Source organism: Actinoplanes sp. ATCC 53533 (assembly GCF_003947245.1).
In genome coordinates this window covers 1-44,209 of sequence record NZ_QHHV01000153.1, presented here as the reverse complement: position 1 = coordinate 44,209, position 44,209 = coordinate 1, and the positions used below count along the sequence as shown (strand labels likewise).

Genomic DNA, 44,209 nt, shown 5'->3' with positions numbered 1-44,209 from the left:
TGTCGGGTTGAGCCACGATGTTCTCGGCGTAGCGCATCTGCTCGCGCGCCTTTTCATCGAGTTCGTCCTCGGCATTGTCCCACCAGCCAGGCACCCAGTCGTCGTTCTTCTCGAGATACGACCGGTACAGCGGCTCGACCTTCACCTTCGCCTGCCGAAGCGCTTCGAGCACCTGACCCAGCGCGCCAGCGTTCGAATCGGCGATCGTCTTGTTCTCCGCCATGTTGAAGAGCAGGTCGTCGATCATGTCGACGAACGCCGCCGCAGCCTTGTTCTTCCCCGGAGGCCACGCCTCGATGAGGGCTTCCTTGGCCAGTTCCAGCCGCTTGCGCTGATCGTTCAGCAGTCCCGCCATCGACCCCAGCGCCGCGACCTGGCGCCAGGATTCGGGGTCGTCCTCGTTCTCGACCATCGCCCAGATCCGCGGCGTGTTGTAGGCCGACCACGCGGTCTTTCCGCTGGGGAGAAACGTGCCGTCACTCACGAAGTCTCCCCGTCGTCTCGGGTGTCGGTCAGCGGCCGGCCGTCGGGATAGCGGGCTGCCTGAGCCTGGTCCGTGGCGGTCGTCAGCATGTAATTGATGTTGTTGATGCTCCGCGCGGACTGATCGTCCACGGCACTGAAGTCCTTGGCTGCCTGCTCGGCCGCCACGGCCAAAATCCGCGCCGCCTCAACGAACCTGGTCAGATTGGTGAGCGAGTTGGCAAGCGCCTTCGCGTAGTTCTCCTTGGCCTGCAGCACAGCCTCGCTGGCGTTCTTGGTGCCGAAGGTGATGCCCGCGGAGAACGACTGCTTGGACCGATCCACATCCAGCGGGTCCACCTGCTCGGCATAGAACCGCACGTCCCCGGCGAACTCGGTGAGGCCGCCCGTTTCCACGTGAATCGAGCCGTCACCCATCGCTGCCTCCCGTGTCGTTCCAGCCGCGGACCCGCAGAGGATACCGATGACGGCGGACAATCCGTCACCCCGCACGTCACCCTCCGACAGGGACACGTCCCCCGCCCCGAACCGGTTCACCGGCAAGCGCAAGTCCCGGAGAAGGTCGCACCCTCGCCTGGCTCTCTCCGGCAGCGCTCACTCCGCCTGGGCGGTCAGGGCTGTTCTTCATCGGATTCGGGAGCCGGATCCGGTGGCAGGAGGACCACGTCGGGAGGCACCGCGGCGTCTTCCTCTTCCTGCGTCGCGTCGAAGGGCAGCATCTCCGCGCCTGGTGGAATTCCGACCCGGGAGAGGTAGATGCCCTGACGGCAGTCGGGGCACCAGACGATCGCTGTTCCGATCCGGGTTTCGGGATCACCGGTGTAGGACACCCGCACGCGGCCGTGCTCGCTGTTCGGGCACGGCACAGTCACCTCCGCAGGCCACGCCTCGCTTATCTTCAGGAAGGCCTGGTACCAGGACTCCCACAACCGCTGCGCATCGGTCATTGCCGCCAAGGGGTGCTCACTCTCCGTCGAGTAGGTGTTGGTGTTCCTGCCACCACTGACGCTCGTACGCGTAGGCCCGCTCTTCCCAAGCCCGCAGCTCTCTCGGTTTGTACGGCACCGGCAGGCCGCTGCGTATCTCTTCCAGGTGGAACCGCTCGTGGGCCAGCGTGCGGGCGAGCTGTTCCTCGTCGACGAAAGCGTCCCTGGTGAGCGTGATCCTGCCGTCCGGGGTGGTGATGCCGTAGAGCTCCCGGCCCGGGCCGCCACCGCTTCGGGACTTGGCGATGATGATCCGCACGCCCGCCACGTCGATGCCGAACTTGGCGGCTATCGCTTCCACATTCTCCATGGTCATGAGGATCTTCTTGCCGTTGCGGACGATGCCGTCACCGGAACGGTGCAGCGCTGGCTCGGCGGCGCCGCCGCGACCCTGCGGGCGAAGCTGCCGCACTGCCGATTCCAGGCGGGTCATCGCTTCGGCGAGTTTGCGGAGGCTGGCGATCAGGGATCTCAGCCACCGCGCGATCCTCGCCCCCCACGAAGCGCACAGCGTCGTCACCTGCTCCACCACCAGCGGCGTCGCCAGCCCGGCCGTTGCGATCAGCTCGACCGCATACCCGATCAGCCGGGAGACCACCGTCGCCACCGCGTCTCGCACCAGCAGGCGAACCGCGCCGATCAGGGCGCCCGCGGCCTCCGTGATCAGGGCCATCGTGTCCGCGGCGCGGGCCAGCGTGTGCAGGGTCTGCTCGCGGCGGGCGGCCCATTCCCGGTATGCCGACGCCGCCGCTCCGGACCAGTCGTCCAGATCGACCCGGACCGCGTCGGCCAGTGATCGCGCGTTGCCGGTCAGCGCGCCGGCGACGTTGCGCCACGTTTCCGCGTGCGCCGTGATCTGGGCCGGGTCGCCGGCCAGCCAGTCGAGGGCTTCGGACAGCGGGCGCACGTGCTCGATCAGCCAGGCGATCCCGTACTGCAGCTGCGCGCCTGCCGGGTCCGACACCAGGGCCAGGCCGTCCAGGCCTGCGCCGACCGTGCCCAGGGTGCCGTCGATCCAGCTGCCGTTCTGCACCCCCTGCGCGATCAGCTCGATGTCCTCGGCGATCCAGATGCCCGCCCATGGGCTCTTCGGAGCGTCGACGCGATCGGCGATCAGGGGATTTTCGGTCACATGCCGTCCCGGATCCTCGCCAGGGCCTGCCGGCTGGCCTCGTCTGTGGCCGCGTAGGACTCCGCGGTGGCGCGCAGGCGCGCGCCGGTGTCGTCGAGCGTGTCCGCTGCGGATCTGATGCCGTCGACCACGACGTCCTGCAGGGCGCCGAGCATGACCGGGAGCATGACGCACAACTTCCCGTACGCGTCGGAGCCCGGCCGGACCGCGGCCCCCGCCTCCGCCGCCGTGGTCACCTGGTCGCCGATGGCTTCGACGTGGCTGGCATGGGCCACCAGGTCCTGGGGGCGCACCCCGAATTGGCCGGTCATGGCCGGCGCCGGGTGAGCGACGCGAGCACGGCCTTGCCTGTCTCGGAGTCGGCGCCGACGGTCTCCTCCGTGACCGTGGTGGCCTGCGCGATCAGGTCTGCCTGGGCCGCGGCGAGGGTGGCGAGGATCTGCCGGGCAGTCTCCGCGGCCGGTTTTCGGCGCACCGCCTCGTCGAGCTCGAGACCGGTCATCGCGCCGTCGGGGCCGATCGTCACGGTGACGAAGCCGTCGTCGCTGCGGGCCGAGGCGGTCAACCCGGCGAGCCGGGCGGCGAGGTCGCGGGCCCGCGCGGCGCGCTGCTCGAATCCGGCTTGCCAGTCGTCGACCATCCGCTCGGCCGCGCCGAGGTCCGATCCATCGAACATGGACCCACCGTAATACCCAGGTCCGACAAATCACGGCCGACGATGAAGGGCCACCCGATGAAGGGCCAGGCAGCGGAGGTCCGGGCGGTGAAGGACCAGGCAGCGGGGGTCCGGGCGGTGAAGGGCCAGCCGGTGAAGGGTCAGCCGGCGGGGGTCCGGGCGGCCAGGTGGGCGAGCATGGACTGGTTCGCCTCCCAGCCGTCCGGGAACTTCACCGGGACGCCCAGGTGGACCGGTTCCGTAGAAGGGTGGGCGTCCAGCAGCTCGGCTATTCCCGCTCGGGCGACCACCACGCAGGCGTGGCGGTGGCGGGAGGTCAGCACGCACAGCCGGCCCGATTCCAGGTGGAAGGCGGTCGCGTCGCGGCGGCCCGACAGTGGGTGCAGGACCACCGTCAGGTCGTACTCGCGGCCCTGCAGCCGGTTTGCCGTGTCCACCGTGATCTCGCGGGCGGCCGCCGGCAGGAACGACCTGATCGCCGCCACCTGGTCGCGGTGGGCCGCGCCGATCGCGATCCGGTCCGCGGTCAGGGGCGTCGATCCGGTCTCGGATTCCGCCAGTGCGCCGCGGGCCAGGGCGCGGGCCGCGAGCAGCGCGCAGGCCGCCGCCGCCTCGGCGTCCGTGCGGACCGTGTAGCGGGCCGGGAGTTCGTGCAGGCTCCATCCGGTGGCCGCCGCCACGTCCAGCACCCGGTCCAGGTCCGTTTCCGCCGGCTCGGTGAACGTCAGCCGGCGGTCCGCCGGGCCGGTGCCCGAGCGGAAGCCGGTGAACGGGTAGAAGGCGGCCGCGACCACCGGCGCCGCCGAGGCCGGCAGGCGCCAGGAGACCGGCAGGCGGTGCACCGGCAGGGTCGGGTTGTGGCGCAGCAGGACGGCCACCGCGCTCTGCATCGGGTCCCAGCTCAGGCCCGTCCAGCGGTCGACCTCGACCGTCGAGAACGGGTCGAGCTGGCCCGGGTCGCCCACGAACAGGGCTCGTTCGAAGCGGGGCGCCACCCGCAGCAGGGCGTCCGAGCGCATCTGGTACGCCTCGTCCACGATCGCCCACGGCCAGGTTCCCTCGGTGACCGTGGCCCACTTGGCCGCCGTGCCGATTGTCACCGGGGGGCCGCCCAGGTCCGGGACCTTCGCGCCGACGCGGCACGACGGGTGGGCCCGGACGCGTTCCGAGGCCGCGTAGTCGACCGCGGACAACCGGCCCACCGACAGTGTCGGGTGTTTCGTCCCCAGGCGCTCAATCAGGTCGTCCACTTGCTCGTTCGTCTGCGCCACGATCATCAGGGTGGCGCCCGTGGCGGCGAGCACGCCGGCCGCGCGTACCACCAGGGTGCTCTTGCCCGCGCCGGGCGGTGAGTCGACCACCACGCCGCGCTGGTCGGAGGTCGCGAGGTCGTGCAGCACCGCGTCGACGACGCGGGCCGCCGCCTCGGCCGGGGACGGGAGAGTCATGGTCACCGAAGCACGGTATCCCGTCCTGCCGGGACGCCGGATCTTCACTTGGGGTGAGGAAAACCCTCCACATTGTCACCCGTCGGATATCTGACGCTACTTTGAGTAAATGACCGATGGTGTCTACCGTCCGATTCTGCGGCCGCGGCGTGGCGAGCTCGCCGCCCTGCATCACCTCGATGCCGCCACCGCGAGCCGGGTCATGCCGATCATCGAGCTCGTGCCCACCGACCGGCTGCCCCAACTCGTCCGGCAACTGCCGCCCCGGACCGGGGCCATCGCCGTCGACCTGAGCTCGGTGGGCGAGGCCGCCGACCCGCTCTGCTCGCCATCCCTCGATCTCGCCGAGGACCTGGCCGACATCGGCGTCGCCCTGCTGCCGGTGCTGCGGGCGTACGACAGCCGTCGCCGGCTGGTGGAGCACGGCCTGGCCGCTCGCATGCACCTCGGGCGGGCCGTGCTGCGGCTGCAGCCGCACCGCGACGCCCGCAATGCCGCCGCCGCGACCGCGACCACCGACCGGCTGCTGGCCGGGGCCGGCCTCCCGGCCGAGCGGGTCGACCTGGTGATCGACCTGGCCGAGACCGCTTGCGCCGCGCACGCGGACCGGTTCGAGGAACGGGCCCGGCACGTGCTGCGCTGGGCGCGTTCCGTGCCCTGGCGGTCGGTCACCGTCGCCGCCGGGGCGATGCCGCCGAACCTGGACGATCTGCCCACCGACGAGGCCGTCCCGGTCGGGCGACTCGACGCACAGGTGTGGGCGCGCCTGTCGGAACCGGGCGTCGGCTATGCCGACTACGGCGTGACCTCACCGGTACGGCGCCTGGGTGTCAACCACCGCCAGCTCCCGACGCTGCGCTACACCGCCGATCGCGACTGGTGGATCTACCGGTGGGCGCGGCGCGGCGGGCGCAGCGACGACCGGTGCCACGACCTGTGCCGGACCCTGGTCGGCTCGCCACAGTGGCCGCCCGCCGGGCCACACTTCTCCTGGGGCGACGCGCAGATCGCCCGGCAGGCGCGCAGCGCTCGCGGCGGCGGCAGCGCGGCGAACTGGATCGCCTGGAGCACCTCCCACCACATCGCCCACGTGCTGCAGGCGCTGCCTGGGGCCGGTTCCTAGCCGAGGTGCCAGGTGGCGAGGACGTCGATCGTGGGATACACGAAGATGATGTCACCCGAGGCGTTCGGCACGTCGAAGACGACCGTCGTCCGGTAGGTGCGGCCCGCGACGAGCCGGCGGACGAACGCGCCGTAGTCCTTCTCGCAGCTGCTGCCGTAGACCGAGTTGAACCGGGTGCCGTCGGCCTGCTGGAAGCGGAACGCATAGTCGCTCACGTCCGGCTCGCCGGAGAGCACCTTCACCTGCAGCTGCGTCGGTAGATAGCCGCCGTGCTCCGGTTTCTTCGCGTACGAGTCGCAGCCGGTCTTGCGGAACTTGCGGGCCCGGACCGTGATCTCGAACTTCGCTCCCCGCTCGCCCTCGACCACGAACTTCTCGCCGTTGGCCAGGCGTTGCGGCCCGATGCGCTCCAGCAACGGCCCGGACGGCTCGGCCGGGCTCGGCACCGCCGTGCTGACGGGATCCCCGGCCGGCTTCGGGGAACGGGAGACGGAGACCGTCACCTGCTCGGCGCGGTCGTAGGCGTCGACGGTGAGGTAGATCACGGCAATGGTCCCGGCCAGCAGCAACGCCAGCCCACCCGCGAAGTACGCCGTGACGAGCCGGCGGGAGAGCGTCGGGCGGCCGCTCACGACCGGCCGCATCCGCGCCGGAACTGTGTCGTCGGCCGGCGGCTCGATCGGTGGCACGTCCGCAGGCACGGGATCGGATCTCCTCGAACGGTGGCGATTGGTGCGAGCGCAGCATAGAGGCCATCGACAAGCGGCGCGATCAGGGCTGCGCGACTCGAGGTTCTTTCGTACACTTGTGCCAATGCTGCTCGATGCCGCTCTCGCGTACGCCCGGCACGGGATCCCGGTCCTGCCGGTGCACTCGCCTGCGGCGGACGGGTCCTGCTCGTGCGAGCGGCCCGGCTGCGAGCGGCCCGGCAAGCATCCGCGGCTGCGGCGCGGCCTGACCGACGCCAGCGTCGATCCGCGGCGGATCGAGATGTGGTGGGCACGCTGGCCGGCGGCGAACGTCGGCCTGCGCACCGGCATCGTGATGGACGTCGCCGACGTCGACTCGCCGGCCGGCTGGCACGGCCTGCGGCAGCTGCTGGGCGACGCGATGCCGGCGGGCCCCCAGGTCCGCACGGGCGGCGGCGGCTGGCATTTCTGGTTCCGGCCGCTGGGGCACGGCAACCGCGTCCACCTGCTGCCCGGGGTCGACTGGCGCGGTGCCGGCGGCTATGTGGTCGCGCCCCCGTCCCGGCACGCCGACCGCACCACCTACTACTGGGTGACCGGCCCGGGCGCGGAGCCGGCCGAGGCAACCGATGCGCTGCGTGACCTGATCGCCGGCCCGGATCCCCCCGCCCGGCACGACGACGGCGGCCGGATCGCCCATCCGGATCGCTACGCCTCCGCCGCCCTGGCCGCCGAGGCCGACCGGGTGGCGCGCGCCCGGGTCGGCACTCGAAACGACACGCTGAACAGGGCGGCATACGCGCTCGGCCGGCTCGTCGGTGCGGGCCTGCTCGACGCGGCAGTGGTGACCGACGAGCTGACGGCGGCGGCCCGCTGGGCCGGGCTCGGCCGGGCGGAAACGACCCGCACGATCCGCTCGGGCCTGCAGGCCGGCCGCCGGCAGCCGCTGGACGCGGGGCGGCTCAGCGTGGCCTGACCCAGCGGGATCCGGCGGCCCTGCCGACCCGGCGGGCGGCGGGTAATCTGGCTTGTCGGACCGCCGGGGTGGCGACGCTGGGAGGGCGCATGGCCGAGCACGTCGAGGCTGCCGCGACACCGGCGGACGGCCTGGCCGATCGCGCGCGCCTGCGATCCCTGCAGCGGGTCTGCGTCGGCGCCGAGCCGGACGAGGCCTTCGACCGGTTCGCGAGCCTGGTCAAGCGGCTGCTCGGGGTCCCGATCGCGTTGATCTCCCTGGTCGACGACGAGCGCCAGTTCTTCCCGGGCCAGGTCGGCCTGGCCGAGCCGTGGGACGCCAAGCGCGAGACGCCGCTGACCCACTCGTTCTGCCAGCACGTGGTCATCGAGGGTGCGGCCAAGGTGTTCCCGGACGCGCGGATCTACGCGCAGGTTCGCAACAATCTGGCCATTCCCGACCTTGGCGTGGTGGCGTACGCGGGGATGCCACTGACCGATGCGGACGGCCGCACGCTGGGCTCGCTCTGCGCGATCGACACCAAGCCGCGCGCGTGGACCAAGGCGGAGCTCGAGACCCTGCACGACCTGTCCCAGGCCTGCTCGTCCGAGCTGCGCCTGCGCATCTCCCGCGAGCTGGCCGACGAGGCTCGCCAGCAGGCCGAGAGCGCGCACGAGCAGCTCGCGATGCTGGCGGAGCTGACCGAGACGCTCGCCACCATGACCGACATCGACGCGGCGCTGAGCACGCTCGGCACGGCGCTGACCCCCCGGCTCGCTGACTGGTGCCTGATCTCGCTGGTCGGCCCGGACGGCAGGCTCCGGCACGTCGCCGCCGCCCACCACGATCCGGACCGGGCCGCGGACGTGTCCCGCTTCGCCCAGCTGATGACCACCGGCCTCAACGCCAAGTCGATCGTGCTGGCGGTCCAGAGCACCGGCCGGCCGATCCGCCGCGACGGCGAAAACGCGGCCAACATCCTGGAACGCACCACTGATGCCGAGCTGGCGACCATCGCGGAGCGGCTGGGCTACGCCGCGTTCCTGGTCGCACCGATCACCGCGCCGGTGAGCCACCGGGTGCTCGGCTCGATCACGCTGGTCAACGGGCCGTCCCGGGAGTCCTTCACCGACGCCGACGAGCGCACCGGGACGGACATCGGCCGCCGCGCCGGCCTGGCGATAGACAACAGCCGGCTCTACCGCCAGCAGCGGCACGTCGCCGAGGTGCTGCAGCAGAGCATGCTCACCGAGCTGCCCACGATCGACGGCATCGAGCTGCACGCCCGCTATCTGCCCGCCCAGGACGGCGCGGCGGTCGGCGGCGACTGGTACGACGCCTTCACCCAGCCGGACGGATCCGTGATGCTGGCGGTCGGCGACGTATCCGGGCACGACATCGAGGCCGCCGCGACCATGGGCCAGCTGCGCAACCTGGTCCGCGGCGACGCGTTCGGCCGCGACGACGAGGCGGGCCCGCTGCTCAGCCAGCTCGACCAGGCCCTGCGTGGACTGCGGGTCCCCGCGTCGGCCACGGTCGTGCTGGCCCGGTTGCGCCGGGAAAGCGACGCGTACACGCTGTCGTTCTCCAACGCCGGTCACCCGCCGCCGCTGCTGCTGTTGCCGGACGGCTCGGTCGAGGTGTGGTGGACGACACCGGAGCCGCTGCTCGGCCTGGTCCTGCGCAACGAACGCGCCACCCACAAGCGCACGATCCCACGCGGCGCCACGCTGGTCCTCTACACCGACGGCCTGGTGGAGACGCCGGGCCGGCTGATCGACGACGGCATCGCCCTGGTCGAGCGGGCCCTGCGCGACAACGCGGGGCTGCCGGGCGAGGAGCTGTGCAGCCGGCTGCTCGACGCGGCCAGCCGCCGCGCGGACGACATCGCCCTACTGCTGATCCGCCTGCTCTGAGCCCGGCTCGTCCGCCCGCTCCGAGGCGGCGGCGAAGGGCTGCTCGACGACGGGCGGGCCGCCGTGGGTCCAGGGTGTCTGGTCCGGGTCCGGGAAAGCCCCGCCCGGCCGGTAGGCCTCGCTCAACGTCGTCAGCAGCAGCCGTTCACCCACCTCGGGCACGCTGCCGGGCTCGGCCACCAGCCGGCGGCCCATGCCACCGGAGAGCTCCAGCAGCACCTCGGTCTTGTGCTCGTCGACCGCCGTCACCGAGATCACCACCGCCTTCTGGCTCGGCCGTCGCGGCGACGTCAGCGTGGCGCCCCGCTCCACCCGTACCGGTTCGGTGGTCACCACCATGATCCGCGGGCGCAGCACCGGCCGCTTGCCGCTGTCGTCGATCCGGTCCGCCTTGGCCAGGGTCACGTCGCCGACGAACGCCGCCCCGGTGAGCCGGTGCTCGGCCATCACCAGCGGGTCGTCGAAGGCGCGCTGGACCGCGTACCGGGTGGCGGCGTTCTCCAGGCGGTGCAGCCGGGCCGCGGCCGCGACCGCGCCGTCGCGGCGAGGCTGCGGCGGGCCGCCGTCGGCGAGGTGCTGCACGAAGCCGGAGTACGTGTCGCGGTCGCTGTCCCAGCGGCCGGCCACCCGGGCGCCGGGCGGCAGCTCACCCAACAGGTCGAGGCAGCGCCACATCAGCTCCCAGGTGGGCAGCAGCTGCGCGCGCAACACCCCGGTCAGGGCCGCGACGTCCGGCTCCGCCGTGGACATCAGCGGCGCCAGCACGTGATTGTCGAAGGCCGGGTCGGTGGCCGGCCCGGCGGGCGGAAACAGCGCCGGATCCTCGGCGGCCAGCGCCGCCTGCCCGCCGGTGCGGCCCGGCGGCGGGCAGATCCAGCCGAGCAGGGCCGCGAGCTGGGCGTCCTCCGCGCTGCTCTGCCCGGTCGCCCAATGCAAACCAAGCGCCTGTACGGCGTTGAGCAGCAGCGACGATCCCGGCACCTCCGCGGCGTTGGCGAAGAACGTGAGCCAGCGCCCGAGCAGCGGCACCGACGGCGGCACCGCATATTCCCCGTCGATGCTGCGGAACCGCGTCGACCGGCCGAACAGGCGCAGGAAGTCGACGCCGCCGGTGTTCGGCACCCAGAGCTGGGGCGCGTCGGTGAACCTGTGCCGCACGTCGCGGCCCCGGTCGACGGCGACGGCCTCGGTCGCGCCGGCGAAGCTGTCCACGTAGGGCACCAGCACGTCGGCCAGTTCGGCGGCGAAGGCGAAGCGGTGGTCGCGGTTCCGGGGCTGCGCCACGATCAGCAGCCTGGGCGCCGACCGGTCGGTCCCGGCCAGCGCCGCCAGCGGGGCGTTCGCCTCGCCGGCCATGGCGAGCGGGATGAGCACCAGCGGCCGGGGGTGCACGTGCAGGTGGCGGACGGTCGCGATGGGCTGGGCGCGGCCCGCGACGAAGGCCTGCGCCCGGGCGAGGGCGGTGAGCGTGCTCACAGCAGCTCGGCCCGCAGGCGGGCCGCGGCCTGCAGCAGCGCCGCGGCCTCGACCTGTTCCTCGGTCGGTGTCGCGGTGCCGGCGGCCAGCGCGAGCGCCTCGGCCAGCGTGTCCACCCCGCCGAGCGCCTCGCGGACCGGCCGGCCGAGCGCGGCGGTGCCGCCGGCGGCCTCGTGCCGGCAATAGACCGCCAGCTCGCAGGCCGAGAGGCACTCGGGCGCGTAGCGGGCCTCGACGTGACCCAGCGCGGCGATCAGGTCGGCGGGCGGCAGCGCCAGGTCGAAGCTGACCGACTCCGGCAGGGCCGCGGCCAGCGACGACACCGAGGCCAGCCGGGTCAGCTGGCGCTTGAGGGTGGCCAGCTGCTTGCGGACGTCGAGGACCACGGCGGCCGGCTGGAGCGAGAAATTCTCGGTGCAGACCAGTACGACGTCGTGGCTGACCAGCGCGGGGTCGTGGCCGAGCTCCTCCAGCAGCCCGCGCAGCGCGAGCACGTAGACGGCCGCCTGCACGGCCGCCGCCGAGACCTTGGCGCTGTCGGCCTGCCCGTCCACGATCGCGAACGACTTGATCTCCACGACGTGCAGGCGGCCCTCGGCCTGGAACGCGATCAGGTCCGGCTCGAGGAAGACCCGCTGCCCGGCGACGTCGAGGGTGAGCAGCGGATGGTCGATGAGGGCGGCGCCGGCCGCGTCCGCGAGCAGCCTGCGGGTCCGCCCGTGCCGGGCCGTGAGCGTGTCGTCGGCGTCCTCGCCCAGGTCGTCGTAGGCGCCGGACGCGTCGAGCCGCAGGCATTCGGCCAGCACCGAGCGCAGCAGCGCGCAGTCGTCCGCCTTGAGCATCGCCTCGAAGCCGTTGCCGCGGGCCAGCGCGAAGCGGGACTGCCCGAACCTGCCCGGGAAGCCGATCTGTTGAGACAGCTTCGGCTTGTCGACCCCGGCCGCGTCGAGCACGGCCCGGCGGGTGCAGCCGGGGTTGCCGGTGAGGGCGGCGATCGTTCTGGCGTTGTGCCGCTTGGCCGGGACGCCGCCGCGCAGCCGATCGAGGCCGGCGGTCACGCGCGGCCCCGCTGGTGCGGCAGCCGGGGCACGCCGAAGAGCCGCTGCCGCTCGTCGAGCTCTTCCCAGCGCCGCACGGTCTCCGCCGGCAGGGGCGCGACCGGGGCGGCGGCGAGCGCGGAGCGGGCCGCGTCGGCGAGGGCGGCGGGGCGCTGCACGGCGTGCGCCTCCGGGCCGCCGGGCACCTCCTCGGCGAGCCGGCGCAGCAGGGCCGTGGCGGCCGCGCCCACCGCTTCGCGCATGGCGATGAATTCGGCGATCCGGACGATAGCCGCGAGCAGGTCGGCGCGCGGGACCGCGACGCGGCCCTCGACCGGCCAGACCGACAGGGTGAGCAGGCCGCGGGCCGCCGTGAGGTCCGGCCGCAGGGCAGGACAGATGCGGTACGCGGTCACGTCGCCGGCCTGGTGACCCCGCTCCTCCTCGCGCAGCAGCGCAGCCAGCGCGGTCACGGTGAGGTCCCCGTCGAACAGCGCGCCGTGCACCTCCACGACGAGTCGGGACGAGGCCGGCGCGCCGATCAGCAGCAGGGCACGGCGGGCCTGCTCGCGGGCGCTCGGCAGCGTGCTCAGGCTGGTCATGGTGACCGCTTTTCCTCGGGGGGTTGGCGGATTCGACTCTAGATCTTCGTACAGCACGGCGGCAATGTCCGGACGACTCATCACGTTTCACCCACGGGAGGCGAATAAACCGCGCGTATCGGACAGTTCATGAGCGGCGCGCTACGTTCGGAGTATGCCGAAGGCCATCTGGAACGACGAGATCATCGCCGAGAGCGACGACACCGTGGTAGTCGAGGGCGTCACCTACTTCCCGCGCTCCTCGGTGCGCGAGGAGGTGCTGCGCCCATCTGACACGCACACCGTCTGCCCCTGGAAGGGCAAGGCGTCGTACTACACCCTCGAATCCGGTGAGCACGTCACGCCGGACGCGGTCTGGTTCTACCCCGAGCCGAAGCCAGACGCGAAGGCCGTACGCGACCGGGTCGCGTTCTGGAAGGGCGTCAAGGTCGAGGTCTGAGGCTCACCGCCGGCGCGGACTCCGCGGGGTCCGCGCCGCCTACCCGATCCGGGGATGGGCATCCTCGATCGCCGAAACCTCCAGATAGTCGAGCATGTCAGTCTGCTCCGCGTCGCCCAGCGCGTAGAACGCCTCGTAGGCCGAGGACCGCGAGTGCGGCGTCTCCGCCGCCAGCAGCGCGATGATCGCCGACCACGCCAGCGAGACCCGGTCGAAGAGCCGCGCGGTGCGCAGCGAGGTGAGCCGGCTCAGCATCGCGACCTTGGTCGCGGCGTCGTCGTCGCCCGCGATCCGGTCCGACAGCTCGAAGAGCGCCTTGCCCCGGTAGGGATGCTCGGCCTCGACCAGGCGAGCCAGCTCGGCGTTGTCCATCCGATCGACGGGCGGGGCGGGGCCACGGCGCGGCAACCGGGGCCGGGAATCATCAGCGGGCACGACTGTCCCGCCCACTCTCGAAACCCACTCCCGGCACCTGGTGCGGCAGGGTGGGGCGGCTGGAAAACCTGGGGAACGGTGGCGCCGGCATCACCGGGACATCCGGCTGTGCGGAGCCACCCTCGGGGCCGCCGGCCTCCTCGACCGCAGCGTCGACCTGATCGTGCACCTCGTCCCCCGTGTCCTTCGCTTCCTCCGCGTTCCTTCCCAGCACAGTTTGTCCTCCGTTGCCGACTTTCGCTGTGTTGGCGTTCCTATGAGATCACGCCGGGTCAACCCCGGCGAGCGCAGCGTCCGCGAACGCCCGGACATCACCCGACCCGACGACCGCCGTAATGTTGCGGCAATACATTGATCGTTACTGGCCGACAAACAGTGCCAGCCCTGATCGAGGGGTTGGCGCCGGGGTTCCTGAAATGTCGCACCGCTAGCCGATACTGATCACGTAATGCCGAGGGAAGGGGGTTGAGCGTGAAGTCGATGCAGGCCTATCGCTTCGCGTTCGACCTCACTGCTGCTCAGGAGCGTGCGATGCTCGCGCACGCCGGGGCGGACCGCACGGCCCACAACTGGGCGCTGGCCAGGGTGAAAGCGGTGCTGGATCAGCGGGCCGCGAAACGCTCGGACGGCCTCGCCGAGGACGTGGCCAACCCGCGGCGCCTGGACGCCGCCCAGGTCCGGCTGCGGTCGCTGGGCCGGGCCCTGTCGCGTAAGGCCGGCCCCGACCGGCGAGCGCGTAAAGATCCGTCGAAGCGGTGGCTGCGGGCCAAGGCCCGGCTCGGTCGGACGCACGCCAGGGTGGCGAATCTGCGCCGCGACGGGCTGCACAAACTCACCACCAGGCTGGCCCGCCGGCATGCCACGGTTGTGGTGGAGGATCTCAACGTCGCCGGGATGCTCCGGCACGTCGCCGACGCCGGGTTACGCCGGCAGTTGGTGTGCAAAACCTCGCGGAACGGCGGTCGGCTGGTCGTGGCCGATCGGTGGCATCCGTCCAGCAGTGGTGTCGAGCGCATCGACACCTGTGCCAGCTCCGGGCTGGTCCTCGATCGGGATCTGAACGCCGCGCGCAACCTCGCCGCCCTCGTGGCGGCTGAGGTGAGCACCGCCGGGAGTGGCCCGGTGGCAGGACGTGGAGCCATCCGCAAGACCCGCCCCGGCGGGCGGGAGGCTGAGAAGCGTCTACCCGGCACCCCGCACGCGGGCAAGACCGGGACCGTGGGCAGGACTGCCGCATGAGCGCGATAGAACACTCAACGGCAACGGTAGGTTCCGTGGACGAGGGCACGAGCACCACAGGTGCGGCACCCGAGTGGCGATCTGCCATGGTCGACGTTACCGTGCTGTCGCTGGCGGAACTCGCCGCCGACGGCACGCCGGGGGCGGCGGACGACTCGGCGCTCGCCCACAGCCTGCGCCGGCTGGCCGACGACCTGGCCCAGCCGGGCGAGCCGATCGCCGGCTTCAACTCGGCGCTCTGAGCCGCGATGACGGGCACCGTGGCAGCGGGGCAGGCAGTGCGGCCCGGTCCCGGCCGCTCCGCGGTGGCCGCCCTCCGGGTGCACCGGCTCAGCGACGCGGCGTTCGCCGCGCTCGGCGCGGGCCGCCCGGACGCCGCGACGCTCGCGGAACTGCGCCGGGCCCAACTCAGCCGGCATCTGCTCCTGCTCCGCGAGATCGTCGCGGCCGTGGACATCCCGGGGTACGCGGCGCTGGCGGCGGCCGAGCGAGAGCACCCGGCCCGCGTCCGGGCACTGCTCGCCCGCCCACTGGTCGGCGTCTGGGCCGTCCGATGCCTGAGCGCCCTGCGCGCCGGCGAGTCCCCGCCGAAGGCCCTCCTCGGCTACCTGTCCACCCTGTCGGCCGAAGCAAGGCTGCCGACCGAAGCACGCCCGACAGCCGGACCCGGACTACCGGCCAGAGCCGAACAATCGGCCAGAGCCGAACAACCAGCCGCACCCGGACAACCAGCCACACCCGCACAATCAGCCACACCCGCACAATCAGCTACACCCGCACAATCAGCTACACCCGGACAACCAGCCGGAGCCCGGCCGGTCGGCGATGCCGGGCGGATTCCCCGGCAATCCCGTGGGTCGGCGAGCTTGGCGGCAAGGCACCTCACCGCCACGCACGGCGGGTTGTCGATCTCCGTGCGGATGGAGGACCGTGACCCGCTCCGGGCCGGCCTGGGGCTGACGCCGACACCCACGCTGACCGCCGCCGGGCTCGCCCGCTGGCAGGAGGCCCTGACCGGCGCCTGGCGCCTGCTCGTCGAGCAACTCCGCCCGGACGCCGAGGTGCTCGCCGCCGTACTGGACTGCATCGTGCCGGTCGAGCCCGACCCGGCCGCTCGCGGCATCAGCGCCACCTCGGCTGACGCGTTCGGCGCGGTGGCGATGTCAGAGCCCGCCGACGCCACCGCGCTCGCGGTCGGCCTGCTGCACGAGACCCAGCACAGCCTGCTGAACGCCGTGCAATACCTCTTCGACCTGCACGAGCGGCCGGACACCCTGGGCTACTCGCCGTGGCGCGACGATCCCCGGCCGGCGACCGGCATTTTGCACGGCGCCTACGCCTATCTGACCGTCACCCGTTTCTGGCGGGCCCTCCGGGCGGATCCGCTGGCGGCGTTCGAGTTCGCCCGCTGGCGGGCCGCCGTGGCCACCGCCACGGACGACCTTCTCGCCGGGGGCACGCTGACCGCCGCCGGCACCCGATTCGTGGCAGCGCTGCGGTCCGAGGTGGAGCCGTGGCTGGCCGAACCGGTGCCGGCGAACGTCGCGCGGCTCGCCACCGGCGCCAACGCCGATCATCACCTGCGCTGGCGGCTGCGCAACCTGCACGTGCGGCCGCGGGACGCCCGGCTGCTCGCCGACGCGTGGTCGCGAGGCCGGGCCGCGCCCCGGGTCAGCGCCGAGTTGCGGGCGGCGCCGCGCCGGGCGTTGGAGGCCAGCAACCGCCTCGACCTCATCCACGCCACACTGCGTGGAGAACACGCAATGCCGCAAGGAGAGCACGCCACACCCCGCGGAGAGCACGCCACACCGCGTGGAGAGCACGCCACACCCCCCGGTGAACACGCCACACCCCGCAGAGAACACGCCACACCGCACAGAGAGCCGGCGCCGGCCGGGGCCATCGACGGCGACCTCGCCTACGTGCGAGGCGACGAGGCGGCGGCGCTGCGGGCGTACCGGAAAGGGGTGGTTCTTGATCCGGGGAACGACGCGGCCTGGGCCGGGCTCGCGCTGAGCGGCGGTGGGGGCGCCCTGCGGGCCGCGCCGGAGGTCGTCGCCGCGGTGTATCGCACGCTGGGTGACCCGGCCGTCGACCCGGTGGTCCTGGCCGGCTGGCTTTCCGCCTAAATGGATTACTCCAAGGGGTCGGTGGTCGCGGCCGGCCAGGGATCGCATGATCGGCCCCGGGTCACCGACCCAGAACCAACGTTGATGCGTGCGGGCGCCGAGGGCACCGCTACAAGATCCAGCCGCGGCTTGAGCAGGCCTGTGGGGCGTGATCGCCAGATCAGCGTATGGCGATCGGCTGGCGGCCCAGTCGCGCAAAAATCTCCAAGCAGGACCAAAATCTGACCAAGACCAATCGAAGCGGTCGCCCGCGTTTCGGATAAAGGCGATTTAACAGCATCTGATGCCCGCTGCACCAGGGTGCCGCCAGGCCCTTCCGCAGCCAGTGACGGCTCCGGGCGCAGGTCTCGGTTGCCTGCCGTCCCGCATGATCATCTGACCGGGCATGGCGGCGCCGCGCGGCGAGGTCCAGGTTTCGCGTTCGCGGGGTCGGCACTCCCTAGAGCGGCGGCGGCTCGATCTCCGTTTCGAGGCGGACTCCCGCCAGCGCCCGGGACACCAGCGGGTGGCCCTCCCCATGGGCTTTCTGCAGCTCCTCGATGGCGAGGTGCATCGACGGCTCGTCGCCGACGTCCAGCGCCACGTTGAACGCGCACGCCAGCGTCTCCGGATGCGCACCGCCGCGCAGCGCCCGGGAGCGGGACACCGTGTCCAGGGCGATCTCCCGGGCCCGCTGCGCCTCGCCGGTGGCGATCAGATCGGCGGCGAGGCCGTTGGCGCAGCTCAGCGTGAACGGGTGGTCGGCTCCGACGCTACGGCGCAGCCCGCCCAGCGCCTCGGTGTCGATCGTTCGGGCCTCGGTGAACCGGCCGGTGGCGCGCACCACCCCGGCCAGATCGGCCGCCGCGGCCAGGGTGAACGGATGCTCGTCGCCCAGCACCGCGTGGTAGCGGGCCACCGCTCGTTCCAGCAGCCGGTGCGCCTCGTCGAGGTCGCCGTCGTCGCGGGCGCAGTTGGCCAGGGACACCAGCGCGCCGAGCGTCTCCACGTTCAGGTCGCCGAACTTCTGCCGGTATAGCTCCACGTTGGTCGCGGCCAGTTCGCGGGCCTGTGGCAGGCCGCGGCGCCGCGTCGCGATGGCCGCGAACCGGCCGGCCCACAACGCCATCGGGTGGTCGGCGCCGAGCGCGTCGGCGTGCCCGGTGGCCAGCAGGGCGGTGGCGCCGGCGTAGTCACCGAGGCCGATCAGGTCGAATGCCAGCCCGGCCCGCGAGGAGAGCGTCTCGGGATGCTCGTCGACGAAGATCATCTGACGGTGCCGGAGCACCTGCTCGTCCAGCGCTCGGGCACCCCGGAAGTCGCCGAGCAGCCGCAGGTCGACCGCGAGGTTGTTGGCGCAGCGCAGGGCGGTCGGGAAGCTCTCGCCGAACAGCCGGCGGTAGCGGACCAGGTTGTCCGCGTCGAGCTGGCGGGCCTGGCCGAAGTGGCCCTGCATCCGCAGGTCGGCGCCGACGCTGTTCGCCGTGGCCAGGGTCGTCTCGTCGTCGCCGCCGAGCACCTCGCGCTGCGCGCGCAGGGTCTGCGCGTTCAGGGCCCGGGCATCCGCCGTGCGGCCGACCGCCCGCAGCGCGTTGGCCAGGTGGAACGAGGCCAGCAGGGTCTGCTCGTCGGTCTCGCCGAGGCTGTCGCGCCAGCGGGCCACCGCCTGCGCCGCCAGGTCACGGCTGGAGTCCCAGTCGCCCCGGGCGTACAGGAAGCGGATGCAGTTGATCACGAGCTGGCGGATCTCCTCGGCGTCGGCGCCGAGCACGTCGGAGTGGACCAGGTGCGGGACGATCGCCGCATACCGGGGCCAGTGGGCGGGATTGTCCGGATCGCCGGGGTCGGCCGCGGCGAGCATGGCGCGCACCGAGCGCAGCAGGGCGGCGTGCCGCTCGGAGCTGAGCTGCTGGCCGAGCATGCCCCGGACCAGCGGATGCACGAGCACGCTGTCGCCCGGCGGGTCGAGCTCGGCGAGCCCGTGCCGGCCGATCATCCGCAGCGCGGCCTTGAGCCGGCGCTCGACCCGGACCGTGCGGGCCAGCTCCGGCGACACCGCGCCGCGGGCCGCCCAGAGCAGCTCCCACGACACGGGCGCGCTGGCCAGGAACGCACACAGCTCGAGCAGCTCGAAGGTGGCCGGCGACGCCTCGGCCAGCGCATCGGCGGCCAGCCCCCACGCCACCCGGATCGGGGTCGGGAACGCCAGCTCGGCGGTCCGCTCGTCGTAGCGGCGCAGATAGTCGCCGACGCTCCAGCCGGTCGCCGTGCGTACCGCGGCGGCCTGGTCCAGCGCCATGGGCACGTCGTCGAGGCGCTCGGCGAGCTCCTCCGCGTCGGCGGTGGACAGCTGAGCGTTGCGCCGGCGCAGGAAATCCACGCTGTCCGTCCGGTCGAACACCGGGACCGGAACCGCCTGCGCGATCTCGGAGGTCCACCGCGGATTGCGCGAGGTGACCAGCACATGCCCGGCGCCGCTGGGCAGGTACGGCTTGATGTCCTCGGGCCGGTTCGCGTTCTCGAAGACGACCAGCCAGCTGCGGTACGGCTCCCCCCGGCTCAGCGCGTCGCGGACCGCGCCCAGGGTCCGGTTGATGTCACGGGCCTCGGGCAGCTTGAGCTCGCTGGCGAGCCCGACCAGCGCGGCGCGCATGCCGGCGGTCTGCTCGGCCGGAATCCACCACACCAGGTCGTAGGTGTCGGCGTACCGGTAGGCATACTCGACGGCGAGCTGGGTGCGCCCGGTCCCGCCGAGCTGCTGCTCGGCGGAGGGCAGCAACGCGACGGGGCCGTTGCCGAGCAGCTCCCGCACATCGGCGAGCAGGCCTTCACGCCCGACGAAGCGAGGATTGCGCGGCGGCAGCCCACCCCGGATCGGCACGCCGCCTCCCACCCGTGACTCGGCCATCTACTGTCGCTGTGCCGATTACCGTACGTGGAATCATCACCACAGCGAAAGCTCGCGCCGAACGGAAAGGCCCAGGTGCCAGAAGAACCCGTAACCAGCCTCCACCGCGACGCCGACGTGGTCACGGTGCGCCTGCACGGCGAGGTCGACGTGCAGAACGTCGACCAGGTGCGCGTTTGCCTGGCCGAGGCCCTGCAGGGCCGCCCGGGCACCATCGTCGTGGACCTGGCGGCGCTGTCCTTCATCGACTCGACCGGCCTGGGAGCGATCATCTTCGGCTTCCAGCACGCCCGGGACGCGGGGGTGGGATTCCAGCTCACCCAGCCGAGCCAGGGGGTGCGCCAGACCCTGGTGCTGAGCGGCGTGCTGGAAGTGATCGAGCTGCGCGATTGAGCTGGGCTCAGCCGACCCAGACGTATTCGCGGGCCGGGATCGAGGTCGCCGCGGCCGTGCGGAAGGCGTTGTTCACCGCAGTCGCCTCCGCCGCGCTCGGGTTGGCGTTGCGGCAGGAGACCGGTGCGCTGCTGCCCGACATCAGGTCCGTGCAGAGACCCGTACGGCGGTCCGGCAGGCCGAGAAGATGGCCGAACTCGTGGGCCGCGATCCGGGGCGGGTAGTAGCCGTCGTTGACCGCCTCGCGGCCCATGTACCAGCGGCCGTTGCCCAGCGATGTCGTGTAGGCGCGCGGCCAGCCGTTGTCCGCGTACACCCGGATGTTCGGGGTGCGGCCGGCCGGGACCGGCTGGAGCTGGACGTTGGTGACCCGGCTGTTCCAGATCTGGGCGCCCTGGTCGACGACCGCGATGAACTCCTGCGCCTGGCTGGCGTCGTAATACAGGATCCGGGGCGCCGCGGCGGCCGGACCGGCGGTGCCGACCTGGATGCCGATCAGCATCGCGACGGCTACCAGCGCGGCGGACAGTCTGTTGCGCAGCATCGAGAACCTCCCTGGGGTGGTGGGACGGGGTGCCCCACACCGTAGCCAGAAAGAGACAGTTATCGATTGATTGCGGTCATACCGGTTGCCGCCTCATGATCGTGTGATGGCCGCGCCTTCGGCCGGGAAGGCGAGGCCGATGCCGGGGCCGGCCGGTCCGGCTTGCCGGCGGCGCTTGCCGAACAGCAGCATCAGCGAGAGCAGCGACGCCGCCAGGGCCAGCGCGCCCGCGGCATACCAGGCCGCGTCGTAGTCGCCGAGCCGGTCGCGGACCAGGCCCGCCGCGGTGGCCGCGATCGCCGCGCCGAACTGGTGCGAGGCGAAGACCCAGCCGAAGACCACCGCGCCGCTGGTGCCGAAGTATTCGCGGCACAGCGCGACCGTCGGCGGCACCGTCGCGACCCAGTCCAGCCCGTAGAACAGGATGAACACCACCATCGAGGGGTGCGCGGTCGCCGCGAACAGCGACGGCAGCACCAGCAGGGACAGCCCGCGCAGCGCGTAGTAGCCGCCGAGCAGCCAGCGGCTGTCGACCCGGTCGGTGAGCCAGCCGGAGGCGATGGTGCCGACGATGTCGAAGAGGCCGACCAGCGCGAGCAGGCTCGCCGCGGTCGTCTGGGTCATGCCGTGGTCGTGCGCGGCCGGGATGAAGTGCGTGCCGACCAGCCCGTTGGTGGTCGCGCCGCAGATCGCGAAGCCGCCCGCGAGCAGCCAGAACGGCCGGGTCCGGGCGGCCTGGCCGAGGGCGCGCAGGGCGGTGCGCGCCGCGCTGCCGGGCGCCACCGCGGGCGGCGCCGCCGGGTCGTCGGGCCCCGCACCGTACGCGGTCACCCCGAGGTCGGCGGGCCGGTCCCGCAGCCGCCACCAGACCAGCGGAACCACCGCCAGCGCGACCGCCGCCACCGTGAGCGCGGCGACCCGCCAGCCGTGGTCGCCGGTCAGCCGGGCCAGCACCGGCAGGAAGACCAGTTGCCCGGCCGCGCCACCGGCGGTCAGCACGCCGACGACCAGCCCGCGCCGGGCCGCGAACCAGCGGTTCGCCACGACCGCGACGAAGGCCAGCGCCATCGAGCCGGTGCCCAGGCCGACCAGGACGCCCCAGCAGAGGATCAGCTGCCAGGTCTGCTGCATGAAGACGGTGAGACCGCTGCCGGCCGAGACCAGCACCAGCGCGCCGGCGACCACCCGGCGCATGCCGAACTTCTCCATCAGCGCCGCGGCGAAGGGCGCGGTGAGCCCGTACAGCAGGAGGTTGACCGAGACGGCCGCCGAGATCGTGCCCAGCGACCAGCCGAACTCGTCGTGCAGCGGCTGGAGCAGGACCGAGGGGGTGGCACGGAAGCCGGCCGCCCCGACGAGCGCGATGAAGGCGACGCCGGCGACGAGCCAGCCCGGATGGAGACGACGAGAGGTCACCCCAGCATTGTGCGGAGCCGGAGCCGGACGGACGAGTGGCCGGGAGGCCATCATGCGTAAAAATCGAGCCATGACGCATTCCGTGGCGATGCTCGCCCTCGACGGCGTGGTCGGTTTCGACCTCGGCGTGCCCCCGCAGGTGTTCGGCACGGCCTGGGACGCGGCCGGCAACCGCCTCTACTCGGTGACCACCTGCGGCGACGGCCCCGGCCCGGTGCGCCCCGAGCGCGGCGGCTTCCAGGTCGTGCCGGACCACGACCTCGGCCCGCTGGCCACCGCCGACACCGTGCTGGTGCCCGGCGTGACCGGAGGCACCACGATGACCGACGGCAGCGTGGCGCCCGCCGTCGCCGAGGCGCTGCGCGCCGCCCACGCGCGCGGCGCGCGGATCATCTCGATCTGCACCGGCGCCTCCGTGCTCGCCGCGGCCGGCCTGCTCGACGGGCGCACCGCCGCCAGCCACTGGGCCTGGGCCAAGCGGCTGAGCCGGCTGTATCCGCGGGTCGACTGGGATTTCGACGTGTTGTTCGTGGACGACGGCGACGTGCTGACCTCGGCGGGGGTGGCGGCCGGTGTCGACCTGTGCCTGCACGTGATCCGGCAGGACCACGGCAGCCTGGTGGCCAACCAGGCGGCCCGGCGCTGCGTGGTGGCGCCGTGGCGGGACGGCGGCCAGGCCCAGTACATCGAGCGGCCGGTCCCGGTGGCGGTGGGCGCCGGCACGGAGCCGACCCGGGCCTGGGCGCTGAGCCGGCTGGCCGAGCAGGTGAGCCTGGAGGAACTGGCCGGGCACGCCCGGATGAGCGTGCGCACGTTCACCCGCCGGTTCCGCGACGAGACCGGGCTGAGCCCGCGGCAGTGGCTGCTCAGGCAGCGGGTGGCGCACGCCCGGCTGCTGCTGGAGTCGACCGACATGAATGTCGACCTGGTCGCCCGGCGCGCCGGGCTGGGCAGCGCGACGGCCCTGCGCCAGCACCTGCGGGCGACGATCGGGGTGCCGCCGTCGGCCTACCGGCGAACCTTTCGTCAGACGTAACCAGGGCCTCAGGAATCATCAAAAGTGTCCGATGGGACGGGCGTGGACCAGACCTTCCGCCCGCTGCTTGACGCGCTCAAGCAGCTCGGCATCGACCCGGTCGCGGTGGACGCCGCCGCCGACGAGGCCCAGCGCAGCGGACGGTCGGTACGGGCGGTCCTGATCAACGACCAGGTCGTCACCGAGGAGCAGCTGACCTCGGCCGCCGCGGCCGCCTTCGGCATCAACACTCTCGACCTGGTCGGCTACTCACCGGACCCGGCCGCGCTCCGGCGAATCCCGCTCCCCGTGGTGCTGCGGCACCGGGTGCTGGGCCTGTCGATGAGCGACGGCGAGTTGGTCGTCGGCGTGACCGATCCCGGCGACGTGGTAGCCCTCGACGACATCCGTGCCTCCACCGGCATGACCATCCGCCCGGTCGTGGTCGCCCGCAGCGAGGTACGCCGGATCATCGAGCGGCTGCAGCGCGAGGACAGCGACCTCGGCGACCTGGCCGCCGCCTCGGTCGACAACATGCCGATGGCGGCGCAGGCGACCAGCGCGGACGACGCGCCGATCGTGCGGTACGTCAACAACCTGATCGAGCAGGCGGTCCAGAACCGCGCCTCCGACCTGCACCTGGAGCCGACCGAGGACGAGATGCGGGTGCGCTACCGGATCGACGGCGTGCTGCATGAGCTCGACACCGTGCCGCGCGGCGTGATGGCGGCGCTGACCTCGCGCTTGAAGATCATGTCAGGCGTCGACATCACCGAGCGGCGCATCCCGCAGAACGGCCGGATCACCGTCATGATCCGGGACCGGCAGGTCGACCTGCGGACGGCGACCCTGCCGACCGTCTGGGGCGAGAAGATCGTGCTGCGCGTGCTCGACACCGGCGGCATCGACCTGGATCTGGCGAAGCTGGGCTTCACCCAGCACAACCTCGACCGCTTCTCCGAGTCGTTCACCAAGCCGCACGGGATGGTCCTGGTCACCGGTCCCACCGGCTCCGGCAAATCCACCACCCTGTACGCGACCCTGGGCCGGATCAGCAAGCCGGAGATCAATGTCATCACCGTCGAGGACCCGGTCGAGTACCGGCTGCGCGGCGTCAACCAGGTCCAGGTCAACGCCAAGGCCGGCCTGACGTTCGCGGCCGTGTTGCCGGCGATCCTGCGTTCCGACCCGGACGTCGTGCTGATCGGCGAGATCCGGGACGGCAACACCGCCCAGATCGCCGTCGAGGCCTCGCTCACCGGCCACCTGGTGCTCTCCACGCTGCACACCAACGACGCGCCCGGCGCGGTCACCCGGCTCACGGAGATGGGCATCGAGCCGTTCCTGGTCGGCTCCTCGCTCGACTGCGTGCTGGCCCAGCGGCTGGCCCGCCGGCTCTGCGACTGGTGCAAGGAGGCGTACCTGCCGACCGACGAGGAGCTCGCGGGCGCCCGCTGGCCGATGCAGGACCTCAAGATCCCGGACGCGTTGTACCGGCCGGTGGGCTGCCGCAACTGTGCCAACACCGGCTACCGCGGCCGGGTCGCGCTGCACGAGGTCATGCCGATCTCGGCCGAGATCGAGACCCTGACGATCCGCCGGGCGTCCTCCAACGAGATCCGCGAAGTGGCCCTCCACCAGGGCATGTACGAACTTCGCTCGGACGGCCTGGCGAAGGCGGCCGGCGGTCTCACCTCGATCCGCGAGGTCTCGCGGGTCGCGGTTTGAGCGCACTCGACCGGCAGAGTACCTCGCATTCCGCAGGATCACGGATTTCTCGCCGAAAAGGCCCTAAACCAGCGCGGCACGTTGCCGAATGAGAGGGCGTCAGGAACTTCACGACGGGATTGTCGGTGCAGCTCATGTACACGCTCGACCACGAGGTACCGCCATCGGCGGCACCGGTTGACCCGGCCGCGCCCGGCCCGGGCGACCTGGCCGTGCTGGACCAGATGCTGATCACGCTCGTCGAGGCGCGCGGCTCCGACCTGCACCTGACCGTCGGCTCCCCGCCGATGATCCGCGTCGACGGCAGCCTGCGCGCGCTGCCCGGCTACGGCAAGCTCAACTCCGCCGACACCGCGCTGCTGGCCCGCGCCGCCGTCTCGGCCCAGCAGTGGCAGACCTTCGAGCGCAACCAGGAGATGGACTTCGCGCACAGCATCACCGGGGTCTCCCGATTCCGCGGCAACCTCTACATCCAGCGCAACTCCTGCGGCGCGGTCTTCCGGGCCATCCCGCACAAGATCAAGCCGCTGGACGAGCTGGGCATGCCGGACTCGGTCTCCCGGTTCGCGCACCTGCCGCGTGGCCTGGTGCTGGTGACCGGTCCGACCGGCTCCGGCAAGACCACCACCCTCGCCTCGGTGCTGGACCTGGCCAACCGCAGCCGCTCCGCGCACATCATCACCATCGAGGACCCGATCGAGTTCCTGCACCCGCACAAGCGCAGCCTGGTCAACCAGCGCGAGGTCGGTTCCGACACGGAGACCTTCCCGCAGGCGCTCAAGCACGCGCTGCGCCAGGACCCCGACATCATCCTGGTCGGCGAGTTGCGTGACCTCGAGACGACCGCGACGGCGCTGACCGCCGCGGAGACCGGTCACCTCGTACTGGCGACCCTGCACACGCAGAGCGCGACCCAGACGATCGACCGCGTCATCGACATCTTCCCGCCGCACCAGCAGTTGCAGATCCGCGCGCAGCTCGCGGCGAGTCTGCAGGGCGTCGTCACGCAGGCGCTGGCGCCGCGTGCCGACGGCAAGGGCCGGGCGGTGATCTGCGAGATCCTCACCGCGACGCCGGCCATCCGGAGCCTGATCCGGGAGGGCAAGTCGCACCAGATCCCGTCCTTCATGCAGGCCGGCGGCAACGACGGCATGCTGGCGTTCGACCAGCATCTGGCCGAGCGCATCCGCGAGGGCGTGGTCTCCATGCAGGCCGCCCTCGAGATCTGCCATTCCCAGGAAGAGCTCAAGCGCCTGATCGGACGGATGTGACATGCCGGCCACCAAGACCTTCCACTACAACAGCATCGACGCCCAGGGCCGCAAGACCAAGGGCACGGTCGAGGCGGCGAACGAGACCGCGGCCACCAACGCGCTGCGCCAGCGCGGCGAGACCCCGCTGGAGCTGAGCCAGGCCGGCCAGGGCCTCAACATGGACATCAAGATCCCTGGCCTGGGTAACCGGACCAAGCTGAAGGACCTGGCGGTCTTCGCCCGGCAGTTCTCCACCATGACCGCGTCGGGCATGTCGCTGCTGCGCTCGCTGTCGATCCTCGAGGAGCAGACCTCCGCGACGTCGCTCAAGAAGGCGACCAGCGAAATGCGGGCGGACGTCGCGGGGGGCGTTTCGCTCTCCTCGGCCATGGCCAAGCACGACAAGGTGTTCCCGCGCCTGATGGTCGCCATGGTCCGGGCCGGCGAGGCGGGCGGCATGATCGACCAGGCCCTGGAGCAGATCGCGGCCAGCCTGGAGAAGGACACCGCGCTCCGCGGCAAGATCAAGGGTGCGCTGACCTACCCGGCGATCGTGCTGGCGTTCACCTTCGTGATGATCGCGGCCGTACTGATCTTCATCGTCCCGATCTTCGAGGCGATGTTCAAGAATCTGGGCGGCGAGCTGCCGGGGATCACCCAGTTCCTGGTCGACACCAGCCACAACATGTGGTGGATCGGGCCGCTGGTACTCACCCTCGGCATCGGCGGCACGGTGGCCTACAAGCGACAGTTGCGACAGAGCCAGGACTTCCGGCTGACAGTCGACAAGCTGAAGCTGAAGCTGCCGGTCTTCGGCACCTTGTTCCGCAAGCTGGCGATGAGCCGGTTCTCCCGCAACCTCGGCCTGCTGCTCAACGTCGGTGTGCCCGTCATGCAGGCGCTGCACGTGGTCGGCGAGACCACGGGCAACGAGGTCATCAACTCCGCCATGCGCGACGTGCAGTCGGCCGTCCGCGACGGCCAGCCCATGTCGTCCGCGCTGCGCCACCACAAGGTCTTCCCCGAGATGGTCACGCAGATGATCGAAGTGGGCGAAGAAAGCGGTCAAATCAGTCAGATGCTCGACAAGGTTGCCGATTTCTATGACAGGGAAGTCGACAGCGCCGCCGAGTCCCTGACCGCCTCGATCGAACCGATCATGGTCCTCGTCATGGGAACCGTGGTCGGCGGAATGGTGATCTGTCTGTACCTACCGATGTTCACCATCTACCAGAACATCCAGGGCAACTGACGCCCTGGAGAAAGCGACCGGTCTCCGGTCGACGTCGGGCACCCGAGCCCGTGCCAAATCTGCCCCACCCCTGACGCCACTGGAGGCATTCCCCATGCAGGACATCATCAGCCGGCTGCGCGCCAAGAAGCAGGACGAGGGCTTCACCCTCATCGAGCTCCTGGTGGTCGTGGTCATCATCGGCGTGCTGGTCGCCATCGCCGTCCCGGTCTACCTCAACTACCGCCAGGGCGCGGCCGACAAGTCAGCCCAGTCCGACGTGCGCGGCGCGGTCAGCGCGATCGAGCAGTACTACACCAACAACGGCAACACCTACCCCGCCACGATCGCGAGCACCACCGGCGCGACCTCGATCACGCTGGCGGCACAGACCAACGGCACCGCCGGGACGATCACTCTGTCGGACAAGACCCAGCTGGGCTACAACTACGTCGCCGGCCCGCCCACGACCTACGTCCTCTGCGGGAACAACACCGGCGGAAGCGGCAAGTGGTACAAGTACGACAGCGCGGGCGGTGGCTCGGTCAAGGCGTCGACGGTCACCACACCGTCACTGACCGCCTGCTGACGCTCACCAACGGGGTGGCGGCGCCCACGGCGGCGCCACCCGCTCCCCTCGCTCATCGCTCACCCCCGTCGAGAAGGACCCGGAGATGCCACAGTTCATCCTGCTGGGCCTCGTCGGCCTGCTCGGCCTCGCGGTGGGTTCGTTCCTGAACGTCGTGATCCACCGCGTGCCCCGCGGCGAGTCCCTCGTGCGGCCGGGCTCGCACTGCCCGCACTGCGGCAACGAGGTGCGCAACCGGCACAACATCCCGGTGCTCGGCTGGCTGCTGCTGCGCGGCAGATGCGCTGACTGTCAGGCGCCGATCAGTGCCAGGTATCCCCTCGTCGAGGCGGGCACCGCGGCACTCTTCGTCGCGGTGGCGGCCAGGTTCGGCTGGTCGTGGGAGCTGCCCGCGTACCTGTATCTGGCGGCCGTCTCGATCGCGCTCGCCGCGATCGACCTGGACGTGCTCCGCCTGCCGGACCAGATCGTGCGGCCGTCCTACGCCGTGGCGCTGGTCCTGCTCGTCCCCACCGCGATCTTCGAGCACAACGGGGAAGCGGTGCTCCGCGGCCTGCTCGCCGCCGCTGCCCTCTACGCGTTCTACTGGCTGCTCGCGCTGGTCCCGCGCGGCATGGGCGGCGGCGACGTCAAGCTCGCCCCGCTGCTCGGCTTCTATCTGGGCTGGCTCGGCTGGGGCTCGGTCGCGGTCGGCGCCTTCGCCGGCTTCCTGCTCGGCGGGGTCGTCGGCATGCTCCTGATGCTGTTCAAGCTCGCCAATCGGAAGAGCCGCATCCCGTTCGGCCCCTACATGCTGGCCGGCACGTTCCTCGCCGTCTTCGCCGCGGCACCGGTCGCCGACTGGTACGCGTCGTTGCTCGCCCCCACCGCCTGACCTCTCGCTGCTCGACCGGGGCGTTCCCCGCCGCCTGATCGAGGAAGGAAACCGATGGCTAGCATCACTCCGATCGGGCTGGACATCGGCTCGTCGTCCATCCGCGCCGTGGAGGTCCGCCGCGCCAAGGACGAGTACACCCTGACGAACTTCGGCCAGATACCGCTGCCGGCCGGCACGGTCCAGGCCGGCATGGTCGAGGACCCGCTCGCCGTCACGTCGGCGCTCAAGCAGCTCTGGGCCGCCTGCAAGTTCACCACGAAGAACGTCGTGCTCGGCGTCACCCACCCGCAACTGGTGGTTCGCGAGACGTCCGTCTCGAACCTGCCCGCCAAGGAGATGCGCAAGGCGCTGCCGTTCCAGGTGCGCGACATGCTGCCGCTCGCCGTGGAGCGCTCGCTGCTCGACTTCCGCCCGCTCGAGGAGCCGGGCGACAACCCGACCGTACGCGGCCTGCTCATCGCCATGCCCAAGGACGCCGTCATGGCGCTGGTGCAGGCGGCCGAGAAGGCCGGCCTGCATGTCGTCAACGTGGACCTGGCCTCGTTCGCCCTGCTGCGCGCCGCCTCCCGGCTGGACACCCAGGTCGAGGCGATCGTCGACATCGGCGCCGAGGTCACCAGCGTCGTGGTGCACGCCGACGGCGAGCCGCTGATCGTGCGTACGGTCCCGCGCGGGGGCACCGAGGTAACCGTCAGCATCGCCACCCGCCTCGACATCAGCGGCCCCGAGGCCGAGGCCCTCAAGTGCCGCTACGGTCTGCACGGCGACGGCCGGCCCGACGGCGACGCGGCGGCCGCCGACGCGATCCGCCCGCTCATCAACGAGCTGCGCAGCTCGTTCACCTATCTCGCTTCCGGCGAACGGCAGAAGCAGGTCACCCGCGTCTCGCTCTGCGGCGGGAGCGCCCTGATGCCCGGCCTCGCCGAGCACATCCAGCAACAACTCGGCGTCCAGGTCATGTACGCCGACAGCGCCGGCCGGCTGCGCGACACCCGCCGAGCACGCCAGCGCGGCTTCGACAGTTTCCTGCCGTCGTCCGCCGTGTCGATCGGTCTGACCCTGGGAGCGGCAGCCTGATGGCCACCACCCTGATGCCCCTGGACCCCGCCGTCTCGCCGGAGCGGGTCACCCGGCTGCTGACGATCTCGGCGCGGCTGCTTCCCGAAGAGATCATCGCCGCGCGGCGCGCCCGCCGGACCCGCGGCTTGGTGATCGTCGTTGTGGCCGTCTTCGCCATCCTCTGCGGAATGTGGGCCGTGTACGCCGACCGAGAGAAGCAGGCCGCGGACAAGGACCTCACCGCCGCCACCGCCGAAGTGGCGAAGCTGCAGGAGGCCCAGCGGAAGTTCTCTCCGGTGGTGCAGGTGCGAAGCGACACCACGCAGCTCCACAAGCAGCTCACCACGGTGATGGCGAGCGACCTGGACTGGGCCGCTCTGCTGGACACGCTGCGCCGCACCGGCACCACGTCGGACATCAAGATCGCCGGGATAAACGGCAAACTCGCCGCGCTGGGCACCCCGACAACCGACCCCACCAACGCGCTGCCCAGCACGGCCAAGACCGCCTCCATCGGCTCGCTCATGGTCACCGGCACCGGGCCCGACAAGGACGCGGTCGCCGCGTACGCCGACAAGCTCGCCAAGCAGCAGACCCTGATCGCCAACCCGTACGTCACCAGCGTCGCGTCGGATCCCGACGGGGTGACGTTCAGCCTCACCGTCGACATCACCCAGGCGTCGCTCTGTGGCCGGTTCAGCACCAAGAAGTGCCCAGCCGCGGGAGGCAACTGATGGGAGCGCGTTATGCGGACCGGCTCTGGATGATCGCCGGAGCCGTGGTCGTGGTCCTGCTGGCCGTGGTGACCTGGTTCCTGCTGGTCGACCCGAAGTCCGTGGAGGTGGACGAGCTGGCCGAACAGACCGCCAGCACCACCATCCAGGCGACCAACTTGCGCAAACAGATCGCCAAGCTCCAGGACGACGACAAGAACATCGTCAAGCTCACCGCCACCCGGGACGCCCTCCAGGACGCGTTGCCTTCCGACTCCGGTGTGCCTGCCTTCCTGCGCCAACTGCAGGCCTCGGGCACCGATGTCGGCGTGAACGTCAGCGGGATCACGGTCGGCGCGCCGGTGCGGGCACCGGCCGCGAACGGGGTCTGGGCGCTGCAGATCCAGCTCACGGCGGAGGGCTCGGCGAGTCGTCTGGGCCAGTTCCTGAACCAGCTGCAGGGCAGCGACCAGAAACGTGCGGTGCTGATCGAAGCGGCCAACCTGGAAACCGGCGAGGAGGCCGACGCGCTGAGCCTCAGCATCACCGCTAAGGCCTTTGTGGCACCGCCGGTCGGCACCGGAGTGCCCATCATCACCACGAACTGAGCCATGAGCGAAGTTCCGCCCACCTCAAGGAACGGAAGGGTATGCCGACCGATCGAGTCGTTGTCGCCGCGCAACAGGCACTGCCCCGGACAGAGGCGGCAGTGAGCAGCGGTCGCCACACCTCCGGCGACAGCGGCTCCTCCTTGGTCGAGGTCATGGTCGCCATCGCCCTGATCGGCACGGTGATGGCCGCGGCCGCACCGTTCTTGGTCAAGTCCCTGGCGGTGAGCAACCAGCAGCGCGGCGCGCAGGTGGCGATCCAGATCGCCAACGACGCGCTCGAACGGGTCCGGGCCCTGGCTCCGTTGTCCCTGCTGACCGGCCGCGGCAGAACGGCGGTGGAAGCGCAGTGGAACCAGGCGAGACTGACCGCGCCGGACACTCTCGTCGCCCATCTGGACGACATGCAAGCTGCTTGGGACACGAACGTGGCGAACGCCTCCGGCCGCGACGCTCCGTTGCCGACCGAGCCGCACGGCATCGCTGTGAACGGATCGGATTTCGCTCAGCACTGGTATGTCGGCCTCTGCTGGCAGGCCAAGGCCGTGTCCGGGCACCCGCTCGGCGACTGCGGGCCGACGAGTGGCCCGGTGCCGTTCTTCCGGGTCCTCGTGGCCGTGACCTGGCAGCAGCAGGAGTGTCCCGCCAACGGCTGCGTCTATGTGGCCTCGACCCTGGTGAACAAGGGCACTGATCCGGTCTTCGACACCAAGCGCCCGGCACCCACGGTCACGGACCCCGCCGCACAGTTCGGATATGTGGACTCCGCCGCGTCCCTGCAGATTCTCTCCAGCGGCGGCCGGCTGCCGCTGACCTGGACGGCGACCGGCCTGCCGCCCGGCCTGAGCATGGCGTCGACCGGCCTGATCACCGGCACCCCCAGCACTGTCGGGACCTACTCGGTCAAGGTCACCGTGACCGACCGGGATTCGCGCACCGACGACGCCACCTTCGCCTGGACGATCGTCGAGGACCTCGTGCTGACCAGCCCGGGCGATCAGACCAGTTGGATCGGCACCGCCGTCTCCCTGTCGGTGCCGAGGACCGGCGGGAGGCTGCCGCTGGTCTGGTCCGCGACCGGTCTGCCGGCCGGGCTGACCATCAACGCCTCGACGGGCGTCATCTCCGGTACCCCGACGACCTTCCAGACGCTGACCACCACGGTCACCGTCAGCGACGCGGGCACCCCGGCCCGCACCGCGTCGGTGACGTTCGGCTGGCGGGTCAACCCCGTCCAGATCGACGCCATCGCCCCCATGAACGTGACGCAGGACGCCAACGCCACCGGCCTCACTCCGACAGCCCGCTATGGCCAGCCGCCATACAGCTGGCAGGCGACCGGCCTGCCGACCGGCCTGGCCATCAACCCGAGCACCGGGGCGGTCACCGGGAAATACGCCGACGGGACCCGCTACCTCACCACCTTCACCGTCACCGACAGCACCGGCGCTGTGGCGACGATGACCGTCGTGGTCAACGTGGCCGCCAAGACTCCGGCTGACGTCCAGGTGACGGCACCGAGTCCGGACTCGCCGAACCAGAGCACCGCCGTCGACGCCACGCCCTCGCTGACCACCGCCGGCGCGGACGGAGGAGGCGGCAACCCCAGGTACGTCTGGACCGCCGCCGGCCTGCCGCCGGGGCTGACCGTGGAAACAGACGGCGCGATCACCGGACGTCCCACCACGAAGGGCGTCTACGTCGTCACGCTCACCGTGACGGCCCACAACGGCAAGGCCGCCAACCTGATGTTCACCTGGACAGTGACGTGACGGCCCGGCAGCGATCCGACGCGGCGGGTGATCCGGACGACGCCGGCTTCTCGATGATCGAAGTCATGGTGACCATGACCATCATGAGCATCATGATGGTCATCTTCACCGGTGCCATCCTGCAGATCTACCGGACCAGCACGGCCACGGAGTCGCTGGCCACCGCTCAGTCCCAGCTCCGGGTCGCGTTCCAGCGGTTCGACCGGGAGCTGCGCTACGCCTCCTGGGTCGCCGAACCCGGCAGGGTCGGCACAGCCTGGTACGTGGAGTTCGCGGGCCCGGCCGACGCCGGCTGCTTCCAACTGCGACTCGAGACCGATCCCGGCGGTGGCAACGCCTCCGACGGTTCGGGCGTGCTGCAGCTGCTGCGGTGGACCCCGGGCTCCCCGCCGGCGGCCGGGACGCCGGGCCAGACCATCGCCTCCCAGATTCGCACCACGGACGTCGAACCCTTCTTCGACCTGCAGCCCATCGACGACGAGCCCTACGCGAGCGCGAGCGCGAACGCCGTCGGCACTGACTTCGTCGCCGCCTTCCAACGACTGCGGATCCGGTTGACCACCGAGGTGGCGGCCGGCACCGCGCAGATCGACACCACCTTCACCGCGCTGAACACCATCCGGGATCGCGTGGCCACCAACGCCTGCAGCGAAGGGAGACCCCACCCATGAGAATCCGGCTCAGGCGCGGACCGTCGCGCTCCAACGACCGTGGTTCGCTGCCGATGGCCATGTTGGTGAGCCTGGTCGGGATGTCCTTGACCGCCGCGCTCGTACCGGTGGTGGTCAGCCAGATCACCAGCACCCGCGTGGTCTCCGGGCGGACCCAGTCGCTCGACGCGGCCCAGGCCGGCATCGACACCGCGCTCGGCCAGCTGCGTGCCGCCACCGCCTCGGGCACCCCGCTGGTCGGCGAGCTTGAGCTGCTTCCCCCGTGCGTGATGACCGGACGCCAGGAGGCCGACGGCCTGCGATACAGCGTGACGGTCGCCTATTACGGCCTGCCCGACGACCCCGCGGACACCACACCCCTGTTGCTCGACTGTCCTCCGCTCGACGTGCCGGTCACCGCGATCCTGACCGCGACCGGCACGGGCTCGCCCGGCGCCTCGCTCACCGCCGGTGCCCCGGACACCCGGACCGTCGAGGCCACCTACACCTTCAAGACCAACAACGAGAACATCACCGGAGGCGCGATCCAGCTGGCCGAGCCCACCGTCAACCCGTTGTGCATGGACGGCGGCACGACGCCGGTGACGATGCAGCTGTGCGACGCGGGCGGCAGCAGCGACCAGCGCTTCGCGTACACCACGGACCTGGCCATCAAGCTCATCGCGTCGGAGACGACCGCGACCCCGGCGGGCCTGTGCCTCGACGCCACCCTTCCGCACAGCGCGGCCAGCAGTGTGACGCTCGAACCGTGCCTGGGTCGCGTCGCGCGCCAGCAGTGGAGCCTCGACAACAACTCGAACTTTCGAGGCACCTCGGACGGGGTCAATCTGGACAACTTCTGCATCAACCTGAGGAACGCGGGCCAGGTCGGCAGTCAGCTGACGCTCGGCTCGTGCGGCAACGTGCACAACCTACGGACCTTCCGGCCGCAGACCGGCACCGGCGCCGGCATGGCCTCGGCGGCGACCGGTCAACTGGTGAACTTCAAGCAGTTCAGCAGGTGCCTGGACGTCACCAACCACCAGTGGGACTGGGAATACATGATCGTCTGGTTCTGCAAGCAGGCACCGGACGGCAACGTCCCCTGGAACCAGAAGTGGACCCTTCCGACCGTTGTCGCCCCCGCGGACAGATCGGACCCGGAACGGATCCGCACGGCGGGCAGCGGCAACCCGGGCGCCTGCCTGCGCACACCCACCTCGACAACGGGATTCGTCACGATGTCTCTGTGCCCACTCACCGGCGTCCTGACGGACGACCGACTGAAGTGGACCGTGTTCGGCAACACCGGGACGTATGCCACCAGCTACCGCATCATGGATACCTACGGCAACTGCCTCACCCCGGCGGACCTCACCGTGGCCAATCCCGAGGTCCACGTCGACGGCACCGCCAAGCTGAAAGTCGCGCCCTGCACCGCTTCCGAGCTGCAGAAGTGGAACGCACCGGCCAACTTCAACGAGCCGCTGGCGCTGACCGACACCAACGAGAAGTGAGGACGCGGGTCAGGGGATCTGCCAGACCGTCGTCGGGCCGGCCGACGTCGGGCACGCCAGGTACGGCCGCTGGACCAGGCAGCCGTACGGCGCGGCGGTCTGCATCGAGCCGACGGTGTGCGCCGTGCCGTCCGCGGCGTCCGCGACCCAGGTCCGGCCCGCGACCTTGCTGTCCTCGCGCAGTTCCAGCCCGCCGATGGTGAGCGTGCGCCCGAGCTTGCGCCGCAGCGCCCCGGTGCGCGCGTCGAGGATCGCCGATTCCGGCTTCTCCTGCTGGTCGTAGGCGAGCAGGGTGCCGTCGCCCCGTTCGAACGCGTTGCTCCAGGCCGGATCGGACCAGCGCACCGAGCCGTCGCCCGGGTCGAGCCCGCTCACCCAGCGGCTGTCGGAGATGCAGAGAACCGGCCCGCAGCCGTGCACAAAACCGGTCGGGCCGCCCCTGGTGCGCCACCGCAAGGTCAGTTCGGGCAACCAGTACGCGGTCAGCGAGGCCCGGCCCCGGTCGCGCCGCGACACGTACAACTGGTCGCCGGAGACGGTGACGCCGATGAAGTTCGCCTGGAAGGCGCCCGCCGACGCATTCGGCAGCCGCACCCCGAGCTCGCCCGCGCCGAGCACGGAGCCGTCGGCGAACCGCAGCGTGGTGACGTGGCCGTCGACCCCGAGGGCCACGATCCGGTCGGGGCCGCCGAAGAACGGGGCTTCAGTCCGGTCAAGGGTGGCGGCGGGGCGGTCGGACGGGAGGTCGTCGTTGAGGATCTCCCCGACGCCGGCGAGGACCCGGCTCCAGATCGGCGCGCCGGTGCGGGCGGAGGCGAGCCTCAGCTCCGTACGCCCGTCCTCGGTGTCGATCCGCAGCAGCACGCGCCCACGGCTCAGGGTGATCACCGCCGCGTTCGGCTCATCGAGCTGCCACAGCACCTTGCCCTCGGCCGCGTCGAGGAACGACATCCGCGGTGCGGTGCCGGAGCGGGCCAGCAGCACGCCGCCATCGAGGGTCAGGTTCTGCACGTTCTGCGGCAGGGATGTCGCCCAGAGCTGCTCACCGCCGGGCAGCGCGTACCGCCGGATGCCCGACTCGCTCTCGGGATTCGCGCCGAAGGAGGCGGTGTAGAGCGCGTCCGGTCCGAGGGTGAAGGCCGCGGCGGCCGTGCCGCCGGCCGCCAGGATCGGCCGCATCGTCCGCGCCGGCGGTGCGGCCGCGGCGAGCGTGACCAACACGGCGACCAGCGCACCGAGGAGCCGGACCGGGCGCGGGGCGGCGCCGAACCGCAGCGACGCCGATTCCGGCTCCGCGCGCGGGCGCTCGTCGAGATCGATCATCGGTACGGCGTCGGCCACGCGTTCAGCATGCCGGGAGAAGGCCCGGCTGGGTACGCTCCGCTGCCGATCATCACTGTGGGTAGGCTGCCGGTATGCCCTACACGGTGCCACCGACCCGCACTGCCGCGGTCGTCCAACAGCTCCGTAACGAGATCGTCACCAGCGAATTGCCTCCCGGCACCCTCATCAAGGACGCCGAGCTGGCGGCCCGGCTGGGCGTCAGCATCACGCCGGTGCGCGAGGCCATCGCCCAGCTCTCGGTCGAGGGACTCATCGACATCGCGCCCAACCGCACCCGGCACGTCACCAAGATCACCCAGAAGAGCGCCCTCGAACTGATCGACGTGATGGGCGTGCTGGCCTGCGCGGGCTTCGAGTGGGGCGTGCGGAGCCTGACCGCCTGCCACATCGACCTGATGCGCCGCCGGCAGCGGGAGTTCATCGAGGGGCTGCGCTCCGGCGATGTGCTGGCGGCCGGCGCGGCGGGCGCCGACTTCAGCGCCATCGTCATCCTGGCCAGCGGCAACCGCGAGCTGCAGTCCATGGTCGACCTGGCGGTGGCCCGCACGCTGCGGATCCTGGCGATGGGCGCGGAGAGCAACCTCTGGGAGGTCTGGATCACCGGCCACGACGAGATCCTGGATCGCCTCGAGGCCGGCGACTCGGCCGGGGCCCTGAAGCGCTACCGGCAGATCTACGTCGAATACCGGGCCAGGGTCGAGCAGTTCCTCGTCGCGGACTGAGGGCTACACCTCCGCCAGGCGCGGCAACAGCGGGCCGAGCGCGTCCAGGCCGGCCCGGCGTACGGCATAGCGGGTGATCCCCCACCGCGCGCGATGACCCCGCACCGCCGCGACGATCTCCTCGGCCGTGCCCACCAGCAGGAACGGCACCTGCCGCAGCTCATCGACGCTCATCGACAGTCGCTCAGCGTGGTCGGCGAGGGAAGCCTCCGCGTCGTCGGTGACCTCCACGATCTGCACGAGCGCCTCCAGCGTGGCATCGCCGCCCGACCGCGCCAGGGCGACCTGCGCGTCGATGTCGGCCAGCCGCCAGCGGGCCTCGTGCTGGTGCCCGTCGGCCTTGGTGCGACCGAAACCGGTCAGCCCCACGATGTCGGCGTGCTCGCCCGCCCAGCGCAGCAGCCGGGAATTCGCCGTGCCGATCAGCAGCGGGACCCGCTCCTGCACCGGCCGCGGCTGCTCCAGCAGCGCGTTGAGCATCGTCAGCTCGGGCGTGGCCATGGTGACCCGCTCGCCCGCCAGCAGCCTGGTGGTCGCCTCGGCGACGGCGACGCACCGGTCGACCCGGCCGCGCACGCCGGGGCGGACCTGGCCGATCGCGTCCCACTCCGCGGGGGTGTGCCCGGCGCCGAGTCCGAGCAGGGCCCGGCCGCCGGAGACCACGTCCAGGGTCGCCACGTCGGTCGCCAGCAGGATCGGCTCCCGAACGGCGGCGTTGGAGACGTAGGACCCCAGCCTGAGGGTGGTGGTGACCGCGGCCGCGGCGGCCAGCGCCACGAACGGCGCCGCGCAGGACCCGGGGTGATCGGCGGCGAGCAGCGTGTCGAAGCCGGCCGCCTCCGCACGGCGGGCGAGATCGAGCCAGTCGGCGGCATCGGTGGGCTGAGCCTGGAGCGCGAAGTCGGCCATGGCGCGATTCTGGCCGCCACGAAGGGGCTACGCCGACCATCGAGGGCCGGTTTCGCTGTCGGCGTACCCGCCAAATGGCGGGGAGTTTCCGCCGCTTGGCGCTCGTCGCGGAGCCCGGCAGATCCCATTCTTGTGACAGAGGTCACCCAATGGTGATCTCCTCGACATCAGGGAGGCCCGCTCATGACGCTATCTGTGGAGTTGACGCCACCACCGTTCGACCCGGAGCTCGGGGCGGCCCTGCCGGCCATCCTGGAGATGATGCCCGCCGTGCTGACCGCGGACCTGATCCCCGCGATGCGGGCGGGGATCAGCGCCAACGTGCTCGGCAGCCTGACCGATGACGACCTGAGCCGGGACGGCAAGTTCACCGTCGAGCGACGGCATGTGCCGGGCCTCGACGGCGACCCGGACATCTCGCTGCTGATCCTGACGCCGACGACCGTCACCGGCACGCTGGGCTGCCTCTACCACACCCACGGCGGCGGCATGATCATCGGCGACAACCGCACCGGCGTACCCGACATGCAGGACTGGGCCGAGGAGTTCGGCCTGGTGGTGGTCTCGGTGGAATACCGGCTGGCGCCGGAGACCCCGCATCCGGGCCCGATCAACGACTGCTACGCCGGGCTGGCCTGGACCGCCGAGCACGCGGCCGAGCTGGGCTACGAGCCCGGCCGGCTGATCGTGGCGGGCGCCAGCGCGGGCGGTGGCCTCACGGCGGCGCTGGCGCTGATGGCCCGGGACAAGGGCGGACCGGCGCTGGCCGGCCAGATGCTGATCTGCCCGATGCTGGACGACCGCAACGACACGTTCTCCGCCCGGCAGATGGCCGGCCTCGGCGTCTGGGACTCCGCCGCCAACCACACCGGCTGGACGGCCCTGCTCGGCGCGGCGCGCGGCGGGCCGGACGTGTCCCCGTACGCCGCGCCGGCCCGGGAGACGGACCTGTCGGGCCTGCCGCCGACCTTCATCGACGTGGGCTCCGCGGAGACCTTCCGCGACGAGGACGTGGCGTACGCGACCGGGATCTGGCAGGCCGGCGGGCGCGCCGAGCTGCACGTCTGGCCGGGCTGCTTTCACGGCTTCGACGGGATGGTGCCGCAGGCGGCGATCTCCCAGGAGGCGAAGGCCGCCCGGGTTCGCTGGTTGCACCGCCTACTGGACGTTTAGCCTCGGAGCATGAAGGACCTCGCCGTCCGGCTGGCCGCGCTCGATGCCGACGCGGGCGCGGCGTTGCGGGTCATCGCGTACTTCGACAGCCTGGTGGAGGCCCGCGCCGGCCTGCAGCCGATCGTGCGCGGCGCGGCCGTGCTCGCCGACTGCCCGGCCCGCCTGACGGACGACGAGCGCCGGGTGCGGATCCGGGTCACCGCGGCCGGCGTGAGCGCCTGGCAGGACGATGCGCCGCGGCCGGACTGGATGTCCGCCGCGGCCGGCTCGGCGACGCTCCGGCTGGAGCGGGCCGGACCGCCGGGCCCGGTCGAGGCGATGATCCTGGAACGGGCGGCGAGCGCGGCCCGGGCGGTCCTGGACCGGACCCGCGGCCGGGCGGCCACGGCCGACCCGGCTTCGGCCGAGCTGATCGTGGACGCGTCGGCTCCTGCGGACGTACGGCTGCAAGCGGGCCGCCGCCTGGGTCTGGCGGATTCGGCGTACGCGATCGCCCTGCCCGCGGAGATCCGGGTGCTGTCCGGACCGGTGCCGGTCCTGCCGGGCCGGGCCGGAATAGGGCCGGCGGCGGCGATCCTGGACCTGCCCGCGTCCTGGGCCGCGGCGCAGGTGGCGCTGCGCTTCGCGGCGGAGGGCACGGACGAGGACCCGGGCCCGCGGGTGGTGCACGCCGCGGAACTGGGCAGCCTGGCCCTGCTGGCCGAGGTGGGCGACCAGTCGGCCGCGCCGGACGTGAAGGCGCTGGAACACGCGTCGGCGGCGGCGCCCTGGATGCTGAGCACCCTGCACGCGACGGCGGCGAGCACCAGCCTGCGCGCGGCGGCGACGGCGCTGCGGGTGCACCACTCGACGCTGCAGGACAGGATCACCCACGCGGAGCAACTGCTGGGCTGGAACGTCCGCGAACCACAGGGCCGGCTGCGGCTGCAGCTCGCCCTGGCCCTGCGCCGACTGCACCGCCACCCGTGATCGACATCGGAGCCGGCGGCGGCCGCCGGTGATCGGGGTGGTTGCGGGTCACGACCGAGTCGGTGCTGCTCAACGGCATCCGGATCCCGGCCGGCACAACCCCCCGGCTCTACCTGCCGGACACCGCCACGGCGTGACCGTTCGGTCGCCGCGCCGTGAAGGACCGATTCAGGCCGGTCCGTCGCACGGCATGTCTTGCGACAGCGGCACGGTGTGGGTCATCCAGTCGCGGGCCCAGGCAACGTCCGCGTCGACGTATTGATGGACGGGCTCGGCGGGGAAGCGCGAGACGATGACGAAGACCCGCGTGCCGGGGCTGACCTGCGCACCCGAGGGTTCGTCGACGTCGTAGGTGAGCGGCTTGCCCACCTCGGCGCCTTTCAGCGACTTCTCCACCTGGATGGTGACCTGCCGGCCGGCGCCCGCACCGGACGGCGAGACCTCCGATACCACGCCTTCGGCGATGTGGCGGGCGCACGACGCGATCCCGGTGTCTGTCGGCTTGCTCTGGCCGTCGCCTGTCGCGGCCAGCCTGGCGGCGACGAGGCCCGCGACCAGGAGCACGGCGACGACTCCGCCGGCCACGAGCAGTCGGGTCCGCCGGCGCCTGCCGGGCGAGCGCGGGGCGGCCGGCGGACTGGGCTGCTCCGTCGCCGCGCTGTGCTGGCCGGTGTCCACAGTTGGCCTCTTCTCCGCCGGTGTGCGTGTCCGTGGCCTAGCGAGATCGGCGGGTCACGGACACGCCTCGTCATTACGGCATCGTGATGTTATCGGATTCCACCGAGGTTCAATGCGCATGTCTGCTCGATGAAGCGACCCAGGCGGAGGCTCGCCCCGCGCGCCGCCCGCTCGTCTTCCGGGTGCGGATGCTTGTACCAGTTGACGAGCGTGTCGAATGACGGACGGACCTCGGCCGGCGCGTCGCGGGACAGCTCAGCGACGATCCGGTTGCGGTCATTCGGACTCACCTGCCCGGCACCGATGTCCAGCGGCTGCGCGGCACTGCAGAATCGCTGCCGTGCCGCCGCGTCGGGGAAGTCCGACGATGTGTCGGCCGCCAGGAAGAGGGACATCCCGCCGGCCGCCGCCGCCACGGTGACGGCGATGGCGGCGACCGCCGTTCGACGCCTCATCCGACTAGACCCCGTCTTCGATCGCGTCGAGGTCGTGCTGGTCGTAGTTCTCCGGCCAGATCTCGACGCGCATGCACGAGTTGTTGTCGCCGTCGTTGCCCGAGCTTCGGTGCCCCAGGTCGCCGGAGTGGCCGAATTCGTGGCAGCCCAGGCTGCGCCATTGCGAAACCGTCTTGTACTGCGACTCGTTGAACCGGATCCGGATGATGTCGCACGACGTCCACAGCACGTTCCAGTTGGTGCAGTCGGTGGTGCCGTGCCAGCCCGTGTCGCCGTACGTGTTGTCGTACGTCTCGATGTCGCCACTGCCCCAGGTGGTGGAGATGACGCTCCGCTCGAGCTGGTTCTTGCCGTGCAGTGTGGCGGTTGCCCCGTTGGGCGTCAGGCCGACCTCCAGGACGCCCTGGTTGCGGTTGTCGGGATCCGTGCCGCTGTCATCGTGATCGGCGTAGGCGGTCCCGTGCAGCGAGACCGCGAGGAGAACGCCGGCGAACACGGCGGCCCCGCGACGAAGCCCTGGGTAGCGAAGAGCCACGATTTTCCCCTTTCTCATGATCCGGTTCAGCCACCGATCAGCTTCGGCTTGTCCAGCGGTTGCAGGCGCCCTTCTTGAACCGCCTGGTCGGCTTCCTTCGTGAGGCGGATGAGGCCCTCGACGGTGAGGGATTCGATCTTCACGCTCAGCGCGTCGTGAGTTTCGGCCGAGGAGTCGAGGGCGGCGACGGATCCCGTTTTCGCGGATGCGGTGCGGATTAGCACGCGGCCCTGCGAATTCACTAGCCGCCACTGGCCGGGCGCGTCCGCCACCGGCACGAGGAAGTAGATTCCGCGGTCACCCTGATTCGTCCAGGTGACCCCGGCGAACTGGTATCCGTGGCCCTTTGCGTCCCAGCCCCACTCGTCCAACTGCACGGTCGACGTGACGGCGCCGCCGGTGCTACGAAGGACGTTCTCCACCTTCAGCGTGACGTTTCGGGCTTGGTCCCGGTCGCCGCCGTCCTTGCTGCCGATCCAGCGGCCCGGCTCCACCTTGGCGACCTCCGCGACGACCACGAGCTCCGCGGTGGCGGCCATCTTCTCCAGGCTGTCGAAGTACCAGACCTCACGCCCCTCGGCGACCCGCTCCGGCTGGGCGTCGCGCTGCGGTGCCCCGCCGCTACAGGCGGAGGCCGCAACCAATGACATTCCGGCCGCAATTGCCAACATGATGGCGGTCCCGCGGCGATGGACAGACTTCATGCGCATGCCCTCCTTGCAGACTTCCGGATGGGGATGGGTGCACAGCGCTGCAAACAGCGGGGAGCGGCATGAGATATCGCGTCCATTGCCAGACGGCCGGATTCTACCCCGTGCAGAATTTCTCCGCCGAATTACCTGGGCAATCCGTGGACAACGGTCCGGGTGCAAAAAGAATGGCGCCCACTTCCACTAGTGGGCGCCGCAAAGAAATGGCTACTTCTCCCCGTTTTGAAGCATGCCGAAAAGATATCGATGGCATCCGATGTTGTCAATGTCTCCTACATCGGCACGGGGGCGACTGATGACACTATGCAGAGCGTCGCCCGATTCGCCCCTATGCGCAAACGCGCGAACCTCGTGCCGCCGCCCGTGGTCGGTGATCGGCTCAAGCCGCATATCCGATCCGCCGGAACGAGACCCGAAACCGGCCCGGATGCCCGACTTCCAGGTCGACGCCCGACGACGGGTCGGCGTGGTCGGCAAACGTCGGCATCTCCTGTGCGACCGCGACCGGCGCTGGCGGGACTTCGGCGGCATCCACAGACGGACGTGCGGGCGGTCGCTCGTCGGGACCGCCCGGGCCGTACCGGGCGCGGGTTACCTCAGTGCTGCCTGAGGGCCGACTTTCCCCCTGCAAAAAAGCCGTTGACCTGCATGAATCCAGGTCAACGGCTTTCAACAAAGGGTGGAGCTGAGGGGACTCGAACCCCTGACCCCCACACTGCCAGTGACGTTAGCGCAGTAGCGTGACCTGCACGTTTAGTAATGAACGCAGGTCAGACGTGCTGTTTCCGTGCAGGTTGTTGCCCCCGGGAGGCAGTGACATGCACGCTCGGTAGCCACAAGTTGAGACGGTTTCGCGCTAGCTTCTGCCGCATGGCATCGATCAAAGAGAGAAACGGGTCGTTCCAGGTTCGGTGGCAGGCCGGGCGGGCGGGAGTCCGCCATGTCTGCACCTTCCCCACGATCGAGTTCGCAGAGGCGGCCGCCCAGCTGGCGGAGGCCCGAAAGCACAGGATCACCGACAGGGAGGTCTACACAGCCATCTACGGCCTCGACGATGAGGAGGACGAGACGGTCGAGACGCCCTTCATGAAGGACCTCATCGAGGAGTGGATCACTAACAAGGTCGACGTCGGCGACAACACCAAGGCGGAGTATGCCCGCATGCTGCGCAAGCGGGTCATCCCCATGTTCGAGGACCTGCGCGCCGGTGAGATCACGCGGCAGGCCGACATCGATCCATGGAAGGCCGACCTGTGCGAGGACCTAGCGCCGGCCAGCGTGCACAAGCACTGGACCGTCCTGAACATGGTGATGCGGTCCGCGGTCCCGCGGTACCGGCTGGACAACCCGCTCGACGTTCCCGCGGGCCAGCGCAGCAACGGGCTGCCCCGGATCGAGAAGTACGACGCGGTCTTCTTGACCTCGGCCGAAGCCGACATCTTGGTCGCTAACTGCCCACCTGCCATCCGGGACCTCGTCGAGTTCGCCATCGGCACCGGTATGCGGCTGGGCGAGCTTCTCGGTCTGCGGGTCAAATCGGTGGATCTGTCGGCGAGCAAGCCGGTGGTGTACGTCGTGAAGACGCTGCATCGAGGTGGGAAGTTCGGTAAACCGAAGTCGGAGCGGTCCCGGCGGTCGATTCACCTCTCGCCAAAGATGGCCGTGCTGCTGGCACGGTTGATCGCCGGAAAGCGGCC

Annotated in this window: 44 protein-coding genes and 1 pseudogene; 24 read left to right on the top strand and 21 right to left on the bottom strand. The window is 71.2% G+C overall.

All coding sequences use genetic code 11. The features are described 5' to 3' along the window. The 7 genes from DMB66_RS41005 to DMB66_RS40975 form a co-directional block, all read right to left on the bottom strand. The coding region (locus DMB66_RS41005) for a hypothetical protein (protein WP_148112806.1) at positions 1–484 on the bottom strand (484 nt) is incomplete at its 3' end. Then, positions 481–900 carry a hypothetical protein gene (locus tag DMB66_RS41000; protein ID WP_125809522.1) on the bottom strand — a complete coding sequence of 140 codons (420 nt, stop codon included), beginning with the start codon at positions 898–900 and terminating at the stop codon, positions 481–483. The genes DMB66_RS41000 and DMB66_RS41005, both read right to left, overlap by 4 nt. 194 nt (positions 901–1,094) lie before the next feature. Continuing rightward, a complete protein-coding gene (locus tag DMB66_RS40995; protein WP_125809521.1) occupies positions 1,095–1,430 on the bottom strand; it encodes a hypothetical protein in 336 nt (111 codons plus the stop codon). A gap of 16 nt (positions 1,431–1,446) precedes the next feature. Continuing rightward, on the bottom strand, positions 1,447–2,601 hold the full coding sequence (locus DMB66_RS40990) for a hypothetical protein (RefSeq protein ID WP_125809520.1): 1,155 nt from the start codon (positions 2,599–2,601) through the stop codon (positions 1,447–1,449). Beyond that, positions 2,598–2,912: a type VII secretion target gene (locus DMB66_RS40985; protein ID WP_125809519.1), complete on the bottom strand. Its 315-nt coding sequence runs from the start codon at positions 2,910–2,912 to the stop codon at positions 2,598–2,600. The genes DMB66_RS40990 and DMB66_RS40985 overlap by 4 nt, the downstream gene beginning before the upstream one ends. Beyond that, positions 2,909–3,277, bottom strand: coding sequence for a YbaB/EbfC family nucleoid-associated protein (locus DMB66_RS40980; protein ID WP_125809518.1), 369 nt, complete (start codon positions 3,275–3,277; stop codon positions 2,909–2,911). Before DMB66_RS40980 ends, DMB66_RS40985 begins: the two co-directional genes overlap by 4 nt. 140 nt (positions 3,278–3,417) lie before the next feature. Continuing rightward, entirely contained in the window at positions 3,418–4,725 is a 1,308-nt protein-coding gene (locus DMB66_RS40975; protein ID WP_125809525.1) for an AAA family ATPase, read from the bottom strand. 109 nt (positions 4,726–4,834) lie between these two features. Here DMB66_RS40975 and DMB66_RS40970 point away from each other — a divergent pair, with 109 nt between their 5' ends. Next, positions 4,835–5,848 (top strand): beta family protein, encoded by a 1,014-nt coding sequence (locus DMB66_RS40970; protein WP_125809517.1) that lies wholly within the window; start codon positions 4,835–4,837, stop codon positions 5,846–5,848. Here the strand turns inward: DMB66_RS40970 and DMB66_RS40965 are convergent. Beyond that, positions 5,845–6,549 (bottom strand): hypothetical protein, encoded by a 705-nt coding sequence (locus tag DMB66_RS40965; RefSeq protein WP_125809516.1) that lies wholly within the window; start codon positions 6,547–6,549, stop codon positions 5,845–5,847. The genes DMB66_RS40970 and DMB66_RS40965 overlap by 4 nt on opposite strands. A 112-nt stretch (positions 6,550–6,661) precedes the next feature. On the opposite strand from DMB66_RS40965, the gene DMB66_RS40960 reads away from it, so the two are divergent. Next, the gene (locus tag DMB66_RS40960) at positions 6,662–7,513 is read left to right on the top strand and encodes a bifunctional DNA primase/polymerase (RefSeq protein WP_125809515.1); all 852 of its coding nucleotides are present in this window, start codon (positions 6,662–6,664) and stop codon (positions 7,511–7,513) included. Positions 7,514–7,602: 89 nt separating this feature from the next. Further along, the gene (locus tag DMB66_RS40955; RefSeq protein ID WP_125809514.1) at positions 7,603–9,408 is read left to right on the top strand and encodes a SpoIIE family protein phosphatase; all 1,806 of its coding nucleotides are present in this window, start codon (positions 7,603–7,605) and stop codon (positions 9,406–9,408) included. Here the strand turns inward: DMB66_RS40955 and DMB66_RS40950 are convergent. Genes DMB66_RS40950 through DMB66_RS40940 form a run of 3 tightly spaced genes read right to left on the bottom strand, consistent with a single transcriptional unit; the run spans position 9,385 to position 12,523 of the window. Next, positions 9,385–10,884 (bottom strand): hypothetical protein, encoded by a 1,500-nt coding sequence (locus DMB66_RS40950; RefSeq protein WP_125809513.1) that lies wholly within the window; start codon positions 10,882–10,884, stop codon positions 9,385–9,387. The genes DMB66_RS40955 and DMB66_RS40950 overlap by 24 nt on opposite strands. Next, positions 10,881–11,942, bottom strand: coding sequence for a hypothetical protein (locus DMB66_RS40945; RefSeq protein ID WP_125809512.1), 1,062 nt, complete (start codon positions 11,940–11,942; stop codon positions 10,881–10,883). The genes DMB66_RS40950 and DMB66_RS40945 overlap by 4 nt, the downstream gene beginning before the upstream one ends. Continuing rightward, complete coding sequence (locus DMB66_RS40940) at positions 11,939–12,523, bottom strand: hypothetical protein (RefSeq protein ID WP_125809511.1); 585 nt, start codon at positions 12,521–12,523, stop codon at positions 11,939–11,941. The genes DMB66_RS40945 and DMB66_RS40940 overlap by 4 nt, the downstream gene beginning before the upstream one ends. Before the next feature lie 154 nt (positions 12,524–12,677). Here DMB66_RS40940 and DMB66_RS40935 point away from each other — a divergent pair, with 154 nt between their 5' ends. After that, positions 12,678–12,962, top strand: a complete 285-nt coding sequence (locus DMB66_RS40935; protein ID WP_125809510.1) for a DUF427 domain-containing protein — start codon at positions 12,678–12,680, stop codon at positions 12,960–12,962. A 39-nt stretch (positions 12,963–13,001) separates the two neighbouring features. On the opposite strand, the gene DMB66_RS40930 is transcribed toward DMB66_RS40935, so the two are convergent. Continuing rightward, complete coding sequence (locus DMB66_RS40930) at positions 13,002–13,334, bottom strand: hypothetical protein (RefSeq protein ID WP_125809509.1); 333 nt, start codon at positions 13,332–13,334, stop codon at positions 13,002–13,004. Between the two features lie 543 nt (positions 13,335–13,877). On the opposite strand from DMB66_RS40930, the gene DMB66_RS40925 reads away from it, so the two are divergent. The 3 genes from DMB66_RS40925 (at position 13,878) to DMB66_RS40915 (ending at position 16,765) form a co-directional block, all read left to right on the top strand. Further along, on the top strand, positions 13,878–14,636 hold the full coding sequence (locus tag DMB66_RS40925; RefSeq protein WP_233625206.1) for a transposase: 759 nt from the start codon (positions 13,878–13,880) through the stop codon (positions 14,634–14,636). 86 nt (positions 14,637–14,722) lie between these two features. After that, the gene (fxsA, locus tag DMB66_RS64505; protein WP_233625205.1) at positions 14,723–14,878 is read left to right on the top strand and encodes an FxSxx-COOH cyclophane-containing RiPP peptide; all 156 of its coding nucleotides are present in this window, start codon (positions 14,723–14,725) and stop codon (positions 14,876–14,878) included. Between the two features lie 6 nt (positions 14,879–14,884). Continuing rightward, positions 14,885–16,765 (top strand): HEXXH motif-containing putative peptide modification protein, encoded by a 1,881-nt coding sequence (locus DMB66_RS40915; protein WP_199752917.1) that lies wholly within the window; start codon positions 14,885–14,887, stop codon positions 16,763–16,765. 439 nt (positions 16,766–17,204) lie between these two features. Here DMB66_RS40915 and fxsT read toward each other — a convergent pair whose 3' ends face one another. Beyond that, complete coding sequence (gene fxsT / locus DMB66_RS40910) at positions 17,205–19,625, bottom strand: FxSxx-COOH system tetratricopeptide repeat protein (protein WP_125809506.1); 2,421 nt, start codon at positions 19,623–19,625, stop codon at positions 17,205–17,207. A 102-nt stretch (positions 19,626–19,727) separates the two neighbouring features. Between fxsT and DMB66_RS40905 the strand changes: the two genes are divergently transcribed. Continuing rightward, entirely contained in the window at positions 19,728–20,045 is a 318-nt protein-coding gene (locus DMB66_RS40905) for an STAS domain-containing protein (RefSeq protein WP_125809505.1), read from the top strand. A 7-nt stretch (positions 20,046–20,052) separates the two neighbouring features. Here the strand turns inward: DMB66_RS40905 and DMB66_RS40900 are convergent, their stop codons facing one another. After that, a complete protein-coding gene (locus DMB66_RS40900; RefSeq protein WP_125809504.1) occupies positions 20,053–20,589 on the bottom strand; it encodes a snapalysin family zinc-dependent metalloprotease in 537 nt (178 codons plus the stop codon). Between the two features lie 93 nt (positions 20,590–20,682). Then, on the bottom strand, positions 20,683–22,005 hold the full coding sequence (locus DMB66_RS40895; protein WP_125809503.1) for an MFS transporter: 1,323 nt from the start codon (positions 22,003–22,005) through the stop codon (positions 20,683–20,685). Between the two features lie 70 nt (positions 22,006–22,075). Between DMB66_RS40895 and DMB66_RS40890 the strand changes: the two genes are divergently transcribed. The 12 genes from DMB66_RS40890 to DMB66_RS40835 all read left to right on the top strand — a co-directional run bounded on the left by DMB66_RS40890 (position 22,076) and on the right by DMB66_RS40835 (position 35,017). Beyond that, positions 22,076–23,041 (top strand): GlxA family transcriptional regulator, encoded by a 966-nt coding sequence (locus tag DMB66_RS40890; protein ID WP_233625204.1) that lies wholly within the window; start codon positions 22,076–22,078, stop codon positions 23,039–23,041. Positions 23,042–23,065: 24 nt separating this feature from the next. Continuing rightward, positions 23,066–24,748 carry a GspE/PulE family protein gene (locus tag DMB66_RS40885; RefSeq protein ID WP_233625203.1) on the top strand — a complete coding sequence of 561 codons (1,683 nt, stop codon included), beginning with the start codon at positions 23,066–23,068 and terminating at the stop codon, positions 24,746–24,748. A gap of 134 nt (positions 24,749–24,882) precedes the next feature. Beyond that, complete coding sequence (locus tag DMB66_RS40880) at positions 24,883–26,019, top strand: type IV pilus twitching motility protein PilT (RefSeq protein WP_125809523.1); 1,137 nt, start codon at positions 24,883–24,885, stop codon at positions 26,017–26,019. Between the two features lies 1 nt (position 26,020). Further along, positions 26,021–27,253: a type II secretion system F family protein gene (locus DMB66_RS40875; protein ID WP_125809501.1), complete on the top strand. Its 1,233-nt coding sequence runs from the start codon at positions 26,021–26,023 to the stop codon at positions 27,251–27,253. Between the two features lie 94 nt (positions 27,254–27,347). Then, the gene (locus DMB66_RS40870; protein WP_125809500.1) at positions 27,348–27,821 is read left to right on the top strand and encodes a prepilin-type N-terminal cleavage/methylation domain-containing protein; all 474 of its coding nucleotides are present in this window, start codon (positions 27,348–27,350) and stop codon (positions 27,819–27,821) included. 85 nt (positions 27,822–27,906) lie between these two features. Then, positions 27,907–28,695, top strand: a complete 789-nt coding sequence (locus tag DMB66_RS40865; RefSeq protein WP_125809499.1) for an A24 family peptidase — start codon at positions 27,907–27,909, stop codon at positions 28,693–28,695. A 54-nt stretch (positions 28,696–28,749) separates the two neighbouring features. Continuing rightward, a complete protein-coding gene (gene pilM, locus DMB66_RS40860) occupies positions 28,750–29,775 on the top strand; it encodes a type IV pilus assembly protein PilM (protein WP_125809498.1) in 1,026 nt (341 codons plus the stop codon). Further along, a complete protein-coding gene (locus DMB66_RS40855; protein WP_125809497.1) occupies positions 29,775–30,491 on the top strand; it encodes a hypothetical protein in 717 nt (238 codons plus the stop codon). Before pilM ends, DMB66_RS40855 begins: the two co-directional genes overlap by 1 nt. Continuing rightward, a complete protein-coding gene (gene pilO, locus DMB66_RS40850; RefSeq protein ID WP_125809496.1) occupies positions 30,491–31,078 on the top strand; it encodes a type 4a pilus biogenesis protein PilO in 588 nt (195 codons plus the stop codon). The genes DMB66_RS40855 and pilO overlap by 1 nt, the downstream gene beginning before the upstream one ends. Before the next feature lie 41 nt (positions 31,079–31,119). Further along, the gene (locus tag DMB66_RS64500) at positions 31,120–32,850 is read left to right on the top strand and encodes a putative Ig domain-containing protein (protein WP_125809495.1); all 1,731 of its coding nucleotides are present in this window, start codon (positions 31,120–31,122) and stop codon (positions 32,848–32,850) included. Next, positions 32,847–33,521 (top strand): PilW family protein, encoded by a 675-nt coding sequence (locus DMB66_RS40840; RefSeq protein ID WP_125809494.1) that lies wholly within the window; start codon positions 32,847–32,849, stop codon positions 33,519–33,521. The genes DMB66_RS64500 and DMB66_RS40840 overlap by 4 nt, the downstream gene beginning before the upstream one ends. After that, on the top strand, positions 33,518–35,017 hold the full coding sequence (locus DMB66_RS40835) for an RICIN domain-containing protein (RefSeq protein WP_125809493.1): 1,500 nt from the start codon (positions 33,518–33,520) through the stop codon (positions 35,015–35,017). The genes DMB66_RS40840 and DMB66_RS40835 overlap by 4 nt, the downstream gene beginning before the upstream one ends. 9 nt (positions 35,018–35,026) lie before the next feature. Here the strand turns inward: DMB66_RS40835 and DMB66_RS40830 are convergent, their stop codons facing one another. Then, complete coding sequence (locus DMB66_RS40830) at positions 35,027–36,358, bottom strand: PQQ-binding-like beta-propeller repeat protein (protein ID WP_125809492.1); 1,332 nt, start codon at positions 36,356–36,358, stop codon at positions 35,027–35,029. Positions 36,359–36,432: 74 nt separating this feature from the next. Here DMB66_RS40830 and DMB66_RS40825 point away from each other — a divergent pair, with 74 nt between their 5' ends. After that, the gene (locus DMB66_RS40825) at positions 36,433–37,083 is read left to right on the top strand and encodes a GntR family transcriptional regulator (protein ID WP_125809491.1); all 651 of its coding nucleotides are present in this window, start codon (positions 36,433–36,435) and stop codon (positions 37,081–37,083) included. Between the two features lie 3 nt (positions 37,084–37,086). Here the strand turns inward: DMB66_RS40825 and DMB66_RS40820 are convergent, their stop codons facing one another. Continuing rightward, on the bottom strand, positions 37,087–37,992 hold the full coding sequence (locus tag DMB66_RS40820; RefSeq protein ID WP_125809490.1) for an LLM class flavin-dependent oxidoreductase: 906 nt from the start codon (positions 37,990–37,992) through the stop codon (positions 37,087–37,089). Positions 37,993–38,175: 183 nt separating this feature from the next. Between DMB66_RS40820 and DMB66_RS40815 the strand changes: the two genes are divergently transcribed. Further along, positions 38,176–39,165 carry an alpha/beta hydrolase gene (locus DMB66_RS40815; RefSeq protein ID WP_125809489.1) on the top strand — a complete coding sequence of 330 codons (990 nt, stop codon included), beginning with the start codon at positions 38,176–38,178 and terminating at the stop codon, positions 39,163–39,165. 9 nt (positions 39,166–39,174) lie between these two features. Then, entirely contained in the window at positions 39,175–40,134 is a 960-nt protein-coding gene (locus DMB66_RS40810; RefSeq protein ID WP_125809488.1) for a helix-turn-helix domain-containing protein, read from the top strand. Positions 40,135–40,302: 168 nt separating this feature from the next. Here DMB66_RS40810 and DMB66_RS40805 read toward each other — a convergent pair whose 3' ends face one another. The 4 genes from DMB66_RS40805 to DMB66_RS40790 all read right to left on the bottom strand — a co-directional run bounded on the left by DMB66_RS40805 (position 40,303) and on the right by DMB66_RS40790 (position 42,506). Further along, the gene (locus tag DMB66_RS40805) at positions 40,303–40,698 is read right to left on the bottom strand and encodes a hypothetical protein (protein WP_125809487.1); all 396 of its coding nucleotides are present in this window, start codon (positions 40,696–40,698) and stop codon (positions 40,303–40,305) included. A gap of 203 nt (positions 40,699–40,901) precedes the next feature. Continuing rightward, the gene (locus tag DMB66_RS40800) at positions 40,902–41,228 is read right to left on the bottom strand and encodes a hypothetical protein (RefSeq protein WP_125809486.1); all 327 of its coding nucleotides are present in this window, start codon (positions 41,226–41,228) and stop codon (positions 40,902–40,904) included. A gap of 43 nt (positions 41,229–41,271) precedes the next feature. Continuing rightward, positions 41,272–41,802 carry a hypothetical protein gene (locus DMB66_RS40795; RefSeq protein ID WP_125809485.1) on the bottom strand — a complete coding sequence of 177 codons (531 nt, stop codon included), beginning with the start codon at positions 41,800–41,802 and terminating at the stop codon, positions 41,272–41,274. Positions 41,803–41,828: 26 nt separating this feature from the next. Continuing rightward, complete coding sequence (locus DMB66_RS40790) at positions 41,829–42,506, bottom strand: hypothetical protein (RefSeq protein ID WP_125809484.1); 678 nt, start codon at positions 42,504–42,506, stop codon at positions 41,829–41,831. Positions 42,507–43,325: 819 nt separating this feature from the next. Between DMB66_RS40790 and DMB66_RS40785 the strand changes: the two are divergent. Beyond that, positions 43,326–44,209: pseudogene (locus DMB66_RS40785) on the top strand (tyrosine-type recombinase/integrase); the annotation flags it as partial.

Excerpts from the sequence above, each read along its gene's own strand:
- DMB66_RS40980 (WP_125809518.1), bottom strand. The coding sequence starts at position 3,277 with ATGTTCGATGGATCGGACCTCGGCGCGGCCGAGCGGATGGTCGACGAC.
- DMB66_RS40930 (WP_125809509.1), bottom strand. The coding sequence starts at position 13,334 with ATGGACAACGCCGAGCTGGCTCGCCTGGTCGAGGCCGAGCATCCCTAC.
- DMB66_RS40855 (WP_125809497.1), top strand. The coding sequence starts at position 29,775 with ATGGCCACCACCCTGATGCCCCTGGACCCCGCCGTCTCGCCGGAGCGG.
- DMB66_RS41000 (WP_125809522.1), bottom strand. The coding sequence starts at position 900 with ATGGGTGACGGCTCGATTCACGTGGAAACGGGCGGCCTCACCGAGTTC.
- DMB66_RS40870 (WP_125809500.1), top strand. The coding sequence starts at position 27,348 with ATGCAGGACATCATCAGCCGGCTGCGCGCCAAGAAGCAGGACGAGGGC.
- DMB66_RS40900 (WP_125809504.1), bottom strand. The coding sequence starts at position 20,589 with ATGCTGCGCAACAGACTGTCCGCCGCGCTGGTAGCCGTCGCGATGCTG.
- DMB66_RS40995 (WP_125809521.1), bottom strand. The coding sequence starts at position 1,430 with ATGACCGATGCGCAGCGGTTGTGGGAGTCCTGGTACCAGGCCTTCCTG.
- DMB66_RS40835 (WP_125809493.1), top strand. The coding sequence starts at position 33,518 with ATGAGAATCCGGCTCAGGCGCGGACCGTCGCGCTCCAACGACCGTGGT.
- DMB66_RS40890 (WP_233625204.1), top strand. The coding sequence starts at position 22,076 with ATGACGCATTCCGTGGCGATGCTCGCCCTCGACGGCGTGGTCGGTTTC.
- DMB66_RS64500 (WP_125809495.1), top strand. The coding sequence starts at position 31,120 with ATGCCGACCGATCGAGTCGTTGTCGCCGCGCAACAGGCACTGCCCCGG.
- DMB66_RS40940 (WP_125809511.1), bottom strand. The coding sequence starts at position 12,523 with ATGACCAGCCTGAGCACGCTGCCGAGCGCCCGCGAGCAGGCCCGCCGT.
- DMB66_RS40955 (WP_125809514.1), top strand. The coding sequence starts at position 7,603 with ATGGCCGAGCACGTCGAGGCTGCCGCGACACCGGCGGACGGCCTGGCC.
- DMB66_RS40865 (WP_125809499.1), top strand. The coding sequence starts at position 27,907 with ATGCCACAGTTCATCCTGCTGGGCCTCGTCGGCCTGCTCGGCCTCGCG.
- DMB66_RS40935 (WP_125809510.1), top strand. The coding sequence starts at position 12,678 with ATGCCGAAGGCCATCTGGAACGACGAGATCATCGCCGAGAGCGACGAC.
- fxsA (WP_233625205.1), top strand. The coding sequence starts at position 14,723 with ATGGTCGACGTTACCGTGCTGTCGCTGGCGGAACTCGCCGCCGACGGC.
- DMB66_RS40790 (WP_125809484.1), bottom strand. The coding sequence starts at position 42,506 with ATGAAGTCTGTCCATCGCCGCGGGACCGCCATCATGTTGGCAATTGCG.
- DMB66_RS40815 (WP_125809489.1), top strand. The coding sequence starts at position 38,176 with ATGACGCTATCTGTGGAGTTGACGCCACCACCGTTCGACCCGGAGCTC.
- DMB66_RS40875 (WP_125809501.1), top strand. The coding sequence starts at position 26,021 with ATGCCGGCCACCAAGACCTTCCACTACAACAGCATCGACGCCCAGGGC.
- DMB66_RS40825 (WP_125809491.1), top strand. The coding sequence starts at position 36,433 with ATGCCCTACACGGTGCCACCGACCCGCACTGCCGCGGTCGTCCAACAG.
- pilM (WP_125809498.1), top strand. The coding sequence starts at position 28,750 with ATGGCTAGCATCACTCCGATCGGGCTGGACATCGGCTCGTCGTCCATC.
- DMB66_RS40810 (WP_125809488.1), top strand. The coding sequence starts at position 39,175 with ATGAAGGACCTCGCCGTCCGGCTGGCCGCGCTCGATGCCGACGCGGGC.
- DMB66_RS40820 (WP_125809490.1), bottom strand. The coding sequence starts at position 37,992 with ATGGCCGACTTCGCGCTCCAGGCTCAGCCCACCGATGCCGCCGACTGG.
- DMB66_RS40880 (WP_125809523.1), top strand. The coding sequence starts at position 24,883 with ATGTACACGCTCGACCACGAGGTACCGCCATCGGCGGCACCGGTTGAC.
- DMB66_RS40985 (WP_125809519.1), bottom strand. The coding sequence starts at position 2,912 with ATGACCGGCCAATTCGGGGTGCGCCCCCAGGACCTGGTGGCCCATGCC.
- DMB66_RS40915 (WP_199752917.1), top strand. The coding sequence starts at position 14,885 with ATGACGGGCACCGTGGCAGCGGGGCAGGCAGTGCGGCCCGGTCCCGGC.
- DMB66_RS40975 (WP_125809525.1), bottom strand. The coding sequence starts at position 4,725 with ATGACTCTCCCGTCCCCGGCCGAGGCGGCGGCCCGCGTCGTCGACGCG.
- DMB66_RS40970 (WP_125809517.1), top strand. The coding sequence starts at position 4,835 with ATGACCGATGGTGTCTACCGTCCGATTCTGCGGCCGCGGCGTGGCGAG.
- DMB66_RS40925 (WP_233625206.1), top strand. The coding sequence starts at position 13,878 with ATGCAGGCCTATCGCTTCGCGTTCGACCTCACTGCTGCTCAGGAGCGT.
- DMB66_RS40960 (WP_125809515.1), top strand. The coding sequence starts at position 6,662 with ATGCTGCTCGATGCCGCTCTCGCGTACGCCCGGCACGGGATCCCGGTC.
- pilO (WP_125809496.1), top strand. The coding sequence starts at position 30,491 with ATGGGAGCGCGTTATGCGGACCGGCTCTGGATGATCGCCGGAGCCGTG.